The organism is Candidatus Binatota bacterium (assembly GCA_012960245.1).
Classification (GTDB): domain Bacteria; phylum Desulfobacterota; class Binatia; order UBA1149; family UBA1149; genus UBA1149.
This window is the reverse complement of sequence record DUBO01000044.1, coordinates 1-57,020: the sequence shown is the minus strand read 5'-3', so window position 1 is coordinate 57,020 and position 57,020 is coordinate 1. Positions and strand designations below refer to the sequence as shown.

The following is a 57,020-nucleotide window of genomic DNA, read 5'->3' as shown; positions in this document are numbered from 1 at the left end:
GGGCACTGGAGTCGCGCAGGGTACTTCTCGCCGAGAAACTCGGCGGCTACGGAGTACGCATTGCCACGATGCACGAGCAGCACTACGAAGTGATGAGAATGCGCCGTAACAGGCAGGAGAAGAAGGACGCTTACCGCGGTCTTCTGCAGAAGTTTGACCAACTGCGCGTTTCGAGCGCGATGGACCAGGCGGGTATTTCGGGCGTGAGCATCATCGAGGCAGCGGGTCTTCCCCTGCAGAAGGTGCCCGACTTCAAGGTCGTTACCTTGGTGCTGTCGTTGTTTGCCGCCCTGCTGATAAGCGTTGGTTCGGCGGTGGCGATGGAGCTGTTGACCCCGGTGATGAATAGCGCCGCCGATGTGCGCTACAACCTCGGGGTTCCCGTTATAGCGGAGCTGGCGGAAGACGAGTACGGTGAAAGCGGTGCGAGTGGAACGGGAGCGAGAAAATCATGAGCAGAACTTACGAAGCACTGAAGAGAGCCGAGAACCTCAGGTCGGGAGCTGCCGGGACCGGGCGGCGGGACGTCGCTGCACCCGGGATCGCCACGGCCACGGCCGATGAGGATTTCGAACTGCGGCAGGCCATGGCCAGTGTCAACATCGGCGGCGAAGTAAAAACCGTCGTGGTTTCGAGTTCGCTGCACGGCGAGGGTGCCTCGTCGGTTGCGTGGTTGCTGGCCCGGGCGGCAGCCGCCAAGGGGAAAAACAAGGTTCTCCTTGTCGACATGAACTTCCGTACCCCTTCCTTGTGGCGCATGGCCCAGGCCGGTTCGCCCGAAGGTGTCATGAATGTTATCTCCGGCGAGAAGACCCTGGACCAGGTGATACAGGACACCGCGGAGAGCGGCGTTCGCCTGGTCACCGCCGGGACCGGCGGCGACGACGCAATTGTGCTGCTCGAGAAAGCCGACATGCCTGCCCTTGTAAAAGAGCTCGCGTCGCAGGCCGACCAGGTGTTCATCGATGTACCGCCGTTTGCGCTGTACCCGGACGCCGCCACGGTTGCCGGTGCGGTCGACGGAGTGGTCCTGGTCGTGGAGGCCGATTCGACACCCGTCGTAGTAGCTTCGAGGACTATAGAAGCCGTGCGAAAGGCCGGTGGCGAAGTCCTGGGATCGGTTCTCAACAAGCGGCGCGAGTACATACCCGTGTCTATATCCGAGCTCGTAGCCTGACCGGTAGGGCACTCGCCCGATGGCGATGATAACCCAGCAAACAATGCCCGCGGCACGCGGGGGGCAGCTCGCTGCCTACGTGGCAGCCGTCGTGGTGGCCACGGTGGCCGCTTTGGCTTTGAGAACGGGCGGCGGAATGGTCGTGCTTGGTGCCGGCTCTGCGTTGCTCGCCGGTTCTCTGGTGCTGCGCCGCCCGGTGGTGGGCATCTGCATCTACGTGGTTACTTTCCTTTTTACCTACCCCAACTTCCTGATTGCCGGAGGTAACATAACCATCAACAACGTGCTGGGGGTGGTGTTCCTTGGTATGCTGGCTATCGGTTTTATCAGGGAGCGTCCCGGTTGGCTTTTCACTGATCCGGTCATGATCGCTCTTGCTATTGCCGCGCTGATTTTTATCGTATCGGCGTTTGCCTACATGCCTCCGATTGAGGGCGCGTCGGGGGTGGTGGTCGAGAAAACGTTGCGCGTAAGGGCCGCCGACTACTCGGTGCTCATCGACATGCGTGATCCGCGCTTGAAGCTGATCACTCGCTACTTGTTTCTGGTTTTTCTTTTCTTTTTCGTGCGTACTCCCCGGGAGATCACCGCGGTAATGGCGACCGTGGTCGCGTGTCTCGTGATGACCTACTTCAGCATCAGTGCGGAGGCAGGCCCCTTCGGTTGGGGTACGGGTAGGGTCCGGGTGCTCGGTGACATCGGCACGGCGCTTTACACCGGACGCAACCCAAACAAGCTCGCCTATTTTGCACTTTTCTGCCTGTCGCTGACCTGGTACTACCGTGGCCAGGTACGGCACTGGTTTGGGCGCATCGCCTGGGTCGTGGCCGTCGTTATTCCGATCATAATTATTCCCCTTACCGCTTCGCGCAGCGGAGTGCTCAATCTCCTGCTTTTCCTGACGATTGTATCGATGGAAGGACGTTTCGGCCTCAGGCGCGTGGTGGGCATGACAGTGGCCTCGCTGGCCCTGCTGCTGCAATTTGGTTTCCAGGTGAATATGGTCGGCGCGATATTGCCCGAAGAGGTCGCGATAAGGCTGACCCAGTTTCGAGCTAGGCCCGAGGCTCTTGCCGAGGGTCAGATCGCGCGTGGATCGTTCGAAAAACGCGGTCAGAACCTCGTATCGAGCCTGGTCATGATTCCCCGGCACCCAGTTTTCGGCGTGGGCCTGGGCAATTTCTCAACCGAGCGTGCTGCCGTAGACCCCTACGGAGAGGCCGCGCCTCCTCACAATTCTTATCTCTGGGCGACGGTAGAGGGGGGGCTGGTAGTCCTTATCCTGTACCTCTACATTTTCATAAACCTTTTCAGGAGGTTACGGGTGCTGCGGCGCGAGTACGCCGAGGGCGCCTATGCTCCAGTGGGTATGAAGTGGGCTGTCGATGCCATGCACACCTCGCTTATCGGTTTCGTGGTATTCTGCCTGTTCGCGGACATGTGGGTGAATATCGTTTTCTACATCATCGTTGGCTTGTGCCTGAGTCTTATCAGGCTGCACGAGCACTACCGTGAAACGGGAACGGTCCTCGGTGGCCAGCCAACGGTTGCCTTGGCTACCTGATCAAAGTTATGCGCCGCCTGGCCTACCTCTTTCCGGCGTTTCCGGTCCTACACCAGACCTTTACCGTGGGTGAGGTGCTCGGGCTGAAGCGACGTGGCTATGATCTGCGCCTGGTTTCCCTGAAGCCAAGAAGCAAGGGCCAGCAACAGCCCGAAGCTCTTCCGCTGATTGAAGAGACTGCTTACTGCCCGCGAATCCTTGCGCCGGCTATGCTCGCAGCAACCCTGCGGGCATTAACTTCCCGCCCCTTCAAGGCGCTGGGCCTGGTCGGCTATGTGTTCACGGCCTGGAGAGATGTGCCAGAGCGCGTCGCGGGCGACCGCGGGGGTGTAAGCACTATGGGGCTTCAAGAACGCGCAGACGCGTTCTTGAAGAGCAACGACCTGCTCTACCTGCTGCGTTCTTTTGCCATGTTGCCCTACGCTTTCTACCTCGCCGAGCTTTTCGAGAGAGAGGGCATAGAACACGTACACGCGCACTGGGCCACCTATCCCACCACGGTGGCCATGCTCGTACGCAGGTGGAGCGGGATTCCTTACAGCTTCACGGCCCACGCCTACGACATCCACGTGGTGGCCAGGCTGCTACCGGAAAAGATCAGGTCGGCTGAGTTCGTGGTTACCTGCGCGAGGGTGAACGCAAACTACCTCGCGTCGACGGTAGACCGGGATGAGTCCGACAAGATCCACGTGAACTACCACGGCGCGGACCTCGAACGTTTCAGCCTGGCCAGGAAGGAAGAGCACGAGGTCTTCAGGGTGATGACCTGCGGCAGCCTCGAAGAATACAAGGGAATCCACTACCTGTTCGACGCCATCGCCGTTCTGGCGCAGCGCGGCATAAGCGTGAGTTGCGACGTGGCCGGCGACGGCCCACAGCGGGCTTTTCTTGAAAAAAAAGCCACAGAACTTGGAATTTCAGCGCGTGTGACATTCCATGGCTATATTGATCACAACCGATTATCAGGGCTCTACAGGGCTGCTGATATTTTTGCCCTTCCCAGTATCGTGCTCGGGCGCTACGGTAAGCAGGACGTAATTCCCAATGTACTGGCAGAGGCGATGGCCACGGGCCTTCCGGTTATCGGATCCAATATATCGGGTGTGCCCGAGCTCATCGATGACGGTGTAGACGGGATCCTCGTTGAGCAACGAGACAGCGAGGGGTTGGCTGATGCCATAGCCCGCCTGCACGGGGACGCAGACCTGGCCCTGCGCATTGGTTCGGCGGCGCGAATGAAAGTGGAAGATATCTGGGACAGGGAGAAAAACCTCGTTGAACTGGGGGCTATTATCAACAGCTATCTGCGGTCCGGCGAGGCGGGCGGATTGTGAGCGACAGCAGGCTGAAAGAATTTCTTCCTTTCCATCGCCCGTACCTCGGGGACGAGGAGATCGCCGAGGTGGTGGATACCCTGAAGTCCGGGTGGCTTACCATGGGGCCGAAGACCGTGCGTTTCGAAGAGAAATTTGCACAGGCGGTCGGGGTTCGCCACGCCGTCGCGGTCTCTTCGTGTACGGCAGCGCTTCATATAGCCATGGTGGCCGGTGAGGTCGGAGAGGGCGACGAAGTCATAACCAGCCCCTATACCTTTCCCTCGACCATCTCGACTATTCTCCAGGCTGGCGCCAGGCCGGTTCTCGTGGACACTTTGGAGGATTCTCCCAACATAAATCCAGCGCTCGTGGCTCGGAGCTGCAATGATGCCACGCGGGTCATCCTGCCCATACACATCGCCGGTGTGCCCTGCGACATGGCCGCGATCAGCGAGCTTGCCGAGAACTGCGGTGCCTGGGTGCTGCAAGATGCGGCTCACGCCCTGGGCACCGAGTACCGGGGTGTCCCGGTTGGTGGCCTAGGCCGGGTATCGGCGTACAGTCTCTACGCTGGCAAGAACATTACCACCGGGGAGGGAGGCGTGCTGGCTACCGACGATGAGGAGCTGGCCGACGCGGCGCGCATGATCCGGCTTCACGGTATCTCGCGGGACGCGTGGAAACGCTATTCGGCCGAGGGGAGCTGGTACTACGAAGTTTCGCGGCAGGGCTTCAAGTACAACATGACCGACATCAACGCGGCCATAGGCATTCACCAGCTCGACCGACTGCAGGGGTTCCAGGAAAGGCGTGTTGAATTGGCGAGGCTCTACACCGAGCTGCTCGAAGGTCTACCGGGCATCAAGACGCCGGCGCCCTGTACCGATGGCGTGTCGGCGTGGCACCTGTATATTATGAGGCTCAAGCCCGCAGAACTGCGCTGTTCGCGGAACGATTTCATCGACATGCTCAAGGCCGACAACATAGGTACCAGTGTCCATTTCATTCCTGCCCACTACCACCCGTGGTTCCAGGAACGGCTCGGTCTCGGCCGCGACAGTTTCAAGAATGCCTCGAATCTGTTCGAGACCTCTATCTCGTTGCCGTTCTTCCCGACGATGACTGACGATGACGTGGCCGCGGTGGCCAATAGTGTCAGGAGAATAGCAGGGGAGCAGCGGGCATGAAGAACGCCGCGTCCATAGGAAAACGGGCAGTGGACCTTCTCTTCTGTCTGCCTGGACTGCTGATGGTGTCGCCGCTGTTGCTGCTGATCGCCTTGTTCATAAAACTCGATACCCGTGGCCCCGTTTTTTTTCGCCAGGAGCGTAGTGGCAGGAACGGCCAGCCCTTCAGGATTTTTAAGTTCAGGACGATGGTCCTGGGAGCGTATCGCAGTGGCGCAAGGCTGACCGTTAAGCGAGATCCCCGCGTTACCCGGGTGGGGCATGTTCTGCGCTGGACGAAGTTGGACGAGCTGCCGCAACTAATCAATGTCTTCGTGGGGAACATGTCGCTCGTCGGCCCGCGCCCTGAAGACCCCTACTTCGTAAACTTCTACTCGAGCGAACAACGCGGCGTACTCGAGGTGAAGCCGGGCATGATAGGGCCCAGCCAGATGGACGGGCGTGACGAGACCGACGAATACCCCGAGGGTACCGTCGATACCGAGTCCTACTACATCGAACATCTGCTGCCGGGCAAACTGCAGCGCGACCTTGAGTATGTGCGCAATTTTTCGGTTGCTGGTGATATCGGTTTTCTCCTAATCGGGGTATTCAAGCTCGCGTTGAACCAGTTTAAGGCGGGGTTTTTCGCTCGTAACCGCGGACGTATTTACATGGCGTTGGGCGACCTGCTGCTGGTGATCCTGGCATATGTCTTCGCCAACCTGTTGAAGATGGACTGGCAGCTCGAAGGTCGGTCGGTGCCTATCATGTCGATTACCCTGCTGTGGATCACGCTGTTGCGGCCACCGGTCTTTGTCTATTTCGGCCTCTACCAGCGGGCGGTGAAGAGGTTTTCCCGTCGTGACTTCGCGGCCATCATAAAGGCGGTCAGCGTGGGCTCAGCGCTCATCGTGGCTGCCGATTATTTTTCGGGTTTTCGCGCGCATTCGCGGGCCATTTTTCTGATAGACTGGATGCTGGTCGTTTTTATGTTGACGATCAGTCGTTATCTCATGCAGGCCTTTCGGGCCGGCGGTGCTGCTGACGGCTGGACCGGGCCGATGGCCAACGTTCTCGTTGCTGGATCGGGGCACGGCGCGGACAACATACTGCGGGCGTTGCTTGAAGATCCGGAGTCACGTTATATCCCCATGGGAATAATAGACCACGAGCCCGATAGCTGGGGCGGTCTCATACATGGGGTCAGGGTCATTGGCGGCGCGTCCGACATGGCCATGGCCGCGAGCACTCACCAGATTAAGCTGGTACTGGTTTCGTTGGCCGACCTCAGTCCGACCGAGGTACGCGATGTTACAGAGGCCTGCAAGGCGATAGGAATTCCTTACCGGTTGTTGCCGGCGCTTTCTGGGCTGCTCGAACAGATGGATACTGGCATCCTTGATGCTATTACTGCGGTACGGGAGAGAGAAGCGTGACCGAAAGCAATGCTGGTGGGGGGGGAGTTTTGAGCCCCGGGGATATGGTCCTGGTAACCGGTGGAGCCGGTTACGTGGGGAGTCACCTGGTAAGGATGCTGCTAGCCAAGGGCTACAGGGTTCGCGTGCTTGACTGTTTTCTTTACGGTGACGCGGGGCTCAAGGAGTGCTACTCGAACCCGCGCCTGGAAGTTCTTCGCGGTGATATATGCAATATCCGCGACCTGATTCGGTGTATGAACGGCGTGCGCGCGGTCATTGCCCTGGCTGCCCTGGTCGGTGACGGTGCCTGCGATCTGGATCACGAAGAGACCTTGGCAATCAACGTGGAGTCGACCAAGCTTCTGAGCCAGGTGGTTCGCCTGGCCCCCGAGGTCAAGCGGGTCGTGTTTGCTTCGTCGTGCAGCGTGTACGGGGCCAACGAGGGATTGGTTCTCAACGAGGGGTCGGTTTTGAACCCGGTTTCGTTCTACGCCCGTAGCCGAATCGTTTCGGAAGGAATACTCAACGCCGAACTCGAAGATTGCTCAGTGGTGACGCTGAGGCTTGGTACCGTCTTTGGTACCTCGCCGAGGATGAGGCTGGACCTGATGGTCAACACCATGACAGCGCGGGCGCTTTCGGGTGGCAAGGTAACCGTGATGGGCGGCGAAGCGTGGCGGCCCCACGTGCACGTGCAGGATGTGGCAAGAGCTTTTCTTACGGCTGCAGAAGCCCCGCCCGAAGAAGTGTCGGGAGAGATCTTCAACGTTGGAGGTAACTCCCAGAATCACACCGTCGGCGAGACCGCCGACATCGTAGCCGCGTCACTCCCTGACCTGGGCATCGTGGTGGAGCACGTAGCCGCGGTCGATGACCTGCGGAGTTACCAGGTCAGTTTTGACAAGATCGAGTACGTCTTGAAATTCAAACCCAAGTTCTCGGTGCAACAGGGCGTTGAACAGCTGCGGGGCTTGCTCTCGGGAGGGGCTCTTCAAGTCGACGACCCGGTTTACTCCAATCTCGTTTATCTCAGGCAGTACGGTTTCGGCGGTAAACGTGTAGACCTCGAAGGCGAGGACGAAGGTAGCAAGGAGATCGCCGAGTCGGGATAGCAGGTTTCTACCGTTGGCCACCTCGGCAACGGTGAACGGTCCGCTGAGCGGGCTGAAATACCCTCGAAAAATTCAATGGAGAGATCGCCCAGCACCAGGGTCGGCTTGGTAGGAGCCGGCATCATCTCGGGTGTGCACGTACCCTACATTCGCAAAGCCGGTGCCGACGTTGTCGCGATCGCCGATGCCAATCTTGGTGCCGCCAATGATCTAGCCGATCGTTTTGACGTGCAGAGAACATACGCCGATGCGGGTTCGATGCTCGCGGCGGAAGAACTTGATGTAGTGCACGTCTTGACGCCGCCGCACACCCACGCCGATGTCGCGGTAATCGCGCTGGAGGCCGGTGTACACGTGGTCGTGGAAAAGCCAGCCGCTGTATCGGTAGAAGAAGTTGACCGCATGGTCGCCGCCGCCGACAAGGCTGGTCGAATGCTTTGCGTTGATCACAATCGGCTGTTCGACCCCGTTATGCTCGAAGCCCGACGGCTCGTTGCAGACGGTGTGCTCGGTGATCTCGTGGGCGTGGAGAGCTACCAGGCTGGTCACGCGAGCGAACGAGCCTGGTTATCTCAGCTCACGGGTGGGGGCCTGGGCGACCTGCTTCCACACCCGCTGTACCTTCAACTGGCTTTCCTCGGGCCGGTCGATGAACTCCAGGCCTGGGCCTTTGATCGCAGGGATGAAAAAGGACCGCGCGAGCTCCGGGTGCTGATGAAATCAGGAGACGTGAGTGGGGCGTTGACCATTTCGATGAATGCCCACCCGCAGAGCAACACGCTCAGGCTTTACGGAACGCGCATGACCGTGGACGTGAACCTGAACAACATGACGATTATCAGGCGTGTCGTTCGCAATGTACCAAAGCTGATTGGTAAGTCTCTACCCAATCTCGAAGAGGCTTGGCAGCTGTTTTCACAGACGGGGCGCAGCACGGTCGAATTTCTGACTGGAAAAACCAGGTTCTATCCCGGTATGGGAAATCTCCTGGCTCGTTTTTATTTCGCCGTGAACGAGGGTGGTGAGTCGCCGGTGAGCGTGGATGAAGCCCGCGCGGTGGTCGATGTCACGCAGCAGATCTGGGCGGCGATAGCCAAAGACGGCGACGGGGCTGGCCGGTGAAAGTCTTCGTTACCGGTGCGACGGGTTTTCTCGGGGGCCGCGTTGTCAGCCGACTCTGTGAAGCCGGCCACGAAGTAGCTGCGCTGGTGCGCGTCGGTTCTGACGGTACGGAACTCGAACGGCTGGGCGCGACCGTTGTTGTTGGTGAACTCGAGGACGTTGACGGGTTCGCCGCTTCATTGCAGGGATGTGGAGCTGTGATTCACGCTGGCGCATACGTGCAGACCAGCGGCGACTGGAGCGTTTTTCACAACAGCAATGTGCTGGGCACTCACCGGCTGATAGAAGCCTCGCTGGCCGCAGGTGCCCGGCGTTTCGTGCACGTGAGTTCGCTCGGAATATTTGACCTTGGCCGGGGACGCTCTGAAATCGAGGTCGACGAAGATCAAGCCTACGATCACAAGCCACTGTTGAGGGGACACTACACCCGCTCAAAAATCCATGCCGATCGCGCAGCGATGGCCGCGCTCAAGTCCGGTGCTCCTGTTGTAGTTGTCAGGCCCGGGGTGCTCTACGGACCCGGGCGCCCGCTGTTCAGGGGCCGTGTAAACAAGCGCCTGGGGCCCCTGCTGGTGGTTGTCAGTCGCTCATCTTACCCGGTACCTATCTGTTACGTAGAAAACGCCGCTGACGCACTGGTCCTCGCGGCCACGACCCCCGGGGTGGACGGACAGGTGTTTAATCTCGTCGACGATAGCTCGCTCCGGCAGCGAGAGTACTTCAGCCTGCTGGCAGCGGCCGAGTCGTCCGGGGCGAAGGTGGTGTACCTGCCGCCGGCATTGCTGCTACCAGCGATAAGAGCCGTGGCCTTTCTGTTCAAGCTGCTCAAGCGTCGGCAATGGACACCCGCCTACCAGTTTGAGAGATCCGCCCGGAACGTGCGTTACTCGAGCACGCGGGCTTGCGAGATCCTCGGCTGGTCACCCGCTGTTGCCGCCGACGAGGCACTGCGTCGATCGGTGGACGCGGAAAAATGAAAGTCCTTTTTCTCGAGGCTTCATCCGGGCACGTGGTCGGTGGGTCTCTGACCGGGATGGTCCATCTCATCAGGGGACTGGACCGTTCCCGCTACGAACCGGTAGTTGTCCTTTACGAGGACAAGGAAGTAGTCGAGGAACTCCAACAGCTGGGAGTACGCGTCATCGTTTTCAACAAGCGACGCTTGCCCCGGGACCACGGCTTGCACACAAACCCCAGCTACCGCCGGGTCAAGTCTGTTTCGGCGGTCGCTTCGGCCATGCAGGTCGTGCGCCGAGCCGGCGACTTCGCCTTGGAAACCTTGCCCACAGCCTTGAGGTTGTCACGGGTGCTTTTGGCCGAAAAACCGGACCTCGTTCACGTCTGCAATGGCTACAGGGCCAACCTTGATGCTATCGTGGCCGCGCGGCTGTGTCGTATCCCCTGCGTGGTGCACAGCAAGGGCTTTGACAAGCACTCGTTCGTAGAGCGCGGCCTGGCTGGCGGTGTCGCAGCGTCGATCTGCATGACCGAGGCCATTAAGAGTCACTGCGTGTCGCAGGGAATACGCCCCCCGTCCTATCACGTGATTTACGACGGCCTTGATCTTGAACGCTTCAAGCCGGAGAAACCTGTCGGCGAAATAAGGCGCGAACTCGGTATAGGAGAGGGCGGCAGGCTGGTCGTGGTGGTAGGCAACCTCCAGGAGTGGAAGGGGCAGGTAGTGGTGCTCGAGGCGCTGCTTCTTCTCAAAGACAGGATTCCGGCTTTGACCATTGCCTTGGTCGGGGGAGTGCACAGGAGTGGGCACGACTACGCGGAGCGCTGTCGGCGTTTCGTGGAAGAGCACGAGCTATCCTCGAGGGTTATTTTTACCGGTGCGCGTGGCGATGTACCCGACGTGATGGCTTCGGCCGACGTGGTCGTTCATAGCTCGGTGCGCGGCGAGCCTTTTGGTCGCGTGATAATCGAAGCCATGGCCGTCGGAACGCCGGTGGTCGCCACGAGGGCAGGGGGGGTACCCGAGTTCGTGCACCATGAAAAGGATGGGCTCCTGGTCGAGCCTGGCGACCCCGCGGCACTGGCCGACGCCCTTTTGTCAATACTCGAGAACGGCGAACTCGCGCAAACACTGGCCCTCGGCGGACGGGCTAACGCGGAGCTTTTTTCGCTGCAACGGCACGTAGATAGCATTTGCGCTATTTATGACGGCGTGATCGACCGCTATCATGGTAGCCCGGGGCGCGGCGTCCGGGCCTGAATCGGGCCTGTTAAATGTTGAATCAGCAAGGTGAAGCACTGCGCTTGGCGCTGCACGGGGTGCGGCTGGACCTCTACAGCGACTCGGTACTTTTCCGTGACTACGCCTCCTCCGTTTTTAAAAGCCTACTGGTAGAAGACTCCAGCCCACCCGACCTGCTGTCGCGCCTGACCTGGTGTGAGGGAAAACCGCCGCGTTCTCCGCGCGAGGTCTTCGGCCTTGGAGACTGGGAACGGCAGCCCGACCGGGATTTATACCTGAAGGGTGGCCAGGCTTGGTGGATGCGCATCGACGACTTTGCCAACCTCAAGCTGCATGTCGACGCGGCGGATACACCGACCTCGCTGGAAGGTAAATATTATTTTCGCCTGGGTGACCGGAAGGGGGTGGAGTGGCTGCGTCGGCTTCGCTACCGGCGACGTCTTGATGCCCTGATGTCGCATCGCTTCAGCACCTTGGCCTACTATCTATTTTACCACCCTGTGCTTTGGCAGTTGAGTCGCCAGGAAGGCTGGCATGTTCTACACGGGGGAGCGGTGCGCACCCCGGCGGGCACGGCCTTGCTCACGGGTATGCCCGGCTGCGGCAAGTCTACCCTGGCGGTGTCCATGCTTGGTGTGGACGGGTCGGCGATGCTTTCGGACAACCTGCTGCTCTACAATGCTTCGCAGGTGCTCGCCTGCCCCGAGAGGGTATTACTCGATTCGCACAGCCTGGCCCTGGCCGGGGCCGGGGCTGAAAAGTTGGTAGCAACTGGAGAGGGGCGTGTTTTTGCACGGGAGGGCTACGTGCCCGCAGAGATCGAAATGAACCCCTGCGATCCGGCTGCTGTTTTTTCCGTAGAAAGGGGCAGTCGCACTTTGCTCGAAAGAATTGACGCGTCGGCCTGCGTAGAACGTATGTTCTCCGGCAATACCATGGCCCAGGAAGTGCGCCGCATCGGTATTATGGGCGAGGTGCTCGATCTCGCGGCCGAAACATCGGCGCCCGACGCCCGCGCCGATGCTGAACAGCTGGCATCACGGGTGCCGTGTTTCAGGTTGCAGATCGGGCCGGAGGAGAAGCTGGAGGAGCTCGTAACGGAGCTTGTGGTTCCCGCTATGGAGCAGCGGGGTGGCTGACACCCCGCCGACCAACAAAGAACCGGCCTGGACGGGGGGAAGCCTGACCCGCGACGTCACGGGTACCTTCGGCACACGAATACTGACCATGGCCGTGGGCATGTTCACCGGCATGGTGACTGCCCGTATGCTCGGGCCCGAGCATCGAGGGATATTCGCGCTCGTCGCGCTGTTTCCCGCCAGCGTGGTAACCCTGGCCAAGTTCGGGCAGGCCCAGGCGACCGTGTATTTTATCCGTCGCGAGAAGGAAGACGTTGGCCAGGTGGTAGCCAACGTTCTTTATCTGGCGCTTAGTAGTTCCGTGGTGCTGGTGGCCGCGATCATAATTTTCAGGGAGCAGTTGCTGGGCACCATACTCAGGGGTGCCTCGAGTTGGAGTCTTGCCGTTGTCCTGCCGCTGGTGCCCGTGCTGCTCATGGAGAGCTACCTGTACTCGGCCTTGCAGGCCACCGACCGGTTCAAGGTGTATAACACAAGGCTATTGGCCGAATCGTTGATCACGCTGGTGGCCATGACCGTGGTGCTGGTGGGCTTCGAGGCAGGCTTGCCTGGAGCACTGGCTGTCGTCATCACGGTGAGAATGTTCATGGGAGCCTGGGTGTTATGGTCCGTCAACAAGGAGACACCTATCGCGCGCGGATTCGACCCCGGTCTTTTTCGCCGGATGTTTCGTTACGGCATTAAGTCCCACGTGCAGATCATCGCTTCCCATTTTCACTTCAAGGCCGACATCTACATGGTCGCGTATTTTTTGAACCCGGCGCAAGTGGCTTTCTACTCAATAGCTGCTCGTCTTGCCGAGCACTTGATGTACATTCCGCAGTCGTTGGGCATGGCAATGTTTCCGCGCCTCGCGGGGAGCAGTGAAGAGGAAGCCCACCGGATGACAGCCATGGCTTGCCGGCAGATCCTGGTTATATCGGGCCTGGCGGCCGCTGTGCTCGCCCTGAGCGGCCGGTGGTTTATAACATTGTGGTACGGCAGTGATTTCGCACCCGCGGCGATCCCACTTCCGTGGATCTGCTCTGGGATAGTCATGATGTCTCTGTACGTGTTGCTGTCGCGAAATTTCACGAGTCGCAACCGGCAGCAGGTCAATATCGTGGCGGCGTACATAGCCCTGGCCGGGAACCTGGGGCTGAACCTGTTGCTCATTCCGTCGCGCGGCATCGCTGGTGCCGCCATGGCCACCACGTTGTCGTATACCGTGGCCGCCGTACTGTTGCTGGTATTCTTTCTTCGGGAATCGGGATTGGGTTTGTCAGAAGTCCTGGTTTTACGTCGGAGCGACATCGCATCGTGGCGTCGGGCCCTGGTTGAGCTCCGAGGGCGAAGCCACGGTTAGCGCGGCCCGCGTCTGGTAGAATAAGACCGTCCGGGCGAGAGCCTGACCCCATGAGTAGCAGCCGTCCAGTTCCAATCGCCTACGTTGTCGCTTCGATGCATACAGGTGGCACGCAAACCCACCTGCTACAGGTTCTTAGGTTGCTCGACCGCGGTCGCTTTGCGCCTCACGTGTTTGCGCTCAGGGACGAGGGGGATCTCCTGTCCCGGGTCGCTGCTCTGGATGTTCCGGTGACTACACTGGGAATGAGCGGTGGGCTTGGTCGCCTTGTCGACTGGCAGGGCGCGCGTCGGCTGGTGGGGGAGCTGAAGGCACTCGGGCCCAGCCTCGTGCACGGCTACTTGCTGAGGGGCAATTTTTTTGCAGCGGTTTGTGGTCGCTTGGCTGGTGTCAAGTGGGTGGTTACCAGTCGCCGAGGTTTGCACGAGCCGTCGGGTCTGTCTGAGTGGGCCGCGGTCAGTGTGTCCAACTCACTCGCCAACCTGGTCACGGGCAATTCACCGGCAGTGCTCGAGTTCACCGAGAGGGTGGAGGGCGTGAAGCGGGATAAAATGGTAATGATTCCCAGCGGGATAGACCTGCGTCGATTTCAGGTGGCGGCGGAGTCCACAGACCGGCAGGCTGACGGCCCGGTGCTGGCCGTGGTGATGCAGTTCAAGCCACGCAAGGGATACCCGGTTCTGCTCGACGTGATCTCGGTATTGGCAACGGAGTTTCCCGGCCTGCGCGTCAGGGTGGCGGGAGAACGTGAGCTCGCCGGCGAGGCCGCCGAACTGGCCCATGCGCGTGGCGTGGCTGACAGGATCGAGCCCTGCGGCGTCGTGGATGATATGCCCGCTTTTTTTGCGGAGGCGGACGTGTTCCTGCTTCCCTCGGAAACAGAGGGAATGTCCAACGCATTGCTCGAAGCAATGGCGATGCAGATGCCCGTAGTATCGACCGCAGTCGGTGGAGCGCCTATAATGATCGACCATGGTATATCGGGTTACCTCGTGGAGTATGGCGACGTGCAGGGTACTGCTAGCCTTTTGAGGGCGATTTTTAACGATCGGTCGCTGGGCGCCGAGATGGGGCGCAAAGCTCGTGAAAGGGTCGAGCAGCGCTTTTCTGCCGAATCGATGGTGCGGCAGATGGAAGGCATGTACGAAGCCCTGATCGCGAAAGGCGCGTAGACAGCTGAGGCCTCAAGGGGCCAATGGAAAAGAGCGGACGGGACAAAAGGAGAACGTGGGTTTGAACAGCTTGCTGGGAAGAATATTTGCGGGAGCTGCCGGTGGTTTTGCCGGTGGGGCCCTTGTCGGGGTGGTCGAGGGTGGGGTCATCGCATCCGGTGGTGGTGCCGCCGAGTACTGGGTGTTTTTCTTTGCTGCCTGTAGCTACGGCCTGCTGGGTGCAGTCATGGGTGGCGGCTGGGGGCTGCTCTGCGCGGTGTTGCCGCTACCGGCGCTCAAACAATCTACCCAGGCTGTTGCCGCCGGACTGGTGACCGCTTCACTGGGGTTGGTCGTTTCGAAATTTCGTATCACCAGGGATCTCTTCGCCGAGAACCTGCCGCTTGCCAGTCCCAGCGGCATAGCAGTGCACCTGGGGCTCCTGGTCGGCGCACTGCTGTTGTTCCTGCTGCTGCGCGCGGTCGTCCAGCGTCGGGTTCAGGATAAGGGCGACGCGTTGACGGCAGCGCGAACCTGCGGCGGCCTTGTTGCAGCGGCCTTGTTGCTGGGAGTCGTTGTGACGTTTTATGCTGGTGGCGAGGGCGGTGACGACGTGGTTGATGTTGGCTCCGCCACGGGCCCAAATGTTTTACTGATAATCGCCGACACGCTGAGAGCGGATCACGTTGGAGCTTACGGCGCCGGGTTGGCCACGACCCCTTCGCTGGACGCGCTGGCTGCTGACGGGGTAGTTTTTAAGAACGCCACGGCGCAGTCGTCATGGACGCGTCCCTCGATAGCGACCATCCTGACCTCCATGTACCCCGCGTCTCACCAGGTCATGCACAAGACCGACTTGTTGCCGTCCGAGGTGACCACGCTGGCCGAACACCTGGGGGACAACGGTTACGCGACCGGTGGTTTTGTAACTAACATCAACGTGGCCCCTTCGTTCAGTTTCGAGCAGGGCTTTGATGTCTATCGCTACCTCGCACCGAACTTTTTCTTCGGCGCCACCGACTCCGGTTCCAAGCTGGCTCTCTACGGCGGCATGCGCCTGGTCCGCGAGCGGTTCTTGTCTGGCAGCAAGCAGGTTGACCACTACTACCAGGACGGCACCACCGTGAACGGGGCGTCGCTGCCCTGGCTGGACCAGGCTGACGAGGGGGCGTTTTTTGCGCTTGTGCACTACATGGATCCGCACGACCCTTATTTTGAGCTTCCATACAACGGCCGGGCGGTTGCGCGGGTTGAAACGCCGCACCCCGACCCATCAAGGGCCGGCGAGTTGCGAGATCTATACCGTTCAAACGTCGAGTATCTCGATGTTTTCGTGGGCCAGTTGATCGGCGCCCTGAAGACAGCCGGCGCTTACGATGACACACTGATCGTGTTTACGGCGGACCACGGAGAGGAGTTCTACGAGCACGGTGGCTGGTGGCATGGTACCACCTTGTACGAGGAGCAGCTGCGAGTGCCGCTGATAATTAAACTGCCAGGGGCAGCGCGGGCCGGTAGCAGCGACGATGGACTGGCAAGATTACTCGACGTTGCACCTACAGTGGCGGCGGCCGCAGGCCTGTCGGCTGCCGGGGGTTGGCAGGGTCGTGATCTTTTTGGTCATACCAAGGCGCCAACCGGCGTGTACGCCGAAGAAGACCACGAGGGAAACGTCCTCGAATCGATACGTGGCGAGCGATGGAAGCTCGTCTTGGCAAACGAGGGTAACCCCCGGGGCCTCGAACCGGTGGAGTTGTACGACCTGCTCGCCGATCCGCGGGAGATCGCCAACCTGGCCGGGAAGCAGCCGGCGATTGTCGCCGAGATGCTGGGGGACCTCGAAGCCCTGCGGGTCGTGGCTGCAGCGTCAGCGGTACAGGGCAGTGAAGGAGAGCTGGACGATGCGTCTCGCGAGAGATTGCGGGCGCTGGGCTACATGGAGTAGCGATGCTTCTCGTAGTCGGTTGGGATGGAGCAAGCTTCGAACTTGCCCGGCCGTGGATCGCAGACGGTAGCATGCCGGTGCTGGCCGATGTCCTCGCCCGCGGTGCGAGCAGGCCGCTGCGCTCTACGGTGCCGGCGGTAACGTTTCCGGCCTGGACGTCTTTTATGACCGCCGCTTCTCCGTCGCGGCACGGTATACTCGATTTCACCCTGAGAAAGCAGGGATACGGAGTCCGATTTGCGAGTTCGGCAGACCGTTGTCTGCCATCGGCCTGGGCGGCCATGTCGGCGGCCGGCTTGCAGGTGGGCGTCTACGGTTTCCCGGCGACCTGGCCACCCGAAGAGCTATCGGCGTTCCAGCTTTGCGGCTTTGACACCCCTATGGGCGCCGGCGACAAGGCACGCAGGTCATCGCCGCCCGGCCTGGCCGGTGAGTTGGAACGCCTTTTTGGTGACCTGGCCGTCAGTGGTCCGCAGCAGTCCCGTATTGATGCCGGCTGGCACGAGCGCGCACTCGAACAGATGCTTCGCGACATCGAACTCCGTACCGAGATCTCACTGCACCTCCTTGCCGCCAATGATCTCGATTGTTTTGCGGTGCACTACGGCGAAACCGATACGGTGGGCCATCACTTCTGGCAGTTCCACGATAGTGAGTCCCCGCGCTACAGCGAAGCAGGACCCGGCGACGCTATCGCTCAGGTTTACCGCGCCGTGGACCGCGCTCTCGGCCGCCTGCTGGAAGCAACGGGGAAGGACAGCGACCTGCTTCTCCTGTCTGACCACGGCAGCGGTGGTAGCTCGAACAGGACCTTGTTCTTCAATCGCTTCCTGGCCGACAACGGCTGGCTCGGGTTCAAGAAAACAGGTGGGCTCGGGGCCTTGGCTTCGGTCGCCAAGCGAACAGCTATGGCAGTGGCTCCGCCCTCTTTGCAGGCGAGCTTGTTTTCGCGCTTGCGGCCCCTGGTCAACAGGATGGAAAGCGCGTCGCGCTTCGGCGGTATCGATTGGAGCGGGACCAGGGTCTACAGCGAGGAACTCAACTACTACCCGTCGTTATGGTTCAACCTCAAGGGAAGAGAGCCGGGCGGGATCGTTGACCCCGCCGACCTGCCGGCGATGACCGGGGAGCTTGTTGCCGAGTTGCTCGAGTGGCGGGATCCCGAAGACGGACTCCCCGTGGTCGAACGGGTGCGAAGCAGGGCTGAATTATTTGACGGCCCCCACGCGGAGTTAGCGCCCGACCTTGTCTTGGAGCTTCGCGAACCTGGAGGTTACAGTTACGCGGGAGGCAACAGCCGGGCCGGGGCAGAGCGGCAGTCGATTCGTCGGATGACCTCGCGCGAGATGAGTGGCGAACGTGGCAGCAGCATGCCGGGCTGTCACCGCGATCTCGGGATGTTTGCCATGGTCGGCCCAGGCGTTTTGCCGGGGCGGGGCGAAGAGGGCCGTCTTGCCGACGCTGGCGCGACCATGCTCGCGCTGCTTGGCCTCGGTGTACCATCTGCTCCGGCGGGCATATCCCGTTTAGACGGCGCCGACGGAAAACCGTGGCAGGAGCAGCTCAGGGTCCCGGATCGCGCTCTTCGCGAGGTCGAGGTGGCGCCTGCTACCGTCGATGGGCAGCGCTCACCGGCAGCAGAGAACGAGCTGGCCGATCGTTTACGCGACCTGGGTTATCTCCCGTGAGTGACAGGATGCGTATTGCCCTGGTCGCGGCTTGCCCGTTTCCGGCCCCCCAGGGTTCGCAGGTTTTTGTGGGTCAGATGGCGGAGAGTCTCGCGGCGCGTGGCCATTGCGTGAGCCTGCTCACTTACGGCAGCGGCGAAGGTAAATCACCCGCGGGTTGTGAGCATCTGCGCCTGCCACGTTTGCCTGGAGATTCTCGTGTCCGCTCGGGTCCGACCCTCGCCAAGCCCTTTCTTGATCTCGCCATGGTCGTGGCCCTGCTCAAGCTGGTAAAGAATCGGCATGTAGAAATAGTTCACGCGCACAATTACGAAGCACTGGCCGTTGCACTGGTCGCGAGGAAATTCTCGCGCTTCAAGTTGCTTTACCACAGTCACAACCTCATGGGCGACGAACTCCCGACATACTTTCGACGTTCCGCTGCGCGCCGCCTTGCGACCCGGGCGGGACAGTTGGTCGACCGCCAGTTGCCTCGGCGCGCCGACCACGTGGTTGCGCTCTGTGATTATTCGGCGGGGATTCTCGAACAAGCCGGGGTAAGTAGCGAGAGAATGACGGTGCTCGCCCCGTCTGTCGAGGCCCAGGAGCCGGCTGCCGACCGCGAGGCGGCACGGCGCGAACTCGGACTGGCCGACGGTCGCCTGGTCATAGCTTATTGCGGTAACCTTGACGCCTACCAGGATATTGAAACGGCGATCGGGGGTATTCTGGCGTACAAGCGGTCGAGGCCCGCGAGAGAGGCAGTGCTGCTGCTTGCAACTCACCAACAGGGACGGCGCGTGGAGAGCCTGCGCGAGCGGTGTTCGGAATCGGAGCGCAGTTTGTTCGAAGTCCACCATTGCCGCACTTACGCCGACACCCGATTGGTGGTTGCCGCGGCCGACCTGCTGGTGTTACCGAGGCCGGTGGGTTCGGGTTACCCGGTTAAGCTGCTCAACTACCTTGCTAGTGGTCGGCCGGTGGTGAGCGCGGGTTGTGGGGGCAAAGTTCTGGTTCACGACAAGGACGGGCTGCTGTTTGCTGACGGTGATGCGCTCGCGATGGCTTTTTGTATAGAGCGGTTGGAAAAGGAGAGTGGCCTCGCCGAGCGACTCGCTGCGGCGGCTCGCGACCGTTTCGAGCGTGAAATGACGTGGAAAAACGGTACACCGGCGCTGGAAACTGTGTACCGCCGCATGAAAAACGTTCATACTGAAAGGGGTTCGCTTTGGCCGGGGGAAAAGACCGGTCGGACCGAAAAGTCACGCCTGAAGGGACGGGACAGCCCGAGTTGAGAGCAGTGAGTACATTTTCAGAAAACAAGGAAGAGGGTGTCGTTCGCCCACCAGAGCTTTCGGTCGTAATACCGGTCTTCAACGAAGAAGAAACCCTTGAGCTGTTGGTCGAGCGCCTGCACCAGGCTTTGACAGTGGTAGCTGGCGGCTACGAGCTGATTTTCGTTGATGACGGTAGCAACGATCGCTCTGTCGAAATCATTCGGCGGCTGCACGGCGAAAACCCCAGCGTCAAGCTGCTGTGTCTCTCTCGCAATTTTGGTCACCAGTTGGCGATCTCCTGCGGCCTGGACTTCGCGATCGGGCGTGCCGTGGTCTGCATGGACGCTGACCTGCAGGATCCGCCCGAGGTTCTGCCGTTGATGCTTGAGCGTTGGCGCGAGGGCTACGAGGTCGTCTACGCGGTGAGGCGCAAGCGCAAGGAAAATCTTTTGAAGCGTGCTGGCTACAAGGGCTTCTACTGGCTGCTTAACAAGGTTTCTTACCTCGACATACCGTTGGATTCCGGCGACTTCTCGTTGATCGATGCGCGCGTGGTCGCGCTGCTCAAGCGTATGCCGGAACGTAATCGTTTCGTGCGCGGCTTGCGTACCTGGCTGGGCTTTCGTCAGACCGGCATCGAGTACGAGCGGGCGGAACGCTACGCTGGAGAGAGTAAGTACGGCGTGGCCAAGTTGATCAGGCTCGCCTTCGACGGCCTGGTGTCCTATTCCTTTCTTCCGCTGCGATTGGTCAGCAACATGGGCTTGCTGGTTTCGGTGTCCGCGCTGTCTTACATGGCTTACCTGCTCGTGGGGCGCTTGTTCCTGGGCCAGACCTCGCCTGTTTCGGGTTGGGTTTCGACGGTCGTCATCGTTCTTTTCATAGGTGGCGTGCAACTGCTCTCCCTGGGCATTATCGGTGAGTACGTTGGCCGTATTTTTGACGAGGTAAAGATGCGACCGCGCTACGTCGTCAAGGACCTCCTCGGGCTGGAAGGCGACACCTCCAGCGCGGAGGCCTGGCCCCAAGCGCGATGAATCGTGCTGGTTTTATAGGTCTGTTGCTCCTTGGTATCGGTCTACGCCTGTGGATGGTCGTCCAGCCCGAATTGATCGCAGCCGGCGACGTTGACGTCTACCTTTCCGACGAGGGCATTGTCGGCCTGATGGCAACACACATAAGCGAGGGCCGCGCGGCCCCGGTGTTCTTCTATGGGCAGGCTTACCTCGGGGCGCTGGAAGCCTGGTGCGTTGCACTGTTCTTTCTGCTTTTCGGGGTGGGTGCCGGTGCCATGCACATGGCGACCCTGGTCTTTTCGCTGGCGCTGCTGGCCCTGGTCTACAAGTACACGGCCACGGCTTACTCGTTGCCTGCTGCCCGTTGGGCGGCTGTCCTCGTAGCACTTGGGCCGATGTACTTCCTCGAGTGGAATCTCAAGGCGAGGGGGGGCTTCGTGGAACACCTGGTGTTGTTGTTCCTGCTGCTGCTGCTCTTCTGGCGTTTTTACATGGCCTACGATCGTCGTAACGGCATTGGCCTCGCACTGGGACTGACGGCCGGTATTGCCCTGTGGGTCAACCAGCTGGTCGGTGGTTACCTCGTGCTAATGGGCGTGCTGATCTTACTACGTCACGAGGATCGTCGAGCCTGGGACCGGCTACTTGTTGGTTTCGCCCTCGGGTGCTCGTTACTGGTCGCCTACAACGTGGTTTACCCGGCAGCAACCCTGAGGGCCCTGGGGCGAAAAGCAGTGGTGCTCAATCGAGTCCCGGTCGAAGAGCGCGACGATTCCTGGGTTGCGCGAGGGGTCGCAAAGAGGATCGAAGCGCTGGGGCAGGGGACAGGCAAACTGGGCCTGGTCTTCGGCGTACCTCCCGGTTCGGGACTGGAGCGACTCGGTGAAATCAAGGGCTACACCGAGGCTGGGCCACTTGTCACGCTGCGCAGGGTGGTTTCGTTTCTGCCGCTGTTGGTGTTCGGAGTGAGTGCCTGGGCGTGCAGGCCCAGGCGAAGCTCGCGGGGCTGGGAACTGATGGGGGCCGACCAATTACTCGGCGCGATGTTGTTGATAACTGTCGTAATCGGCTACGTGAGTCCGCGTTACATGCTCCCGGCTTATCCCCTGGCGTCGGTAGCCGCGGGTATACTGGTGAGCAGGCTGGTCGGTACGCGTCGGACCTGGATGGTAGTTGGGCTTGTTAGTGTACTTGCGTTCAACGCGGCGAGCTGGGCTGACGCTGCTTTTCGCAAGCCTAGTGAGCAAGCGGCCGAGAGGGTAGAGCTGCTGGCGTTTCTGCAGGACCAGGGCCTTGAACACTGCTTTTCGGCTGGACCCTTGTACCATGTTGTTTTTGCTGCGGGCGAGACCGTGACCCTGGCGCCACTGCAGAAGGAGCGCTACCCGCCCTACACCAGCATGGCACTGCAGGCGGAGAGATTCTGCTACGTGTTCAGGGATGACCAGCAAATGAAGCGCCAGCACCTGGCGCTGGGCAAGTGGCTTTCGGCTGGAGAGAGCAGTTGGAACCGTGCTGGTGTGGGCAGGTATAATATCTGGTTCGACAGGCAGGGAGGGCAGCCCCTTACGGCGCCGCTGCTGGAGAGCATCATGAAACAGGAAAAAGTATTTCTCGGAGACAACACGTTAATGAAGAAGGAGGAGTCGTCCAATGGATCTCATTGAACGCATTCGCAGCGGTCAGGCTTGCGCCGGTGTAGTTGGATTGGGCTATGTCGGTTTACCACTTGCTGTTGAAATGGCGGCCGGGGGTCTGAAGGTGATCGGCTTTGATGTCCAGGCGGACAAGGTTGACGCCATCAACGCCGGTCATTCGTACATAATGGACGTGCCCGACGAGACCATCGCACCGTTGGTGTCATCGGGGCGCTTGCAGGCCACGACTGATTTTTCGATGGTGGCTGAGCTCGACACCGTGAATATCTGTGTGCCGACTCCCTTGCGCAAAACCAAGGAACCTAACCTGTCGTTCGTGGTCGATGCTGTCAAAAGTATCGCGGCTCACATGAAACCTGGGCAATTGATGATACTAGAGAGTACCACCTACCCGGGAACAACCGAGGAACTGGTGCTGCCCATGCTGAGGGACGCTGGTTTCGACCCCGGCCAGGACGTGTTCGTCGCATTTTCGCCGGAGAGGACCGACCCCGGCAACAAGGACTACACCACTCGCAATATTCCCAAGGTCGTGGGCGGACACGGGCCTATCGCCACCGAGGCGGCTGCCGCCTTGTACGGTCGTTGCATAGACGAGGTTGTCCTGGTTAGCACGACCCGCGTGGCCGAGATGGTAAAGTTGCTGGAGAACACTTTTCGTAGTGTGAACATTGCGCTCGTCAACGAGATGAGCCAGATGTGCGATCGATTCGGCATAGATGTCTGGGAGGTTATCGATGCTGCGGCTACCAAGCCTTTCGGCTTCATGCCGTTTTACCCCGGGCCGGGGCTGGGCGGGCACTGCATACCGGTGGATCCCCATTACCTCACCTGGAAGGCCCGTGCCGAGGGTTTCTCAGCGCGTTTTATCGAACTCGCGGCCGAGATCAACGCGGAGAAGCCGGCCTTCGTTGTTTCGCGGACCGTTGACCTTCTAAACGAGCAGGAGAAAGCGGTGCGAGGGGCCAGCATCCTCTGTCTCGGTGTCGCTTACAAAGCTAATACCAACGACGTGCGCGAATCTCCGGCCCTCGACGTGATGACCTTGTTGCTGCGCAAGGGTGCCAATATCTCGTTCTGTGATCCCTACGTGGACAAGGTTGTCCTCGAAGGTGAGCCGATGTCTTCGGTTCCCCTGGAAGATAGCGTGCTTCGAGCCGCTGACCTGGTGATATTGCTCACCAACCACCGTGTCTTTGACCTCGGCCTGGTGTCGGACAGTGGCTGTGTTGTGCTCGATACCCGCAACGGAATGAAAGAATTCCCAACCTCGACCGTGTTCAAAATATAAGACCTAGATGCCGTGCGAGTCGGACTGGTAATAGGCGGGCTGGGCTACGGAGGTGCCGAGAGGCAACTCTACAATCTCGCAGTCGGCCTGGCCGCTACTGATCATGTTGTAGTGTACTGCCTGTCAGATGTCGTTGAGCCCTGGGGCAAAAGACTGAGTGACGCTGGAGTAGAGCTACGAATAATCGCTAGCCGGGGAGGCCTGAGCTTGCGCCGGGTGGTCTCGCTCGCCAGTAGCTTGAGGCAGGACCGTATCGAGCTCGTGCATGCGTTTCTTTTTATTGCGAGTTCTTACGCCTGGCTGGCCACACGGCTGTTGCCGGGAGTTCTTCTGGTGGGCTCAGCCAGGAACTGCAAGCCCGAGCCTTCACTCCTGAGACGGTGGGTAATCCGCCGCGCGTTTCAGGGTTCGGCCGCGGTCATCTGTAATTCTCAGGCCATGGCCGATTACGCAGTCGAGCATTATGGCCTCCAGCGCAAGCGGTCCAGCATTGTATACAATGGCGTGGGCGAAGAATTTTTTGTAGATAACCCGGCCCCGTCCGAGGGCCTCGTCATCGGCACTGTGGGGCGGCTGCAGCCACAGAAAAACTTGGGTATGTTTCTCGAAGCTGCGCGATTGGTACTGGAAGGTGACCCCGAGGCTCGTTTCGTTATTGCTGGTGGCGGGTCGCTCAGGGGAGAGCTTGAAAACAGGTCCAGCGAACTGGGCCTCGCCCATGCCATCAGTTTTCGTGGCAATGTAGACGATATTGCGTCCATGCTTGCTTCGTTGGGGCAGTTCTGGCTCTGCTCGGACTGGGAAGGCGCGCCCAACGTGGTACTCGAGGCCATGGCAGCCGGCCTGCCGGTTGTCGCGACGCCGGCCGGCGGTACACCCGAACTCCTCGATGAGGGTCGAACCGGCTGGCTGGTGGATTTCGGTGACGCGTCGGCACTCGCTGGTCGGGCGCTGCAGCTGGCCGCGGACACTGAACTCGCAGCATCGGTAGGTGCCGCGGCTCGGGAGGAAGCGAGGCACAGGTTTTCGATTCCGGTGATGGTGAGTGAAACCAGGAAAGTCTACGAGCTGGCGGTGTCAGGGGGCGCGGGATGAACAGGCCCTTTGTAAGTGTAGTCGTACCGGCCCGTAACGAGTCCCTTTGGATCGAGGGCTGTGTGAGGGGAGTACTCAAGCAGGACTACCCGGCCGACAGGATGGAGATCATCGTTGTGGACGGCTGCTCTACTGACAACACGCGGGGCCTGCTCGAAGTAATCGCGAGTCAGGACTCCCGCCTTCGGATTCTGGACAACCCGGCCGGCATCGTGCCCAGCAGTCTCAACCTGGCCATTCGCGAGTCGCGGGGCGACATCATTGTTCGCGTGGATGTTCATACCCAGTTGGCGGCTGATTATCTGGATAGAGTGGTTGACGTACTCGAACGCACGGCTGCTGACAACGCGGGTGGGCCCATGGTTTCGCTCGGGGGAGGGGTGTTCGGCGACGCGGTTGCGCGGGCGATGGCGTCCCGCTTCGGCGTAGGCGCCTCGTTTCATTTTGCGAGCGAAGAGATGGAAACCGACACCGTCTACATGGGGGCCTGGCCGCGTCGGGTGTTCGAAGAGCAGGGCCTTTTTGACGAAGAGCTGGTGAGGAACCAGGACGACGAGTTCAACTATCGCTTGCGCGGGCAGGGGGGCAGGATCGTCCTGTCTCCAGACATCAAGTCGTGGTACCAGAACAGGCAGACCTGGCGATCGTTGGCCATCCAGTTCTTCCAGTACGGGACCTGGAAGGTGAGGGTACTCCAGAAGCACAGGGCTCAGATGAGCCTGCGCCATTTTGTTCCCCCCCTGTTCGATGCTGCGTTGTTGCTCGGCCTGCTCGTCTCTCCATTTGTTTCGTTGGCGGGCCCGTTGGTCGCTACCGCGGTGCTGGCTTACCTGCTGTTTGCGGCCGCGGTTGCCTGCAAAGACGGAAAAACACCGTCTGCGAGCGCTGCCGGTGTGCTAGCGCTGGCAACGATTCATCATGCCTGGGGGGTCGGCTTTCTGTGGGGCTTGCTGAGATTTGCCAACAGGTGGTTTCTGCCGGCCGCTAAAACCACTAAACTGGAGCCTCGGTACGCTGATTCGGATATTTTGAACGCAGTGTCCGGGGATTCCTTGTCGCAGGAGGCGACGAAAAACTAAGAGTATGAGCGAGCTTCCCAGTCTTTCGGTACTCGTGCCGGTTTTTAACGAAGTCGCCACGATCCGCTCCCTGGTCGAAAAGGTGCGCGCGGTAGAGGTCGAGACGCAGATAATCCTGGTCGACGACTGTTCCACCGATGGAACCCGTGAACTGCTTGAGATTATTGCTCTCGAGCAGCCTGACCTGGAGGTGCTTTTTCATCCCGTCAACCGGGGCAAGGGTGCCGCCATACGTACGGCGCTGGCTGTGGCTTCCAATGACGTGGTAATAGTCCAGGACGCTGACCTGGAGTACGACCCGGTCGAGTACCCTCGCTTGCTCGAGCCGATCGCGCAGGGCGTGGCCGACGTCGTTTACGGTTCCCGCTTTCTCGGCGGTCCCCACAGGGTCCTGTTTTTCTGGCACCAGCTGGGTAACCAGTTCCTTACCTTGATGTCTAACGTTTTTACCAACCTGAACCTCACTGACATGGAGACAGGCTACAAGGCATTTCGTAGGGAAGTGATCCAGGCGATGAGGCTCACCAGTAATCGCTTTGGTTTTGAGCCCGAGGTCACCGCGCGGGTCGCTCAGATGCACTGCCGTATTTACGAACTTCCCATATCTTACTGGGGGCGTGATTACGGGGACGGAAAGAAAATCACATGGAAGGATGGTGTGGCTGCGTTCTGGCACATCTTCAAGTTCAACGTCTTCGACCGCATGAGACGGCCTCTCGCCCGCGAGGTGCTGGCGGCCGCCAAACCGCCCGACAAGGCGGCAGGTTGAAACCCGAGCAGTCATGATCCTGGTAACGGGCGGAGCCGGCTTCATCGGTTCGAATATTGTAGAGGCGTTGCTCGCGCGCGGGGACGAAGTGCGGGTGGTCGACGATTTTTCTAATGGTTTGCGATCCAACATCGAAGATCTCGGCGGCGAGGTAGACCTGAGGGAGTGTGACATACGCGACAGCGATGCCGTAGCGCGGGCCATGGTCGGAGTTGACAGCGTCTTGCACCTTGCTGCTCTTGGTTCGGTTCCGCGTTCGATAGATGACCCCGCGACTAGTCATGCCGTGAACGTCAACGGGACACTTAACGTGTTGATCGCCGCTCGAGATGCCGGCGTTCGGCGCCTTGTATATTCGTCTTCATCGTCCGTCTACGGAGCCAACCCTGCTTTGCCCAAGGTTGAAACCTTGCCTACGGCGCCGGTTTCGCCCTACGCGGCAAGTAAACTGGCCGCCGAAAACTATACACGGGTTTTTGCAGGTATCTACGGGCTCGAAACGGTCTCGCTTCGCTATTTTAACGTTTTTGGTCCTCGCCAGCGGCCGGACTCAGCATACGCGGCCGTGATACCGGCTTTCATGCATTGCGCCCTGGCCGCTACCAGTGCATCCATTGATGGCGACGGTGAACAGACACGGGATTTCACCTACGTCGCCAACGTCGTCCGCGCCAACCTGCTCGCTCTGGAAGCCGGGGCCGACGCCGTGGGTGACGTGTTCAATGTCGCTTGTGGCGAACGTTATTCGTTGCTCAATATACTGGCCGCCATCGAAGACGCTTCCGGTAAACGGGTAGAGCGGGTTCATGGCCCCCCCCGACAGGGGGACGTGCGCGACTCGCTGGCGGACATAAGCAAGGCTGAAAAATCACTGGACTACTCACCTGTCGTCAGTTTCGGCGAAGGTATGGGCCTTACCTGGCAAGCATTTGCTTTGCGCCACGAAGGCTCTTCAGCGTGAGAATCTACTTTATTGACAACCCTTGGCGGGCTGCGTAGGCTGCTTTTCTGGTTCCCTTTATAGAGGGGCTGTCCACGGAGGTTTCGTTTTGTTTTTATTGTCTGCAGCAGCTTCGCCGCACCAGATGACCGCTTGGGGTCAGTTCGTCGAGATCATTTCCAAGCCCGACAATATGCCGGTAGCGGGAGCGCTGCTGCTGGTCGGGTTTTTTACCTGGGTGGGGATGCGGCAGGCGCTGCACAACGACAAGCTGATCCGCGAAGGCCGTGAAGAAGAAATACTGGTGGATATGCAGAGATAATTCTGCCGTCGAGCTCGAGACATGCCGTACCGAATAATCGCAGAGAACTGCACGGGTTGTACCGCCTGTGAGCAGCGTTGCCCTACACAGGCCATAAGTGGCCGGAAGGGCGAAGCTTTTATCATCGAAGCCGCCAGCTGCATTGACTGCGGTGCCTGCGGCGTTATCTGCCCCGACGACTCGATTCTCGACACCTTCGGCCAGATGACCTCGGTGCTCAAGAAGGTCGAACGTCCTATCGCCGTGATCAACCCCGACAGCTGCAATGGCTGCGGAGTCTGTATCGATGTCTGCCCGTTCGACGCGTTGTACCCGGCCCCGGGGAACACCGGTCCCATCTACCTGGGGCTGGTCGAGGTTGACGAAAAAAAATGCGTTGGTTGCAAACTCTGCGAAGAAGTCTGCGGCTGGCAAGGCGTTTACATCATGACCGGCGCTGAGAAGGTCGACTATCTCGAAGACCTCGGCTTCGGCGAAAGCGAAGCCGGCGATTCGGAAAAGGCTGCCTGATTACAGGCCCGCCGCCTGCGACAGCGCTCGCTTGATGAGTGCGGGGTGGTGAGCGCAGGCTCCAGTAGTTCAGGATCCAGTAGTTCAGGATCCAGTAGTTCAGAGCCCTGTAGCTCAGATGAGCTTGTTCAACGGGTACTCAACTATGCCCACGGCCCCCGCCTTGAGCAGCAGCGGTACGAGGTCGCGCACGGCTTTCTCAGAGATTATCGTCTCGACTGATACCCAATCGCCTTCCAGCAGATCGGCAACTGTCGGCGCGGTTACACTGGGAAGCGCGCTGGTGACCGCTTCGAGCTGGGCCCGTGGGACGTTCATCTTGAGGCCGACCACTCCCTCGGCGGCCAGGGCGGCCTTGAGCAGAGTTGAGATCTGTTCGATCTTGGCGCTGCGGACCGGATCCGCCATGGCTTCGCGGTTGGCTATCAGCTGGGGGTTGGATTCCATCAGGTCGGCTATGATTTCCAAGCCGTTTGCCCGCAGGGTGCTCCCCGTTTCGGTGACCTCGACTATGGCGTCGCACAAGCCCTGGCTGATCTTGGCCTCGGTGGCTCCCCAGGAAAACTCCACGTCTACCTTGATGCCTTTGTCGGCAAAGTACCGGGCCGTAAACCCGGTCAGTTCGGTCGCGATGCGTTTTCCTTCGAGGTCTTCGGGCGACTTTATCTCAGACCCCGCCGGTACCGCCAGCACCCAGCGGGTGGGACGGAAAGAGGCCTTGGAGTACACAAGATCGCAAACCGCCTCGACGTCGGAGTGGTTTTCTTCGGTCCAGTCTTTGCCGGTAATACCGCAGTCGAGAGCTCCCAGTTCAACGTAACGTGACATCTCCTGGGCTCGCACAAGCGAACAGGTGATGTCGGGGTCGTCGATGTAGGGGAAATAACTGCGCGAGGATTTTGTGATTCTCCAGCCGGACTTGCGCAGTAGCTCTATAGTTGAATCTTCGAGGCTGCCCTTGGGCACACCAAATTTGAGAACGCTCACTTGCTGTACACCTCGGCCGGGTCAAATATCCTTTTGCCCTGTACCTGCAGCTCGTCGTCTACCACCCGCCTGAAGAAACAGGAGCGGTAACCTTCGTGGCACGCGGCTCCACCCACTTGCTCAACCTGCAGCAATATCGTGTCGGAGTCACAGTCGACGAAAACGTCTTTTACCAGCTGGGTATTGCCGCTTGATTGACCCTTGATCCACAACTCGCCGCGTGAACGGCTCCAGAAGGTGGCGGTGCCGGTCTCAAGGGTGTGTTTCCACGATTGCTCGTTCATGTAGGCAACCATAAGGACGGTACCGTCCTCGTGGTCCTGGACTATGACGGGAACGAGCCCGTCCCCCTTGGCGAAATCGACGTCTATCATGACTTGTTAGCGAAGTGGCGTGTTGCCGTTCGCGCGTCGGGGATGTTTGCAGGGGGTATCGAGAAACGCAATCCCTTGTTCTGCTGTCGCGACAGGGGTAAACGACCAATATGCGGCTTGATGAACTTGCAGAAAAGCTCGGCGCTGAGCTCGATGGAGATCCGGCGATAGAAATAACGGGTGTAGCCCCGATAGAGACTGCCGGCCCCGCGGATCTAGCTTTCGTCTCCAGTCTCAAATACCGGCGGTTGCTTCGGTCGTCTTCGGCCGGCGCTGTGCTCGTAGACCGCTCGGTTGAATCGGAGGGGCTGCAGTTACTCAGGTGCGACAATCCCCAGTTTGTATTCGCGACAGCAATTGCCCTGTTTGACGATCGGCCACAGCCGGTTGAGGGCATACATGCCTCAGCCGTCGTTGCCGATACCGCCCGCCTTGGAGAAGGCGCCTACGTAGGCCCGTTTGCTGTGTTGGGCGAAAATGTAGTGCTCGGTCCGGGGGCGCGGATACATCCGCACGTCGTTATCTATCCCGAGGTCAAGGCCGGGCATAATTTTACGGCCCACGCGGGAGTAGTCGTCCGCGAGCGGGTCGTGCTGGGTGACGATGTCACTCTTCAGCCTGGAGTGGTGCTTGGCGGCGACGGCTTCGGCTTTCTGCCCACCGGGCAGGGCGTGGCGCTCAGCGTTCCCCAGGCCGGCACGGTAGAGATCGGCGACAGCGTTGATCTGGGAGCCAACACCACGGTAGACAGGGCCGCGGTGGGAGTTACCACACTTGGAGACGGCGTCAAGCTGGACAATCTCGTCATGATTGCGCACGGCTGCGAACTGGGCGATCACACCATACTGGCGGCACAGACCGGTGTGGCCGGGAGCACCAGGCTGGGGGCCGGGGTAATGACCGGTGGGCAGTGCGGATTCGGTGGACACCTCGAAATCGGCGCCGGCGTGCAGTGCGCAGGGCAGACCGGCGTGCTGGGCGATGTCGAAAGTGGCGAGATAGTTGCCGGAACGCCCGCGGTAAACATTGGCCTGTGGCGGCGCTGTTCGGTGCTGCTCAAACGCTTACCCGAGCTGTTTAAACGGGTAGCCCGGCTCGAAAAAGCGCTGGAAACGGGGTCCGACGGGATGAATTGATTCGTTGCCTTCCTCGGCAGCTCGGTGTAGAGTTCGCGGCTGTCGAGGCGTTCCGGTGCGGTAAGCACATGGTTTTGTAGGCGAGAATGGAAGTCCGCATAGCAGACCTTGGGTCGGTTCCCAGGCGGGTAGAGTTTTTTGAACCCGTTGAAGGCATGAACCGGCAGCTCGCGCTGAGTCCCGGGTGTACGGGCCAGCATTTTGACGAAGAGCTCAAGGTAGCTGCGGAGGTGCAGCTTTGTGGCGACGACGTGGTCGTCACAGGGCGATTGGAGGGCGGCGTGATGGGTGATTGCCCGCGTTGTCTCGACGAGTTTTTCAGGGGTATCAAGCGGGATTTTCGCCTTGTCGTTGAACGGTTTGACCGTGGAGCCGGTGCTGAAAGCAGCGCGGTCGCGAGTCACGACGGCGACAGGCTCGACTTGTCACCACTGGTAGTTGAAGAGCTGTTGCTGGGAGTTGATGATACTACGCCCTGCAACGAAGATTGCAGGGGCCTGTGTTTCGGCTGTGGGTCCAACCTCAACCGGGCACCGTGCACTTGTGATTGATTGTCGGTAGAGCAAGGGTTGCCGAGTTTAGAAGAGAGGAAGATACCGAGATGGCTGTACCAAAGAGAAGAACTTCGAAGTCAAAGAGAGATTCGCGTCGCTCCCACGACTCCCTTTCAACTCCGCCCATGGCGGATTGCCCGAATTGCGGTGAAAAAAGAGCTCCGCACCGTGCCTGCGCCGCATGTGGCCACTATAAGGGCCGCGCTGTAGCCGGCACCCAGGAGTAGTCTGCTGGATCCGACTGCTCGTTTTGCGGGGCGGTTGGCGTTGGTCACCGGCGGTACCCGGGGCATAGGAGCAGCCGTTACTCGGTCGCTGCTCGAGGGAGGCGCCCGCGTAGTCGGGGTCTACAGGACAGACCTGGACGCCGCCGAGGAGTTTGCATCTTCACTCGGCGATCTGGCAAAGGCTTTTGAATCCCGGAAGCTTGACCTCTCAGAAACCGGGGCGGTTGCAGAATTGAGCGGCATCGGCGCCGAACTGGTCGTGAATTGTGCCGGCCGTTCGCGCGATGGCTTACTCTTGAGGTCGAAGGGCGATTTCGTATCCGGTGTCCTTGCCGACAACCTGGAGTCTTCCATTTCGGTATGTCGTGTACTGTTGCCGGCCATGCTCAAGGCTCGTTTTGGCAGGATCGTCAACGTGAGTTCGGTGGTGGCTTCGACCGGCAACGCGGGCCAGACCGCTTATGCTGCCGCGAAGGCCGGAATTGAGGGTTTCACGAGGGCGCTCGCTCGCGAAGTGGGTGGTAAGGGCATCACCGTAAACTGTGTGGCCCCGGGTTTCATCGAGACCGATATGACCTCGGCAATCGATGAACAACGGCTGCAGTCAGTGCTCGATTCCACCGCGGTAGGTCGGGCCGGCACGCCCGCCGAAATAGCCCATGCGATAAGCTTTTTGTGCGAAACAGGGGCCTCTTATGTCACCGGTGCCGTGTTGCATGTCAACGGTGGCTTGTATATGTAACCGGCGTTCCCGCGACGCTGTCGCGAGGCGGCGACCGCAGGGTTGCCGTTCGACCGGAGGGAGATAGAAGTATGGGTTCTGTAAACGAAAAGGTGCTCAAAATTATCTGCGAACACCTGACGGTTGACCCGTCGCAGGTATCCCTCGATTCCTCTTTCCTTGATGACTTGGGCGCCGATTCACTTGATATCGTTCAGCTGATCATGGGCCTGGAAGAAGAGTACGAGGTTGAAATCTCTGACGAAGACGCTGAAAAAATCCGCACGGTCCAGGACGTCATCGACTATGTCCAGGCCGACCAGAAGTAAGGGGTAATCAGCGATAGCGTCAGCGACCAAAGTTATCGTGGCCTCGGATCACGCCGCGGTTGCCGCGCGAGCGCTGGTTGTCAAAACGCTCGCTTCGCTGGGATAGGTCGTCGCCGATGCCGGTCCCACGGGAGAGGACTCGGTGGACTACCCCGACTATGCCCAGGTCGTAGGCGAGGCCGTGGGTAGCGGAAAATCGGAACTGGGTGTGTTGCTTTGTGGCAGCGGCATCGGGATGTCGATTGCCGCCAACAAGATCCCGGGTGTCCGGGCTGCCCTTGTGCATGATGTAACCGGGGCACGACTTTCTCGGCAACACAACGACGCGAATGTCTTGGTGTTGGCCGGTGGAATGATGGGCGATCGATTGATCAAGGACGTAGTAGAAGCCTGGGCGAGCGCCTCTTTTGAGGGAGGCCGACACCAGGGACGGGTTAACAAGATAACCGCGCTTGAAAGTGCGGGGCGAGGTAGCAGCCGATGAGCCTGCTTGCACAACAGGATCCTGAAATCAGCAAAGCCGTGGGCGACGAACTTGCTCGGCAGGAGCGCAATCTCGAACTCATCGCTTCTGAGAACGTGGTCAGCGAGGCGGTGCTCGAAGCGATGTCGTCTGTGCTCACCAACAAGTATGCCGAGGGTTACCCAGGACGTCGCTATTACGGTGGCTGCGAGCACGTTGACGTTGTCGAGCAGCTGGCCATAGACCGGGTGCTCGAATTGTTCGGCGCTGACCACGCCAACGTGCAACCCCACTCCGGTTCGCAGGCCAACATGGCGGTTTATTTTTCGCAGCTTCAGCCGGGAGACACGATACTGGCCATGAACCTCGCCCACGGCGGGCACCTCACCCACGGCAGCCCGGTTAATTTTTCGGGGCGGTTCTTCAACGTTATCCCCTACGGGGTCAAGGAGCCGGATGGACTGATCGACTTCGACGAGGTGGCCGAGCTCGCGAGAGAGCACAAGCCTAAAATGATAGTTGCCGGTCACAGCGCTTATCCCCGGCAGCTTGAATTCAAGCGCTTCAGAGAAATCGCCGACGAGGTATCGGCGCTGTTGATGGCTGACATTGCCCACGTTGCGGGGCTGGTGGCTACCGGTCTGCATCCGTCTCCCGTGCCCTACTGCGATTTCGTGACCACCACCACGCATAAGACCCTGCGCGGTCCACGTGGTGGCGTTATCTTGTGTCGGGAAGAATTTGCCAAGGCCATAGACTCGTCCATTTTTCCGGGGAATCAGGGCGGTCCCCTTATGCACGTCATCGCCGCCAAGGCGGTCGCGTTTTCAGAAGCTCTCGAGCCCAGCTTCAAGGTTTACCAGCAGGCGGTGCTCGATAACGCGCGCGCTCTCGCTGACGGCTTGCTTGGCCGCGGTTTCAGCCTGGTGTCGGGCGGTACCGACAACCACCTGCTGTTGATCGATTTTCGAAAGAGCGAGATTACCGGCAAGGTTGCGCAGCATGCTCTCGACCGTGCGAACATTACTACCAACAGGAACTCGGTTCCCGATGATCCACGCTCGCCTTTTGTCACCTCCGGGTTGAGGCTGGGTACACCCGCCGTCACCACGCGGGGCATGGGGACCGGCGAGATGGCAGCGGTGGCCGCTTTCATCGAACGGGTACTGGCAGCGATAGACGATGCCTCGGTCGCAGTCGCGGTGGGAACCGAAGTGGCGAGTCTTTGCGCCTCTTTTCCCCTCTATCCCTCATCGGCACCGGCCCGACAAGCCCGCGCCTGAAGCGCGTGGCCCGGTGAGGCTGACGTGAAGTGTCCGTTCTGCAGCGTCGACGGTAACCGGGTCGTTGATTCCCGCGACAGCGGTGATGACACCGTCCGGCGGCGCAGGGAATGCGAAGGCTGCGGACGCCGTTTTACCACCTACGAGCGCATCGACGCGATCATGCCCCACGTTGTGAAGAAGGGGGGGCGCCGCGTAAGCTGGGACCGTGAAAAAATCGTTCGGGGGCTTTTCAAGGCTTGCGAGAAACGCCCGGTTTCGGTTGAAGCGGTCGAATCCACCGCCGATGCGATAGAACGAGAAGTGCAGGAACTTGGCCTGGCCGAACTCGACAGTTCGGTAGTTGGTGAAGCGGTAATGCGCTCCCTCAAGGGGCTCGACGAAGTAGCCTATGTGCGTTTTGCATCGGTTTACCGTTCTTTTCGCGACATAGACGAGTTCATGTCAGCACTGGAAAGCCTGGTGCGCGAAAAGGGTCAGGGAGATAAGCAATAATGAGCACGGTAGCGGCCGCTGATAGCAGGCGCATGCTTCAGGCCTGCGAAGAGGCCGAACTTGGTCTTGGCCAGACCTCGCCGAACCCGGCGGTCGGCTGCGTGGTGGTCAAAAACGGCAGGTTGGTGGGCCGGGGCTTTCATGCCGTCGCCGGGCAGGCGCACGCCGAGGTCGCGGCTCTCGCCGATGCGGGTGCTGCGGCGCGAGGGGCTACGGTTTACGTGACGCTCGAACCCTGCTGTGAGCAGGGACGCACGCCGGCCTGCACCGAGGCCTTGATCACAGCCGGCGTCAAGATGGTGGTCTACGGAAGCCGCGATCCCAACCCGCGGGTCAACGGTCGTGGTGGCCGCAAACTCAGGGCAGCCGGGATCAAAGTTGTCGCGGGTGTCGAACAGCCCGCGTGCGACCAACTTGTGAAGGGGTACCGAGAGTGGGTCCAGACTGGCTCCCCGCTGGTGGGCATGAAACTCGCCGTCAGTCTCGATGGGCGTATAGCCGCCAGGGGCGGAGCTTCCAAGTGGATTTCGGGGCCGGCCTCCCGTGCCCTGGTACAGCAGATGCGGCGACAAGCGGACGCCGTGCTCGTCGGCGCGGGCACAGTAGCTGCTGATGACCCTCGGCTCAGCTGCAGGCTTCGCGGTGCGAGACAACCGTTGCGCGTGGTTCTCGACGAACGCCTCGCGGTGTCACCCCTGTCACGGGTAGTTGCGGGGCGGGGAGATTGCCTCCTGGTTTGTGCCCCCGGCGAAGTCAGTAGCGGCAAGGCCGATGCCCTGCGAACTGCCGGTGCGGAGATCTACGGCATACGCGGGCGCGGGCGGGGTGCGTGGCACCGGTTGCTGGCCGAACTGGGCAGGCGCGATGTGCACGAATTGCTGATAGAGGGCGGAGCCGGGGTCGCCGCGAGCGCCGTTAAAGCCCGCGTGGTTTCTGAACTGACCCTGTTCTATAGTACACGGCTGCTCGGCGGCGATGGGGTGCCAATGCTTGATTCCCTTGGGGTCAGCTCTCCGGCGGGAGCACCCATGCTGAGTGATGGCACGATAGACAGGGTCGGCCATGACTTCGTGTGGCGCGGTCGCTTTGAAAAGAATGGTTGAGGTCAAAAAAGAAAAACCGGTAGAGCTTGCCGTGAGCGCTCTGGCCGCTGGCCGGGTCGTGCTCTTGACTGACCGTGAGCACCCGGAGCGGGGGGCCAGCGTCTGCGTAAATCCGGGCCTGCTTGATGCCGATACGATCAATTTTTTCGTGAGCCACGCCCGCGGTCTGGTATGCCTGGCGATGACTGAGCAGCGCATGCAACAGCTGGGCATTCCGCTGCTGGCCGACGATTCGGCGGCGGAAGGTAGGCCGGTCTTCGGCGCGTCCATTGAAGCGGCGGAAGGAGTGAGCACCGGAATTTCCGCGGCCGACCGGGCGCGGACGATACTGGTGGCTTCGCATCCAGATTCTGACGTGGCCTCCCTGGTCATGCCCGGCCACGTGCACTCGGTTCGTGTTTCGGACAGGGGGTCTCTGGTTACGGCGGCCCCCGCTGAAGCTGCTGCTGACCTTGTTGCCATGACCGGCTCGCCGCGCTCTGCCGCCTTTTGTTGCGTGCTGGGTAACGATGGCGAAGTGGCTGATGAAGCAGAGTTACGATCCTTGGCCGAACGCTTTTCGCTTCCCATGGTCGACGTCTCGGAAGTGGTGGATATGCGACTCAAAACCGAGCTGGTGGTTGAGCGGGTTGCCGAAAGGGAAATCGACAGCGCCTACGGTGGCCGCTATCGCGCCGTTGTCTATCGTAACGAGATGGACGAACACGAACACGTGGCCCTGGTAGCGGGAGTCCTTGACGGCCCGGAACCGATCTGGGTGAGAGTTCATTCACAGTGTCTTACCGGTGACGTGCTCGGCTCGGCGCGTTGCGACTGTGGAGAACAGCTCGCCATGTCGCTCGAGATGATTGCGCGCAGTGGTCGCGGCGTCGTCGTCTACATGCACCAGGAGGGGCGTGGCATAGGCCTTGCGAACAAGATCAAGGCCTATCACCTGCAGGACCAAGGCAGGGATACGGTTGAGGCCAATCTCGACCTCGGCTTTGGCGAGGACCTCAGGGATTACGGAATGGCGGCACAGATACTCAAGGACCTTGGCGTTGCCAGGGTCTGCCTGCTTACGAATAACCCAGCGAAGGTAAGCGGGCTCAAGAAGCACGGTATTAATGTGATCGAACGGCGCCCGCTCCAGCCACCGGCTCGTTCTCACAACGTGGACTACCTCAAGACCAAGAAGCAGAAACTCGGCCACCTTCTCGACAGCGGGGCGCTGGAGATCGTTTCCAGGGAGAACAGCGGTGGCGAATAACAAGACTCGAATCGCGGTGGTCGTCGCCAGTTTTAATTCGGCTGTGACCGATAGTCTGCTCGAAGGGGCGCTTTTGGCGGCCGACAAGCACGAAGCAGATACCGAGGTCTATCGCGTGCCGGGGGCGTTCGAACTGCCTTTGTTGGCCGCGAGTGCTGCCCGGAGTGGGCGTTATGACGCCGTTGTCTGCCTGGGGGCTGTCATCAGGGGAGAGACCCCGCACTTTGACTACGTGTGTGCCCAGGCTGCTGCTGGTGTTCAGCAGGTCGCACTGGAGGAAAACATGCCCGTGTCTTTTGGGGTACTCACGACCGACAACATAGAGCAGGCATTGGCCCGAGCAGGCGGAGAGTTTGGTAACAAGGGGTACGATGCGGTGGTCAGCGCGGTCGACACATTACTGGAGATGCGCCGGTTGGCCGCAGGCTGAAGGTCGCATGGGGGCACGAACCAAAGCGCGCGAAGCGGCCTTGCAGCTTGTCTACCAGGTGGAGCTTGGCGGTGAGCGCTCGCCCGAGGCCATAGAGCTGTTCTGGGCTGAACTTCCAACCGTCGGTGAGACCGTTCGCCGTTTCGGTTCGCAATTGGCGACGGCGGCGCTCGAGCACCAGGAAGAACTCGACGCTTTGATTTCAGGCGCGGCAGAAAATTGGGACATCCAACGCATAGCGCGTGTGGATCTGTGCCTGCTCAGGGTCGCTCTTGGCGAAATGATATACGTGGGCGACACGCCTGCGGCGGTGGTGATAAACGAAGCTGTCGAGGTTGCCAAGAAATTTTGTGACACCACCAGCCCAGCTTTTGTTAACGGGGTTCTCGACTCGGTTGCGATGGAGCGCAAGCTGCTGGAGAAACAGGACGGCAAGTCGGGGTGAAGTTTTACGACCCCTCGGTCATCGAGAATAAGTGGCAGCGCCACTGGCAGGATAACGACAGTTTCAAGCCTGCTGGTGATGGCACGCCATACTACCAGCTCGAGATGTTTCCGTACCCCTCGGGGCGCATCCACATGGGGCACGTCCGGAATTACACCATCGGCGACGTGCTCGCGCGCTTTCACGCGGCCCGGGGGCACAAGGTTTTTCATCCCATGGGCTGGGATGCCTTCGGACTTCCAGCCGAGGCTGCTGCCATCGAGAGGGGCGTAGCGCCGGCTTCGTGGACGCGGGCCAATATCGAGGAAATGAAGAAACAACTGGGGCGCCTGGGCTTCAGTTATGACCCCGGCACTGAACTGGCGACCTGCGATGTTGACTACTATCGATGGGAGCAACTGTTTTTTGTGCAGATGCTTGAGCGTGGCATAGCCTACCGAAAGAGCGCTGTCGTCAACTGGTGCGAAGGCTGTGGTACGGTACTCGCCAACGAGCAGGTCGACGGGGATAGTTGTTGGAGAGGGCACAGCCCGGTAACCAACCGCGAGCTTGACCAGTGGTTCTTGAAGATTACCGATTACGCCGACGAGCTGCTCGACGGCCTGGACCAGCTCAAGGGCAAGTGGCCCGACAAGGTCCTCACCATGCAGCGCAACTGGATCGGCCGCAGCGAGGGCGTAGAAGTTTTTTTCGAACTGCCTGCCCTTGGTGAAACCCTGCAAGTGTTCACTACCAGGGTTGATACTCTTTTTGGAGCCACCTTTGTGTGTATTGCTCCCGAGCATCCGGCGGCAATGAAGCTGGCCGAAGCCGGGGGGCGCGAGAAGGAAGCCCGGGAGTTCGTGGATGCCGTGGCCTCGCGAAGCAACGTAGAGCGCGCGCAGGGCAAACAGGGTTTCGACACCGGCAGCCGGGCGGTCAATCCGGTCAACGGTGAAGAAGTTCCGGTTTTCCTGGGGGACTTTGTTCTCATGGGCTACGGGACCGGGGCAGTGATGTCGGTGCCGGCCCACGACCAACGAGATTTTGTGTTCGCCCGCGGCAATGGTGTCGCAATCAGGCCGGTGATCGCTCCCCCCGACGGTGCCCTCGTAGCCGCCGATATGACCGAGGCCATGGTGGAGGACGGAGTACTCTTTGACAGCGGTGATTTTGACGGGTTGGCGAGCCGCGACGCCCGGGAAGGAATCTGCAAGCAGCTCGTCGAGACTCAGCGTGGCAGGGCGGTCGTCAACTACAGGTTGAGGGACTGGGGTATTTCGCGGCAACGGTACTGGGGTTGTCCGATTCCGGTTATCTACTGCGACAGTTGCGGCACGGTAGCGGTGCCCGAAAAGGACCTCCCGGTCGTCCTGCCGGAGGACGTGACCATGGCAGCAAGCGGGGCATCGCCGCTCGCGTCGTTGGCCGAGTTCGCTCAGGTTTCATGTCCCAGTTGTGGTGGAGAAGCCCGCCGGGAAACTGACACGATGGACACCTTCATGGAGTCGTCCTGGTACTTTCTTCGCTACACCAGCACAGGGGACGACCAGCGCCCCTTCGACCCGGTGGCGGTGGCCGAGTGGCTACCCGTTTCCCAATACGTCGGTGGGGTCGAGCACGCGGTTCTGCATCTTCTCTACTCCCGGTTTTTCACTCGTGTTCTCAGGGACCTTGGTTGGCTGGACCTGTCTGAACCTTTCGGTGATCTGTTGACCCAGGGCATGGTGATCAAGGACGGTGCCAAGATGAGTAAATCGAAGGGGAACGTTGTTGACCCGGATGAACTTATCGGGCGTTACGGCGCCGACACTGCGCGCCTGTTCTCGGTGTTTGCTGCTCCCCCCGAGAAAGATCTCGAGTGGAGCGAGAAGGGCGTGGAAGGGGCGAGCCGCTTCATATCAAGGGTCTGGCGGCAGGTAATCGCCGCTGCCGAAGAAACTAGCGGTGACTGTTCTGACCCGGGGCCCGAAAGCCTGGACGAAGAGGGACGGCGTCTCCGCGGGGTCGTGCACGAAACGATTCAACGAGTTAGTCGCGACGTGGGGACACGCCTGCGCTTCAACACCGCTATCGCGGCTATAATGGAGCTGGTCAATGAATACCAGTCGGTTGATTTTGCTGCGCTCGCGGATGGCGAACGACTTCATCGCTTCGGGCTTGCCACGGTGCTCTTGCTGCTCGGGCCTTTCGTGCCGCACGTCGCCAACGAGCTATGGGGTGAGCTGACGGGTAAAGAAGATATGGACCAACAGGGTTGGCCCGTCTACGACGAGGCAGCGATGCTGCGGGACAGCGTTGAAATAGTGTTGCAGGTTAACGGTAAAATACGGTCCAGAATACAAGTATCCCCCGATACCGACCGGGATGAGCTGGGCCGCCTGGCGCTGGCCGACTCGAAGGTCGTTGCTTACCTCGACGGCGCTGACCCTCGCAAAGTGGTCGTTGTGCCGGGCCGGCTGGTAAACGTGGTGATATGATCAACAGGGGTGGTGGTCTTCTCTTATTCGTATCGGCTTGCGCGTCGGCAATCCTGCTGTCGGCTTGTGGTTATACGGTGCTGCGGCCGGGTGCTGCGCTGCCAGATTCCGTGCGGAGTGTCTACGTGGCCCAGGTTGTCGGCGACGAGGGTGATCCGGTCCTCGCGGACAAGCTACGCCGGGAATTGCGGGTTCGCTTTCGTAGGCAGGGACGTCTCGGTGTTGTCGACTCGCCGCTTCGCGCTGACTCAATTCTTGAACTCACTGTATCGGGATACCTTACCCAGCCGGTGGCGTTCAACCAGTTCGACGAAGTGCTGGACTACGACACCACGCTCCGGGTTCGGGTGCTGATGAAGAACCGGGCCGGGGACACCCTGATGGAAAGGGACTTGTCGGTCTCGCGAGGCCACCCGGCCGTGCGAGATGCCATCGTCGCCAGCAGTGCGGCTTTTGTCGCTGACCGCAAGGTTGCTGCCGGGGACCTGACCGAGTTCGATGGCGTGCAGTTGGGTGTTTACACCCGTGCCGCTGCTGTCGATGGCCTCGTGGAGGACCTGGTCGACGCAGTAATGTCATCGCTATCGATCGTGTATCCGTTGGATGCTGTCGGAACGGTACGGGCGAAAGTCTCGCGGGGAGAAACACAGCCCTGAGAGTAACGGGGGAAAATGAGCGCTGGTAGGCTGCTGCGCACGGCCAAGGGGGGGGCACACCCGGACGGATACCGCTGGGCTGTCTCAGCGCGGCCTGTGCAAAAGGGGACTAGTTGCTTGAGAGCTCGGCGACCTGTCGAGCGAGACGCGACGTCTGCCGCGAGGCGGTCGAGCGGTGGAGCACCCCTTTGCCGGCTGCTTTACCGAGCATACTTTCTGCTGCCAGCAGCTCTTGCTTGGCAGTATCCGAGTCGCCGGCGGCGATGGCGGCGCGCAGGCGGCGCACAACCGTGCCAACACGGCTACGAACCACACGATTGGCCGTGCGGCGGCGTAAAGACTGCCGGTGACGCTTCAGTGCTGATTTATGGTTTGCCACTATGACTCCTCTAGCGAAATGGGCTCCCTCGGAGAAAACGGCTTCTGCCGCAAACTCGAGCGGCCCTCTAAACAGGCCCCGAGGTGACCGGAATCGCAGACATTAACAAGCGCGGCGGGTCCGGTCAAGCCAGCCACGAGGCGGACAGTGACGCTGCGGGCGGAATAGCAGGCGGCGCTGTCAGGGTGGGGGCGTTGACCGCGGTGAGCCGGGTATCCGGTCTCGCGCGGGATATCGTTCTTGGCGGCCTTTTTGGCGCTTCGGGTGGCATGGACGCGTTTTTTGTTGCCTTTCGTATCCCCAATCTGTTTCGCCGTGTAGCGGCCGAAGGGGCGGCAAGCATCGCTTTTGTTCCTGTCTTCAGTGGGATTATCGGAAGGCAGGGGAGACTTGAGGGCAATCGCGCCATCGCTGCTGTGGGCGGCGCCGCGTTGCTTGGCCTGCTTCTCCTGACGCTGACTGGGGTCTTATTTGCTGATGAAGTGGTCTCGGTTTTTGCCCCGGGTTTTTCGGCTGATGCGGGCCAGTTTGAACTGGCGGTAATGCTTACCAGGGCGCTGTTTCCGTACTTGTTACTGGTGGGGATGGCAGCCTGGGCCATGGGGGCATTGCATTCTTATCGGCGCTTCACAGCGCCCGCCACCGGCCCCGTGCTATTGAATATCAGCATTATTATCGCGGCGGTCGCCTTGGCCGAGAGGCTTGTACCCGCCGTGATGGCTCTGGTCGTGGGGGTCCTCGTGGGCGGGGTTTTCCAGTTTGCTGTACAGATCAAGTCGCTGCTGAAGGAGGGGATAAACCCAGTGCCTTCGTGGCGGCCGACCCATCCGGCTGTCAGGCAGGTGGGTGTGCTCCTGGGCCCCGCAGTTTTTGGAGCAGCGGTCTACCAGATCAACGTGCTGGTATCGACCATCCTGGCTTCTGTGCTCCAGGAGGGCAGCGTATCCTGGCTCTGGTACGCTGATCGAATATTTGAGTTTCCGCTGGGCATAATCGCCGTTGCCATAGGAACGGCAGCGCTGCCCCGTTTGAGTGAGCAGGCTGCAGCCGGCGATACCCGGGGCATGGCAGCCAGCCTCGCCTGGTCGCTGCAGATGGCGTGGTCGCTGTGTATTCCCGCGGCCCTGGCTATGTGGTTGCTGGCGCCGGAGATAGTGTCTGCTCTTTTTGAGCGCGGGCAGTTTTCTGCCGCTGACACCGCTGCCACGGCGCTCGCGCTGCGCGCGAGCAGCCTGGGCCTACTTGGCGTGGCTTCAGTCCGGGTGCTTGTTAACGTGTTCTACGCCATGAAAAAGCCATCGCTGCCGGTAATGGCGGCTGTTGTCGCACTGGTAGCGAATGTAGTTTTTGACGTTGCTTTCATGGGGCCTGCTGTCAGGCCCGTGGACTGGTGGGCGGGCCAGGCTCTGGCCGGCGCGGTTGAGTTTATGGGAGTGGCCGACTTCGACCACGCAGGGCTCGCCCTGGGGGCCGCACTGGCTTCAATATGCAACGCTGCGGTCCTGTTCTTTTTCGTGGCCCGGCAGTTTCCGGATTTCGGCCGAAGGATTATTAACCGCGAGCTGATGGTTCAACTCGTGGCCACTGCGGTCATGGGCGCCGTGCTCTTTGTCGCTAAGCCCCTGGTCGCCCAGCTGCCGGGTGGAGCTTTAACGGCGTTGCCGTTGTTGGTGGGAGCCGGGGGCGCTTGCTACATGGTGGTGTCGTTCGTGCTGGGAAGCGAGATAACGCGCTCCATGATAGATCGCGCCCGGTCAGGGCCTCGTCAACCCTGATCGTCGGTTTTTTTCCAGGCGTGTTCCAGTTCGCCCGCGCCGATATCGCTGGCTTCGCGGCCGGCAAAGCTGGTCTCCAAGAGTCGGAAGCGGTTTTCAAATCGACGCAGCCGCCCGGCTAGTGCCGTGTCTGCGTTTACCCCGATTTTGCGCGCCAGGTCGACGAGCGATAACAGTACCTCGCCTATGACAAGTTCGCTTTGCTGGTCGTCGTCGGCTGCGAGGGCGGCATCGAGGCGTGTGAGGCCCGTGTCGAGCTGTGAGCGCATATCGTCGGCGCTGGCGCGGTCAAAACCACCGCCCGCTGCCTTTTCTCCCAGGCGATGAGCTTTGAGCAGGGTGGGAAGGGCGGCTGGTACCCCGTCTATAACCGAAGGCTGCTGACCCGGGGTTGCTGTGGCTTTTCGTTCTTCGAGTTTGAGGCGGGTCCAGTTGCGGGCGACTTCTTCAGGGGTTTCAGCGTCGCCGTCAGCAAAGACGTGTGGATGTCGGCGAATGAGCTTGGAGCTCAAACCTTCCACCACGTCATCGATCGTGAAGGCCAGTCTCTCTCCAGCGATTTCAGAATGGAAAAGAACCTGCAGCAGGACGTCGCCTAGTTCTTCCTGCAGTTCGCGGTCGGAGCCCGAATCAATGGCCTCCAGAGCTTCGTAAGTTTCCTCGACGAAGTAGGGCTTCAGTGATTGGTGGGTCTGCGCCGCGTCCCAGGAACAACCGCCTGGCGCGCGCAGGCGGTGCATGAGGCGGACGAGCTGAGCGAAAGTGTCGCCGGTGTCCATGGCGGGTCGTTGTCCGCTGCCTGGGCCTTCAGGTTGAGCTGCCGTCCAGCGAATTCAAGAGCTTGTCGGCAGCAACCAGTACCGGGGTTCGCTTGGTCAGGCTCGCGTAGTGGCCGGCAAGCTGGGCGTTTAGCTTGGCCCCGTTGCGGTCGCCTTTTTTCAGTAGAGCCCTGGCGAGTGACAGCCTTGTATTGGCGCCGGTGGGGTTGAGTTCAACCGCGCGCTTCAGGTAGGAGAGCGCTTTGTCGAGATTGCCGCCGAGTAGTCGGGGCAGTCCCAGTAGGATGCCACCTTTCACGCCCAGGGCGTGCGCGTGCTGGGGGTCTATTTCCAGCGCGGTGTCGAGGTGTCGTCTCAGGGGCGACATCTGGACAATGGCCGAAAGCCCCGGGCCCTTAGCCATGGCCCTGCCGCCAGCCGAGGCAAACAGTAGGAAGTGGGCATCGGCTTCCCTTGGGTTTTCGAGCAGGACTTCTCTCGCCAGTTCTTCCGCTTCGCGGTAGAGGCGGTCTTTCAATTGCACCGAATCGCAGAGCTCGGCCGCTCGTATGTAGCGGCGGGCGCGGTAAAGGGTATCCTCGCCGCTCGAGGCCAGGGCTGGCAGGGGCCCTAGTAACAGGGAGGCACAAATCATCGCCGTCAAGGCTGAAAATACTACGCCTCGTGCGTGAGCGAGCTGTTGGTGGTCTTTCAAGGCTGGTCTCTTTTGGCCGGGTAGGGGTCCGAGGGGTTATGGCAGGCCGACTAGACAGTCTAGCAGCCGAGCCGGGAGGGGGGCAAGCCACTGGCCAGAAAAGCCCGAGTCCAAGGGATTTAAGCCAGGTTCCGCTCGCTCCGAATCAGGTTCATAAAGGGCGGGGCCAATTCGGTTTTTGCATTGAGGCAAGCGCAACGAGGGATGGAGTTCGCTCCCAAGTGTATCGGTCAGGCAACAGGGCAGTTGCTCTGCGCCATCGCAAAGCATTCCAGTTTGTTTCCATACGATACACGCAATCTTATGCTCTTGGAGCCTCCGGGCAAAAAATCTGTTCCGAGCTCTCTATTTCGTTGACCGAGGGTGGCGCTCAGCAGTAGGCTGCAAGCAGAGAGGAAGGAAACACCGCGAGGGGAGCGTGGGGTTTTAAACAAGGAGGAACGTCGCCATGAATGGAAGCCAGACATTACAACTCGTATCGGTAGGGTCGGATACTCCCGAAATCTCTTCAGAGCCGGCCAATCGTCTCATGCTCGCAGTACTGGAAGAGGCCCTTGTGACTTTCCAGGCGGGTCTGGATTCGCCACGGCCAGAAGCGAGGCATCGCTTCTTTGAGGTCGATAGCTGGATAGCTAGTCAGGACACGGACTCGGCTTTCGCTTTTGAAAACATATGCACGTCGCTGAGAATTGATCCTGAGTACATACGCAAGGGATTGCGGCGAATAAAGAAACTTGCCCTCGGTGGCGCTCCGGGTGAAGTCGTGGGGCCTGGCCTGAGGCGAGAAAGGATCTACTCGCGCCGAGGCTGGAAAGGACAGATCGGCTGAAGTCTCCCCTGGCTGTCGCGCCCCGGGCGTCCGAGCGAACTTTGCTGGACGACTCAACCCGGGGTGCGGCAGCCCCTTTTTCCCCCGCGAGCAGCCCACTCCGGCTGCCAGACTCGATCGACAGGCACAGTAGAACTTGCGAGCCAGGCATTGTCTGGTTAAGCTCGTTAAATGGCTGTCAATCCAGCGGTAATTTCTGTACTTGGTCGTGACCAGAAAGGGGTGGTGGCCCGGGTGTCAGCCTACCTGGCCGAGCGGCAGGTCAACATAGAGAACATCGAGCAGACCGTGATGGAGGGTATGTTCATCATGACCATGCTCGTGGATCTCGCCGATCTCTCAGGAAGCCTCGACTCCTTGGTTCTCGACCTCAAGCGGGTCGGCGAAGAGCTCGACATGGAAGTCAGCGTAAGGCTGCACGGCGAACGGTCTCGGAAGAAGATCGCCATCCTGGTTTCGCGCGAGCCCCACTGCCTGCAGGCCATCGCGGCCGCCCACCGCTCGGGAGACCTGGACGCTGATATTTCGTTGGTGTTGTCCAACCACCAGGACCTTGAGCCGCTCGCTCAGCAATACCAGCTGCCTTTCAGGTATTTTCCCTCAACCGACAAGGAAGCCCACATGAAGTTTCTCGGCGACCAGCTCGGCGCCGTCGATCCGGACCTCGTCGTGCTTGCGCGCTACATGCAGGTAGTACCTCCGGATCTCGTTGGCAGGTATCGCAACAAGATGGTTAACATCCACCCTTCACTGCTGCCTTATTACCCGGGGGCCAAGGCGTACCGCCAGGCTTGGGAGGCCGGCGTCAGGGTGTGTGGTTGTACCGCCCACTTTGTAACCGAAGATCTCGACCAGGGACCGATCATTCTGCAGGACGTGTTTCACATCAACGTGGGACAGGATGGACTGGAGGACGTGAGGCGACGTGGGCAGGAGCTCGAGGCTCGCACCCTGACCAGGGCGGTCAGCCTGTTTGTAAACGACGAACTCGTGGCGTCGGAGAGCAAGGTGCTGTTCAGGCCCGGCAGGGTCGACTGAAAACTTCAGTTCGCGCCAGGCGAGGGTTCCGCCCTTGCGGTGATCTCGACTTCGAGGCGCGCCGATACCGGCGCAAAGGATTGCTCCAACTCTGCGGCGGTGGTGCCCCGGGCATCGACCAGTACCGAGAGCGTGTAGATAGGAGTGCCGCTTTGCGGAGCAGGTGATATATGACCGCGCAGATCTCGAATACTCATTTCGCGTTCGGCGAGCACCCGCGCAACGCCGGCAACGATGCCCGCCTTGTCTACGCCCACGGCCCGAATGCGCAGTTGGGGTTCGTCGCTGGGGGTCGCATGGCTGGGGGCCTCGTCCAGCGGTCGCAGGTAGACGGTCAAGTGGCGTTCCCATTCGAGGCGTCGGACCGCGGTCGCGAGGGTTTCCCCAGTCGAATCAGATGTGCCGCTGACGAGCACCAACGTGGCGAATTCCTGACCGAGGGCTGTCATGGCAGTGTCCTCGAGGTTGCAGTCGCAATCGTAAACGCACTGCGCGAGGTCGGCTACGATCCCGGGACGATCTCTTCCGATCGCGACTATAGTGAACCATTGTTTTTCTGCCACGTGCGGATGTTAGCAGTCCCGCTACAGCCGTCAAAGCACCCGGGGGCGACAACCCAGTGACGAAGACCCGCATTGTAGGTGCTTCCCCCGGTGGAGGCAGCTCGGCGTGCCTGCCGATCAGCGTTATTATCCCGGCCTTGAACGAAGAAGGGTCAATCGGGGCTGTCGTGCGCTGCGCTTCGGCAGCGGCCGAGGTAATAGTTGTGGATGGAGGCAGCGAGGACAGGACCTGCCTGCGGGCCGAGAGCGCGGGTGCGCTCGTGGTGACAGCGTCCAGGGGCCGGGGCCTGCAGATGAATTCGGGGGCCGCCGCCGCGACGAGCCCGGTCCTGCTCTTCCTGCACGCCGATACCATGCTCCCCCCGGGTTTCGAGAACGAAGTTGGTCGACTCTTGGCCAGTGAGAGTTCAAGCGGGGCAGGGGCTGGCTGGGGACGCTTTGACATTGATTTCGATCAAGCGGGAGCCCTTTTGAAGCTGATAGCGTTCCTTATCAATCATCGCTCCAGGTTGACGAGGAGCGCGTCGGGGGACCAGGCGATCTTTGCGAGGAAAGACTTGTTTTACGAGGCCGGTGGTTACCAGGAAAGCTACCTCTTTGAAGACATCGGCTTGTCGCGACGTTTAAGGGGCATGGCCGCGATGGCTGTTCCCCTGTCTCGGGTTGTTACTTCGTCGCGGAGATGGACTCAGCGGGGTCTGCTACGGACCACACTGCTCATGTGGTCCCTCAAGTTGCTCTACCTTGCCGGGGTGTCAGGCGACCGCCTGGAAAGGTTCTACTATCCTGCCGACAGCCGGCGGTGATCAAGCGTCCACGTCGGGGCTGGTCAGGGCGCTTGATGGAAGGCTCGCCCCGCTTATCTTTACCACCCGGCCATCTACACTGACCCTGCCCTCCGCCAGTACTTTTACCGCCCAGGGCAGGATGCGGTGTTCTTCGGTGAGCACGAGCTTTCTCAGTGTGGCGGCGTCGGTGCCGGCCAATACGGGGACGGCTGCCTGTACGATGATAGGGCCGTGGTCTACGTCCCGGTCTACGAAGTGCACGGTGGCACCAGTCAGGGTGACCCCGTACTCGGCGGCTTGCGTCTGGGCCTCGGCTCCACGAAACGCCGGAAGGATTGCCGGGTGTATATTAATTATCCCGCCGGGGAATTCGTCGAGCAGGGCAGGCGTGACCAGCCGGTCGAAGCCGGCCATGACTACGAGGTTCACTTTCGCCGATTTTAATTCTCCGGCCGCCGCCGCGTCAAAGGATTCCCGGTCGTCGTAATCGGCTTGTTGAAGCACAGCGGTGGGGACGTTGAACTCCTCGGCGATGGTAAGGGCTCCCGCCCCAGGCCTGTTGCACAGCAGCAGGCCTATGGTCGCTGGAAAATCAGCATCGGCGCAAGCCTTGGCGAGGGCGCCAAAATTGGTGCCGCTGCCCGAGGCCATTACTCCTATGCGGAAGGCTTTCTTCATCGTTTGCCGCGATAGCGGACGCTTCGGTTGCCCGGAATGATTTCTCCCATGATCGACGCCCCGCAGCGGGCCCTTCGGAGGTAGGTAACGACGCGCTTCGCCTGGCTGGCTGCAACGACCATCACGTAACCAATGCCGCAGTTGAAGGTACGATCCATCTCTGCACGCGATATGCCTCCCTTGCTGGCGAGTAATTCGAATATCGGGAGGGACGGGAAGGAGTCGCGATCGACCACTGCCGAGACTCCCTCGGGCAGAACCCGCGGCAGGTTGCCGGGCAGTCCTCCGCCGGTGATGTGCGCCATCGCATGGATACGAAATCTCGACAGGGCGCCCAGCACCGGTCGAACATAAACCAGGGTTGGCTCGAGTAACTCGTCTTCCAGGCTGCGCCCCAGCTCGCGGCGAAAGCGTCCGAGCGAGCGTCGGTTGGTGACACCCAGCGCCTTGCGCGCCAGGCTGTAGCCGTTGCTGTGCAGGCCCGATGAGTGCAAGCCCACGAGCAAGTCGCCCGCGCGCACAGCGCTCCCGTCGATAAGGTCTTTCTCTTCGGCAACGCCTACGCAGAAACCCGCGAGGTCGTAGTGCCCGTCGGGATAGAAGCCGGGCATTTCTGCCGTCTCGCCGCCGACCAGGCTGGCCTTCGACTGCCGGCAGCCTTCGGCGATGCCGGCGATGATCGATTCCGCGTCGATAGACGCGAGCTTGCCCGCAGCGAGGTAGTCAAGGAAGAACAGCGGGCTCGCCCCGGCCGTGATCAAGTCGTTCACGTTCATCGCCACGAGGTCGATGCCGATGCTGTTGTGGCGGCCGGACAGTATTGCTACTTCGAGCTTGGTCCCCACGCCGTCGGACGAGGACAGCAGCACCGGCTTGCGGTAGCGGGAGGGAACACGGACAGCGGCGGCAAAGGGTCCAACGCCCGATAGAACGTCTGCCGTGCGGGTGGACCCCGCGAGCGCGGCGATTCGTTTTACCAGCCTGTCAGCCGCTGCGACGTCAACGCCTGCGCTTCGGTAAGTGTGCGAGCCTGCGGAAGCCACGTGCCGCGATTATCGGAGCGGGCGCGAGTAGTCAAAGACACGTTGGTTCAATTCTCCTGGCGGATCGCGTCTCGGGCGTGGCCAGCAGGCAGGCAAAGTGAACGCTTCCAGCTCCGGCCCGGGCCAGTGCCTGGGCACTGTCGCCGGCGGTTGCACCCGTTGTGTAGACATCGTCGACCAGCAGTACCCGGGCCCCGGTGGGCATTTGCCGCGTACAGTAGAACTGGCCGCGTAAGCTACGCCGCTGGGCACCGCTGCTGCGAGCCTGGGCCTGTCCGGGCCTGCGTCTGAGCAGGGTGGTATGGCAGGGGATGGCTAGTGCTCGTGCGGCAGAGCAGGCAAGCCAGCCGGCCTGGTTGAAGCCCCTTGTTTTCTGGCGCTCGGGTATCGAGGCTACCGGCACCACGAAGTCTATCGCGGGTGCCCAGTCGGCCACTGCGGCGGCAAACAGCAGGCACAAGGCCCGCCCCCTGCTGCGCAGGTCGCCGTATTTGAAAGCCCGCAGTGAGGCCGAAAGGCCAGGCATGGGTTCAGCTTCGTAAAAGTCTACGAAGCCCGCGCTTGCGATAGCAGGGTGGCTTGGGAGCAGCGGATCCATCCGCGCCCTGGTAGAGCAGGCACCGTAACACCGGGACTCTTTTGCGAAATCAGCGGGGGAGAAGCACGCGGGGCAGTAGTGGCTCCCAAGCGCTGCGAGCAGACGCAGGTAATACGAAGGCTCTGCCGCTGACATACTCAAGTTCTACCCCATGTATTAGCGTTCGCGCAATAACTTTTTAGACATATAAACGTTGGCTAATGCGTGGTTGACGAGGTCGATGGTTTGTAATAGCTCAGCGGAGGTAGCAGTCGGTAGCGACGCAGCTTTGAGCGGGGCGACCCGGATAGAACGTGGCTGGTGAAGAAACCGACAGGGGAGTCGGAGATAGCGGACAAGGCCTGTTGGCTGAGGACGCGGCTGAGGATAAGGCCGAGGAAACTGCCCCTGGTTCAACTTCCGGGGAAGCGTCGGTCGAGGTGCCCCGGGTAGCCGAGGTTGCCGAGGTCGAGACATGGCTCGAAGACATGGCCGATGAGTTGGCCGAAGTCATAGGCCGAGCGGAGGCCGCTGAGCAGGAAGGGCTTCACGATTATGCGGTCGCGCTGGTGCGAGACCGATTGCCGGTGGCCGAGCCATCGGCAGGGCGGGCGTCGAGTAATGAAGAGCGCGAGGATTCACTAAGAGGAAGAGGCACTGGTGTAAGCAGTTTTGGCCTGGGGGTGCTCTTGTGCATCGTGGGCCCGTTGTTGATACCGGTTTTCCCGCCGATTGGGATGCTCATCCTCGCCTTCGGGGGGGGGCTGCTTGCCTGGGGACTGCTGGTGATGTTGCTCCAGAAGTTCTGGAGCGGGATGACAGGAGCTTGGGCTGAGAGCGGAGACGACGGAAGTTCTGCAGCAGGATCGGACCGGGAATAAGAAATAGCGATGGCGAAAGATAAAGAGGAACTGAGCGCAGAAGAAATCGCCGGCATCCATGAGCAGCGACGCGTCGAGCAGCAACAGGAGGCTGACCGCCGCAAGCGTGGCAAAGAGCAGATGGCCAGCGTGTGGTCGAGGCGCGATTTTTTCGGACGGCTGGGCTGGTCGGGTTTCGGAATTGTGTCGCTGGCGACCCTGCTTGCGGGAATGCGTTCCAGCTTTCCGCGGGTGCTGTTCAAGCCCGACACGACCTTCAAGGCCGGCATACCCGATGATTTTGGCATTGGCGAGGTCAGTGAGAAATTCAAGAAGGACTTTCGAGTCTGGATCGTCAGGGACGAGAAAGGGTTTTACGCCCTTTACGCCAAGTGTACTCACCTTGGGTGCACGCCGCGCTGGCTGACGGCCGAGAACAAGTTCAAGTGTCCCTGCCACGGCAGCGGCTTCTACCGTAGCGGGGTTAATTTTGAAGGTCCGGCGCCGCGGCCGCTCGAGCGGGTGCGCATCACCTTGACCGAAGAAGGCGAGTTGCTGGTAGACGTGGGCGTGAAGTATCGGTCGGAAAGAGGCGACTGGGGCAAGCCCGGGTCGTACCTGACGGTCTGAATCTGCAGCGGCCTGACCGCAGACGGGGATAGAAACAATACTTATGAGCAAGTGGGAGGAAATCAAAAAGCAGATCGTCGAGAGCCCGGTGTGGCAGTCGATCTTCCGGCACGGCTACGACGACACTCCGCGCAACCGCGTGTTGATGGTCTCAGGTAATGTCTGGCTTCACCTTCATCCTTCGAAGGTGAGACGGCACGGGATTCGCTTGAAGTTCACCTGGTGCATGGGCGGTATAACCTTCCTGATGTTTCTTATTACCGTGGTGACCGGTGTCTATCTCATGTTCTACTACCGACCGGTTGCCGAGTACGCGTACGCCGACATGAAGTACCTCGAGTTCGACATGCCCTTCGGTATGCTCATGAGAAACATGCATCGCTGGGCCGCGCACGCAATGGTCATCGCGGTGTGGCTACACATGTTCCGGGTGTTCATGACCGGCTCGTACAAACCCCCGCGCGAGTTTAACTGGGTCGTGGGAGTGATCCTGCTCGTGCTTACCTTGCTGCTCAGTTTTACCGGTTACCTGCTGCCCTGGGATCAGCTTTCGATCTGGGCGGTGACCGTGGGGTCAAACATGGCCCGCGCTACACCGTTGCTGGGGCACGAAGGGCCCTTTGCTGAGTTTGCCGGGGTAAACGCGGTCTACGATGCGCGCGCGTTGATATTCGGCGGCGGCGAGATTGGCCCGCACACGCTCCTGCGGTTTTACATCCTGCACTGCATCTTCTTTCCCCTGGTGACAACGCTGCTGTTGATCGTTCACTTCTGGAGAATTAGGCGGGACGGCCTATCCGGCCCGGCACTGTGAGGCGACATGGCTGAATCTAAACAGATCAAGACCATGGCGGACGTTGGCAAAGCCGCGCCGCAGGTTTCCGACGGCGGGCGAGTGGAAAAGACCCTGCTGAGAGCCAAGGGGCCGGGTGACGACAAGATTCACACCTGGCCGCATCTCGTCAGGGCGGAGTTTATCTGTTTCCTGGCTGTACTGGCTTTCATGCTTGTGTGGTCATTGCTCGTGGATGCGCCGCTGGAACAGCCGGCGGCACCTACCAGGACTCCCAACCCTTCGAAGGCGCCCTGGTATTTCCTCGGACTGCAGGAAATCCTGGTTTTCTTTGACCCCTGGCACGCCGGCGTGGTGCTCCCGTCGTTTATAATCGTGGGCCTCATGGTGTTGCCCTACATAGACATCAATCCCAAGGGCAACGGCTATTTCTGTTACGCCGACCGTAAGTGGGAGATCCTTACGTTTTTTGGTGGCTTCCATGTTCTCTGGATCGTGTTGATCGTGGTGGGGACGTTTCTCCGCGGCCCGGGGTGGAACTGGTTCTGGCCGTGGGAAGTGTGGGACAGCCATAAGGTCGTCGCCATGAGCAACGTCGACTTGCCATACCTGTTCGGATTCAGGGATTACACCCTGTCTGCCCTGTTCGGCCTGGCGGTGGTGGGCGGCTATTTCGTCCTTGGTACCGGCTTGATGTACTGGCTGATCGTGCGGGCCAAGGGCCGCGAATTCATGGAACGTTGGGGGATGGCGAGGTTCGGCCTCGCGAGTTTTCTGTTCCTCAACATGATCGCGGTTGTTATCAAGCTCATCATGAGGATGGGCTTCAATATCAAGTACATCATGGTTACACCCTGGATTAATATCTGACGAAGTGGAGTTCTATTTCGCCAGGGGATTGCAGGTCGCCGGCCTCTGCGTGGTCGGCTTCGGGCTTGTGGCGGGGATAACCGGTGCCGTGACCTTGTTAAGGGAACTGGGATTGGCGGCTTCGGGTGCCGGGCTGTTTTATGTCGGCCGCTTGATAGAAGGACGTGGGAACTGAGCGCGGTTACGGCCGCTGCTCCTCTAATTGAAGTAGATCAGGACCAACCGGGAACACGAGATGGCCAAGGGCAAATTTACAAGCAACCGCGGCTTAGTCGAAGAAGAAGAAAAGCGTTCTTACGGCGCAGTTTTTCTTCTCGTCATAGGCGTACTGGTGGCCTGCACTGTGTGGGCCGTGTGGCAGGATACTTTCTCTCGGCACGAGTGGAAGAAGTACAAGGCTGATTTTTACAGGCTTGCGATAGATAAGTACGAGCTTCAGCGCGAAACTGAGCTGGTCCGTCTAGCCGAAGACCCAGCTTACGGTGAAGCACTTGCCGCCCTTGAACAGACGAGACTTGATCTCGCGTCGGGCGAGGCCGCCGAAGAACTCAGTCGGCTGGCCAGGGAAAAATCCCGCGCTGAAGTAACTGCCATGGAGACCGATCTCGACAACCGCGTGGTCAAGAGCGAGATTGAGGAAGCCTGGTACAGGGTCGAGTTTGCCAAGCTTCACGGCGAGAGCGGGGATTCTGAACTGGCCGCGGTTGCAGCCCTCGAGGACCGCCTGGAAGTCACCCTGGCTGCCTTCGAAGGGGCCGAGGTTGCCGTTGCCGCCTTGGAAGCTGCCGCGAGGGAGATTCGCGAGCGCGAAGAGCAGGCCGAATCCGACTTGCGGCCTTTCATGGCTGAACTGGGGAGCATCGGGCAGAAGCTCGATTCGGTTTCTTTTGAGATGTTAGGCATGAGGGTCCCCAATATACCGGTCGTTGAACAGGTGGTCCTTGCCGACTTCGAGCGCAACAACTTCGATCAACTGGTCAGTAAGGTAGAGCGTTGCCAGAACTGCCACGTGGCCATCGACAAGAGCGGTTTCGAAGAAGAAGAGAACCCTTTCCGCACCCATCCCGACCGCAAGTACTACCTGGGCAACCACGAAGTGCGCAAGTTTGGTTGCACTCCCTGCCACGGTGGAGAGGGGGCGGCGATGAACGAAGTAGAGCGGGCCCACGGTGGAGACCACTACTGGGAAGATCCTCTCGTTACTTTTGAAGGCGGACTGGAAGCACGCTGCCTGAGTTGTCACGTGTCGCTGCAGGGAATGGAGAAACAGGACGCGGGTGCTCGCGGTGAACGTCTGTTTCAGGAACTGGGTTGCCACGGTTGCCATCTGGCTTATGGCTACGACCACCTGGCGAAGGTGGCTCCTTCTCTCAAGCGAGTCGCGGCCAAGGACAACCCCGAATGGTTGGTCGACTGGGTAGCTGACCCGACCGCTTTCCGGCCGCGCACGCGCATGCCTGACTTTTTGCTGGAGAGGGACGAGGCTGAGGCTATAGTGGCCTACCTGTTGTCGGACTCCCTCGAAGAATCGGTGACCTGGTTGGACGCGGCTGACAGTCCCGTGGGTGTTGATCCAGGCAACGCCGGGCTGGTGGCGGAAGGCAAAGCTCTCACCCGTTCTCTGGGCTGTCTGGGCTGTCACGGCTTTGCGGCTGATGAGTTCGCGAGCCACGTGGCCGACGGCAAGGACGTTGCACCGAACCTGGCGCGTGTTGCAGAAAAGACCACGGGATTGTGGTTGTACAACTGGGTGCGTGACCCGAGAGGATTTTCTTCGCACACCAAGATGCCGAACCTGAGGCTCGCTGAAAAGGAAGCCGGAGCTATTACTTCTTACCTCCTTACACTGCGAGAGGGGGACCCGAGGGAAGCAGACGGCGCGTTGCGCGGTCGACTCGCCGAAGCGGCAACCGTGGAACAGGGCGAAGAGCTCATTCGCAAGTACGGTTGCTTTGGTTGTCATGAAATCGACGGCATGAAAGGGCAGGTTCGTATTGGGGCGGAGCTTTCGTTCTTTGGTTCGAAGTTTGACGAGGAGTTGTATTTCGGCAACCGCACCGACGTTGCCCATACCTGGTACGACTACACCTACCACAAGGTTCTTGAGCCGAGGGGCTACGCCACTGATCGAATCGGTGCAGTGATGCCTGACTTCAACCTGTCAGAAGAAGACGCACTGGCCTTGGTCGCGTTTCTTTCCAGTCGTACCGAGTCAAAAACCAACAGTCGTTTCATGGCCCACGGGGCCGGCGACATCGAGGTAGCCCGCGGTCGCGAGGTCGTCAACTACTACAACTGTAATGGTTGCCATACGCTCGAAGGCAGCGAGGGGAAGATTCGTAAGTACTACGAAAACCTCGAAAATGCTCCGCCGATACTCGAGGGCGAGGGTACCAAGCTGCAACAGGATTGGTTTTTTGATTTCCTTCTCAAGCCCGTACGCTTGCGCCCCTGGCTTGACGTGAGGATGCCTACCTTCGGCATGAGCTCGGAAGAAGCCGACTCCGTCGTCAAGTATTTTTCCGGTGTAGACGGCTACGAGCTGGGTGCCGTGATTACCGAGGGGGACGAGGAGGCTGGACCGGCCGGCGTACCGGCCGCTCACGCTAATCCGTCGGGCCTGGACTGTGCGGCTTGCCACGCAGAGGGCAAGGGTAAGTTGGCCTTGGAACACTTTGCGGTCAGTCGAAAGCCCTTGACCGAACCCCAGGCGAACCGCTGGATGGAAGAAAACCTGGGCGTAGAAAAAGCAGCTCCCCCGGCGGGGGCTGACTCGCTGGGCGCCTTCCTGGGCGTGTCGGCTCGGTAGCACGACGGGCCCTGCTATGGGCGTGGCGGACAACACGGTAGGCGGTCTCTTGACCGAATTCGAGGCGAAACGCCTGCTCGCGTGGGGATTCGCTAACTTTCGTTGGTATGAAGGACAAAAATCCGAGAATAAAACCGGCTATACGGTGAAAGTCAAACGCGGCCAGAAGGACATTATCCATCTGAAGTCTAAAAGCAGATTTCGCAAACTGGTCCGGCGGGGGCAAGAGAAAAATATTTCTGTCCGCAAAGAAATCCCCGCCTCGGTTTCCGCTCCCGTCCGGGCAGGACAGCAAGTGGGCCGTCTCGTGTACGAACTTCACGGGGAAAAAATGGGTGAGGTTTTACTCACCGCCGGCGAATCGGTTGATCGCCTCAGCTTCCTGCAAACGATCATCCGCCTCCGGTAGAACCCGTCTCTCGCGCTCCCATGAACGGAAGCGACATGGCGAAGTAGGCGAGCATGACCACTTCCGAATCGCCGTAGTTATATTCAAATAGTCCGGCGATGAAAAATCCAGTAATCGCCGAGAGCCCAGCGACGCTCAAATAACGCTTCTCGAACCCCGATTCGCCGTATCCTTTCAAGCGCCTTAACGCGGCGGCGAAAAACGCGCCCATGAACCACATCCAGGCCAAGAGTCCCGGAATCCCGCGTTCGGCCGCGATGTTCAGCAGGTTGTTGTGTAAATGGCTCGTGTGCTTTTTCATTGCCTCGGGATG

General features: G+C 60.2%; 58 protein-coding genes (1 of these 58 running past the window's edge). 48 read left to right on the top strand and 10 right to left on the bottom strand.

Translation table 11 applies throughout. The features are described 5' to 3' along the window. From EYQ35_07840 to EYQ35_07725, 24 genes are all read left to right on the top strand, one after another. On the top strand, positions 1-455 hold the 3' portion of the coding sequence (locus tag EYQ35_07840) for a hypothetical protein (GenBank protein HIF64047.1). It extends 1,015 nt beyond the left edge of the window; only the last 455 of its 1,470 coding nucleotides appear in the window; the start codon falls outside the window, past its left edge; the stop codon is at positions 453-455. Next, a complete protein-coding gene (locus EYQ35_07835) occupies positions 452-1,177 on the top strand; it encodes a tyrosine-protein kinase family protein (protein HIF64046.1) in 726 nt (241 codons plus the stop codon). The genes EYQ35_07840 and EYQ35_07835 overlap by 4 nt, the downstream gene beginning before the upstream one ends. A 19-nt stretch (positions 1,178-1,196) precedes the next feature. After that, positions 1,197-2,741 carry an O-antigen ligase family protein gene (locus EYQ35_07830; protein ID HIF64045.1) on the top strand — a complete coding sequence of 515 codons (1,545 nt, stop codon included), beginning with the start codon at positions 1,197-1,199 and terminating at the stop codon, positions 2,739-2,741. A gap of 8 nt (positions 2,742-2,749) precedes the next feature. Further along, a complete protein-coding gene (locus EYQ35_07825) occupies positions 2,750-4,075 on the top strand; it encodes a colanic acid biosynthesis glycosyltransferase WcaL (GenBank protein HIF64044.1) in 1,326 nt (441 codons plus the stop codon). 11 nt (positions 4,076-4,086) lie between these two features. After that, positions 4,087-5,244 carry a DegT/DnrJ/EryC1/StrS aminotransferase family protein gene (locus tag EYQ35_07820; GenBank protein HIF64043.1) on the top strand — a complete coding sequence of 386 codons (1,158 nt, stop codon included), beginning with the start codon at positions 4,087-4,089 and terminating at the stop codon, positions 5,242-5,244. Then, the gene (locus EYQ35_07815) at positions 5,241-6,662 is read left to right on the top strand and encodes a hypothetical protein (GenBank protein ID HIF64042.1); all 1,422 of its coding nucleotides are present in this window, start codon (positions 5,241-5,243) and stop codon (positions 6,660-6,662) included. The genes EYQ35_07820 and EYQ35_07815 overlap by 4 nt, the downstream gene beginning before the upstream one ends. Further along, complete coding sequence (locus EYQ35_07810) at positions 6,659-7,756, top strand: SDR family oxidoreductase (GenBank protein HIF64041.1); 1,098 nt, start codon at positions 6,659-6,661, stop codon at positions 7,754-7,756. Before EYQ35_07815 ends, EYQ35_07810 begins: the two co-directional genes overlap by 4 nt. Before the next feature lie 75 nt (positions 7,757-7,831). After that, positions 7,832-8,878: a Gfo/Idh/MocA family oxidoreductase gene (locus tag EYQ35_07805; protein HIF64040.1), complete on the top strand. Its 1,047-nt coding sequence runs from the start codon at positions 7,832-7,834 to the stop codon at positions 8,876-8,878. Beyond that, positions 8,836-9,855 carry an NAD-dependent epimerase/dehydratase family protein gene (locus tag EYQ35_07800; protein HIF64039.1) on the top strand — a complete coding sequence of 340 codons (1,020 nt, stop codon included), beginning with the start codon at positions 8,836-8,838 and terminating at the stop codon, positions 9,853-9,855. Before EYQ35_07805 ends, EYQ35_07800 begins: the two co-directional genes overlap by 43 nt. Further along, entirely contained in the window at positions 9,852-11,096 is a 1,245-nt protein-coding gene (locus EYQ35_07795; protein HIF64038.1) for a glycosyltransferase family 1 protein, read from the top strand. The genes EYQ35_07800 and EYQ35_07795 overlap by 4 nt, the downstream gene beginning before the upstream one ends. A gap of 14 nt (positions 11,097-11,110) precedes the next feature. Beyond that, on the top strand, positions 11,111-12,217 hold the full coding sequence (locus EYQ35_07790) for a hypothetical protein (protein HIF64037.1): 1,107 nt from the start codon (positions 11,111-11,113) through the stop codon (positions 12,215-12,217). Then, entirely contained in the window at positions 12,210-13,562 is a 1,353-nt protein-coding gene (locus tag EYQ35_07785; protein ID HIF64036.1) for a flippase, read from the top strand. The genes EYQ35_07790 and EYQ35_07785 overlap by 8 nt, the downstream gene beginning before the upstream one ends. A 50-nt stretch (positions 13,563-13,612) precedes the next feature. Continuing rightward, the gene (locus EYQ35_07780) at positions 13,613-14,734 is read left to right on the top strand and encodes a glycosyltransferase (protein HIF64035.1); all 1,122 of its coding nucleotides are present in this window, start codon (positions 13,613-13,615) and stop codon (positions 14,732-14,734) included. A 55-nt stretch (positions 14,735-14,789) separates the two neighbouring features. Next, entirely contained in the window at positions 14,790-16,658 is a 1,869-nt protein-coding gene (locus tag EYQ35_07775; protein HIF64034.1) for a hypothetical protein, read from the top strand. Between the two features lie 2 nt (positions 16,659-16,660). Continuing rightward, positions 16,661-18,346: a hypothetical protein gene (locus EYQ35_07770; GenBank protein HIF64033.1), complete on the top strand. Its 1,686-nt coding sequence runs from the start codon at positions 16,661-16,663 to the stop codon at positions 18,344-18,346. Then, the gene (locus EYQ35_07765) at positions 18,343-19,620 is read left to right on the top strand and encodes a glycosyltransferase (protein ID HIF64032.1); all 1,278 of its coding nucleotides are present in this window, start codon (positions 18,343-18,345) and stop codon (positions 19,618-19,620) included. Before EYQ35_07770 ends, EYQ35_07765 begins: the two co-directional genes overlap by 4 nt. Before the next feature lie 5 nt (positions 19,621-19,625). Then, a complete protein-coding gene (locus tag EYQ35_07760; GenBank protein ID HIF64031.1) occupies positions 19,626-20,639 on the top strand; it encodes a glycosyltransferase in 1,014 nt (337 codons plus the stop codon). A 23-nt stretch (positions 20,640-20,662) separates the two neighbouring features. Continuing rightward, entirely contained in the window at positions 20,663-22,285 is a 1,623-nt protein-coding gene (locus EYQ35_07755) for a hypothetical protein (GenBank protein HIF64030.1), read from the top strand. Next, complete coding sequence (locus EYQ35_07750; protein ID HIF64029.1) at positions 22,272-23,567, top strand: nucleotide sugar dehydrogenase; 1,296 nt, start codon at positions 22,272-22,274, stop codon at positions 23,565-23,567. The genes EYQ35_07755 and EYQ35_07750 overlap by 14 nt, the downstream gene beginning before the upstream one ends. 12 nt (positions 23,568-23,579) lie before the next feature. Continuing rightward, on the top strand, positions 23,580-24,662 hold the full coding sequence (locus EYQ35_07745; GenBank protein HIF64028.1) for a glycosyltransferase: 1,083 nt from the start codon (positions 23,580-23,582) through the stop codon (positions 24,660-24,662). Then, on the top strand, positions 24,659-25,741 hold the full coding sequence (locus EYQ35_07740; GenBank protein HIF64027.1) for a glycosyltransferase family 2 protein: 1,083 nt from the start codon (positions 24,659-24,661) through the stop codon (positions 25,739-25,741). The genes EYQ35_07745 and EYQ35_07740 overlap by 4 nt, the downstream gene beginning before the upstream one ends. A gap of 4 nt (positions 25,742-25,745) precedes the next feature. Further along, positions 25,746-26,510: a glycosyltransferase family 2 protein gene (locus tag EYQ35_07735; GenBank protein ID HIF64026.1), complete on the top strand. Its 765-nt coding sequence runs from the start codon at positions 25,746-25,748 to the stop codon at positions 26,508-26,510. 13 nt (positions 26,511-26,523) lie between these two features. After that, a complete protein-coding gene (locus EYQ35_07730) occupies positions 26,524-27,471 on the top strand; it encodes an SDR family oxidoreductase (protein ID HIF64025.1) in 948 nt (315 codons plus the stop codon). Positions 27,472-27,793: 322 nt separating this feature from the next. After that, complete coding sequence (locus EYQ35_07725; protein ID HIF64024.1) at positions 27,794-28,282, top strand: 4Fe-4S dicluster domain-containing protein; 489 nt, start codon at positions 27,794-27,796, stop codon at positions 28,280-28,282. Positions 28,283-28,396: 114 nt separating this feature from the next. Here the strand turns inward: EYQ35_07725 and EYQ35_07720 are convergent, their stop codons facing one another. After that, positions 28,397-29,269: an ATP phosphoribosyltransferase gene (locus EYQ35_07720; protein ID HIF64023.1), complete on the bottom strand. Its 873-nt coding sequence runs from the start codon at positions 29,267-29,269 to the stop codon at positions 28,397-28,399. Beyond that, positions 29,266-29,643 (bottom strand): phosphoribosyl-AMP cyclohydrolase, encoded by a 378-nt coding sequence (hisI, locus tag EYQ35_07715; protein HIF64022.1) that lies wholly within the window; start codon positions 29,641-29,643, stop codon positions 29,266-29,268. Before hisI ends, EYQ35_07720 begins: the two co-directional genes overlap by 4 nt. Positions 29,644-29,753: 110 nt before the next feature. On the opposite strand from hisI, the gene lpxD reads away from it, so the two are divergent. The 14 genes from lpxD (at position 29,754) to EYQ35_07645 (ending at position 41,193) form a co-directional block, all read left to right on the top strand. After that, positions 29,754-30,779: a UDP-3-O-(3-hydroxymyristoyl)glucosamine N-acyltransferase gene (lpxD, locus tag EYQ35_07710; protein ID HIF64021.1), complete on the top strand. Its 1,026-nt coding sequence runs from the start codon at positions 29,754-29,756 to the stop codon at positions 30,777-30,779. 86 nt (positions 30,780-30,865) lie between these two features. Continuing rightward, positions 30,866-31,330 (top strand): DUF177 domain-containing protein, encoded by a 465-nt coding sequence (locus EYQ35_07705; GenBank protein HIF64020.1) that lies wholly within the window; start codon positions 30,866-30,868, stop codon positions 31,328-31,330. Positions 31,331-31,380: 50 nt separating this feature from the next. Next, positions 31,381-31,560: a 50S ribosomal protein L32 gene (locus EYQ35_07700; protein ID HIF64019.1), complete on the top strand. Its 180-nt coding sequence runs from the start codon at positions 31,381-31,383 to the stop codon at positions 31,558-31,560. Positions 31,561-31,564: 4 nt separating this feature from the next. Next, complete coding sequence (locus EYQ35_07695; protein ID HIF64018.1) at positions 31,565-32,302, top strand: SDR family oxidoreductase; 738 nt, start codon at positions 31,565-31,567, stop codon at positions 32,300-32,302. A gap of 71 nt (positions 32,303-32,373) precedes the next feature. Next, positions 32,374-32,610: an acyl carrier protein gene (gene acpP, locus EYQ35_07690; protein HIF64017.1), complete on the top strand. Its 237-nt coding sequence runs from the start codon at positions 32,374-32,376 to the stop codon at positions 32,608-32,610. Between the two features lie 142 nt (positions 32,611-32,752). Then, positions 32,753-33,094 carry an RpiB/LacA/LacB family sugar-phosphate isomerase gene (locus EYQ35_07685; GenBank protein HIF64016.1) on the top strand — a complete coding sequence of 114 codons (342 nt, stop codon included), beginning with the start codon at positions 32,753-32,755 and terminating at the stop codon, positions 33,092-33,094. Beyond that, positions 33,091-34,356, top strand: a complete 1,266-nt coding sequence (locus EYQ35_07680; GenBank protein ID HIF64015.1) for a serine hydroxymethyltransferase — start codon at positions 33,091-33,093, stop codon at positions 34,354-34,356. Before EYQ35_07685 ends, EYQ35_07680 begins: the two co-directional genes overlap by 4 nt. Positions 34,357-34,380: 24 nt before the next feature. Further along, complete coding sequence (gene nrdR, locus EYQ35_07675) at positions 34,381-34,851, top strand: transcriptional repressor NrdR (protein ID HIF64014.1); 471 nt, start codon at positions 34,381-34,383, stop codon at positions 34,849-34,851. Further along, positions 34,851-35,954 (top strand): bifunctional diaminohydroxyphosphoribosylaminopyrimidine deaminase/5-amino-6-(5-phosphoribosylamino)uracil reductase RibD, encoded by a 1,104-nt coding sequence (gene ribD, locus EYQ35_07670; protein HIF64013.1) that lies wholly within the window; start codon positions 34,851-34,853, stop codon positions 35,952-35,954. Before nrdR ends, ribD begins: the two co-directional genes overlap by 1 nt. Continuing rightward, positions 35,914-37,203: a GTP cyclohydrolase II gene (gene ribA / locus EYQ35_07665; protein ID HIF64012.1), complete on the top strand. Its 1,290-nt coding sequence runs from the start codon at positions 35,914-35,916 to the stop codon at positions 37,201-37,203. The genes ribD and ribA overlap by 41 nt, the downstream gene beginning before the upstream one ends. Further along, positions 37,193-37,633 (top strand): 6,7-dimethyl-8-ribityllumazine synthase, encoded by a 441-nt coding sequence (locus EYQ35_07660; GenBank protein ID HIF64011.1) that lies wholly within the window; start codon positions 37,193-37,195, stop codon positions 37,631-37,633. Before ribA ends, EYQ35_07660 begins: the two co-directional genes overlap by 11 nt. After that, positions 37,575-38,078 carry a transcription antitermination factor NusB gene (nusB, locus tag EYQ35_07655; GenBank protein ID HIF64010.1) on the top strand — a complete coding sequence of 168 codons (504 nt, stop codon included), beginning with the start codon at positions 37,575-37,577 and terminating at the stop codon, positions 38,076-38,078. The genes EYQ35_07660 and nusB overlap by 59 nt, the downstream gene beginning before the upstream one ends. Beyond that, positions 38,075-40,537, top strand: coding sequence for a leucine--tRNA ligase (locus EYQ35_07650; protein ID HIF64009.1), 2,463 nt, complete (start codon positions 38,075-38,077; stop codon positions 40,535-40,537). The genes nusB and EYQ35_07650 overlap by 4 nt, the downstream gene beginning before the upstream one ends. Next, positions 40,534-41,193 carry a hypothetical protein gene (locus EYQ35_07645; GenBank protein HIF64008.1) on the top strand — a complete coding sequence of 220 codons (660 nt, stop codon included), beginning with the start codon at positions 40,534-40,536 and terminating at the stop codon, positions 41,191-41,193. The genes EYQ35_07650 and EYQ35_07645 overlap by 4 nt, the downstream gene beginning before the upstream one ends. A 109-nt stretch (positions 41,194-41,302) precedes the next feature. Here EYQ35_07645 and EYQ35_07640 read toward each other — a convergent pair whose 3' ends face one another. Continuing rightward, positions 41,303-41,572 (bottom strand): 30S ribosomal protein S20, encoded by a 270-nt coding sequence (locus tag EYQ35_07640; protein ID HIF64007.1) that lies wholly within the window; start codon positions 41,570-41,572, stop codon positions 41,303-41,305. 83 nt (positions 41,573-41,655) lie between these two features. On the opposite strand from EYQ35_07640, the gene murJ reads away from it, so the two are divergent. Beyond that, a complete protein-coding gene (gene murJ / locus EYQ35_07635) occupies positions 41,656-43,347 on the top strand; it encodes a murein biosynthesis integral membrane protein MurJ (GenBank protein ID HIF64006.1) in 1,692 nt (563 codons plus the stop codon). On the opposite strand, the gene mazG is transcribed toward murJ, so the two are convergent. Next, complete coding sequence (mazG, locus tag EYQ35_07630; GenBank protein HIF64005.1) at positions 43,338-44,126, bottom strand: nucleoside triphosphate pyrophosphohydrolase; 789 nt, start codon at positions 44,124-44,126, stop codon at positions 43,338-43,340. The two genes, murJ and mazG, sit on opposite strands and share 10 nt — an antisense overlap. Before the next feature lie 28 nt (positions 44,127-44,154). Next, positions 44,155-44,820 carry a tetratricopeptide repeat protein gene (locus EYQ35_07625; protein ID HIF64004.1) on the bottom strand — a complete coding sequence of 222 codons (666 nt, stop codon included), beginning with the start codon at positions 44,818-44,820 and terminating at the stop codon, positions 44,155-44,157. Positions 44,821-45,268: 448 nt separating this feature from the next. Between EYQ35_07625 and EYQ35_07620 the strand changes: the two genes are divergently transcribed. Beyond that, positions 45,269-45,649 (top strand): hypothetical protein, encoded by a 381-nt coding sequence (locus tag EYQ35_07620; protein ID HIF64003.1) that lies wholly within the window; start codon positions 45,269-45,271, stop codon positions 45,647-45,649. A 171-nt stretch (positions 45,650-45,820) separates the two neighbouring features. Beyond that, positions 45,821-46,687: an ACT domain-containing protein gene (locus tag EYQ35_07615; protein ID HIF64002.1), complete on the top strand. Its 867-nt coding sequence runs from the start codon at positions 45,821-45,823 to the stop codon at positions 46,685-46,687. Between the two features lie 5 nt (positions 46,688-46,692). Here EYQ35_07615 and EYQ35_07610 read toward each other — a convergent pair whose 3' ends face one another. Beyond that, complete coding sequence (locus EYQ35_07610) at positions 46,693-47,250, bottom strand: hypothetical protein (GenBank protein HIF64001.1); 558 nt, start codon at positions 47,248-47,250, stop codon at positions 46,693-46,695. On the opposite strand from EYQ35_07610, the gene EYQ35_07605 reads away from it, so the two are divergent. After that, the gene (locus tag EYQ35_07605; protein HIF64000.1) at positions 47,235-48,056 is read left to right on the top strand and encodes a glycosyltransferase; all 822 of its coding nucleotides are present in this window, start codon (positions 47,235-47,237) and stop codon (positions 48,054-48,056) included. The two genes, EYQ35_07610 and EYQ35_07605, sit on opposite strands and share 16 nt — an antisense overlap. Here the strand turns inward: EYQ35_07605 and EYQ35_07600 are convergent, their stop codons facing one another. From EYQ35_07600 to EYQ35_07590, 3 genes are read right to left on the bottom strand one after another with little or no spacing between them, the layout of a single operon-like run. Next, positions 48,057-48,716 carry a phosphoribosylglycinamide formyltransferase gene (locus tag EYQ35_07600; protein ID HIF63999.1) on the bottom strand — a complete coding sequence of 220 codons (660 nt, stop codon included), beginning with the start codon at positions 48,714-48,716 and terminating at the stop codon, positions 48,057-48,059. Then, entirely contained in the window at positions 48,713-49,759 is a 1,047-nt protein-coding gene (locus tag EYQ35_07595) for a phosphoribosylformylglycinamidine cyclo-ligase (protein ID HIF63998.1), read from the bottom strand. The genes EYQ35_07600 and EYQ35_07595 overlap by 4 nt, the downstream gene beginning before the upstream one ends. Before the next feature lie 31 nt (positions 49,760-49,790). Next, positions 49,791-50,498, bottom strand: coding sequence for a ComF family protein (locus EYQ35_07590; protein ID HIF63997.1), 708 nt, complete (start codon positions 50,496-50,498; stop codon positions 49,791-49,793). Positions 50,499-50,650: 152 nt separating this feature from the next. On the opposite strand from EYQ35_07590, the gene EYQ35_07585 reads away from it, so the two are divergent. The 6 genes from EYQ35_07585 to EYQ35_07560 all read left to right on the top strand — a co-directional run bounded on the left by EYQ35_07585 (position 50,651) and on the right by EYQ35_07560 (position 56,707). Then, on the top strand, positions 50,651-51,217 hold the full coding sequence (locus EYQ35_07585; protein ID HIF63996.1) for a hypothetical protein: 567 nt from the start codon (positions 50,651-50,653) through the stop codon (positions 51,215-51,217). Positions 51,218-51,337: 120 nt separating this feature from the next. Continuing rightward, positions 51,338-51,826: a Rieske (2Fe-2S) protein gene (locus tag EYQ35_07580; GenBank protein HIF63995.1), complete on the top strand. Its 489-nt coding sequence runs from the start codon at positions 51,338-51,340 to the stop codon at positions 51,824-51,826. 43 nt (positions 51,827-51,869) lie between these two features. After that, positions 51,870-52,640 (top strand): DUF4405 domain-containing protein, encoded by a 771-nt coding sequence (locus EYQ35_07575; GenBank protein ID HIF63994.1) that lies wholly within the window; start codon positions 51,870-51,872, stop codon positions 52,638-52,640. A 33-nt stretch (positions 52,641-52,673) separates the two neighbouring features. After that, complete coding sequence (locus EYQ35_07570) at positions 52,674-53,489, top strand: cytochrome C (protein HIF63993.1); 816 nt, start codon at positions 52,674-52,676, stop codon at positions 53,487-53,489. A gap of 235 nt (positions 53,490-53,724) precedes the next feature. After that, positions 53,725-56,298: a c-type cytochrome gene (locus EYQ35_07565; GenBank protein ID HIF63992.1), complete on the top strand. Its 2,574-nt coding sequence runs from the start codon at positions 53,725-53,727 to the stop codon at positions 56,296-56,298. A gap of 16 nt (positions 56,299-56,314) precedes the next feature. Further along, on the top strand, positions 56,315-56,707 hold the full coding sequence (locus tag EYQ35_07560; protein ID HIF63991.1) for a hypothetical protein: 393 nt from the start codon (positions 56,315-56,317) through the stop codon (positions 56,705-56,707). Here EYQ35_07560 and EYQ35_07555 read toward each other — a convergent pair. Next, the gene (locus EYQ35_07555) at positions 56,691-57,008 is read right to left on the bottom strand and encodes a hypothetical protein (protein HIF63990.1); all 318 of its coding nucleotides are present in this window, start codon (positions 57,006-57,008) and stop codon (positions 56,691-56,693) included. The genes EYQ35_07560 and EYQ35_07555 overlap by 17 nt on opposite strands. Positions 57,009-57,020 lie beyond the last annotated feature (12 nt).

What these genes read in the sequence shown, in the direction of transcription:
- EYQ35_07835 (HIF64046.1), top strand. Translation starts at nt 452, where the DNA reads ATGAGCAGAACTTACGAAGCACTGAAGAGAGCCGAGAACCTCAGGTCG.
- EYQ35_07830 (HIF64045.1), top strand. Translation starts at nt 1,197, where the DNA reads ATGGCGATGATAACCCAGCAAACAATGCCCGCGGCACGCGGGGGGCAG.
- EYQ35_07825 (HIF64044.1), top strand. Translation starts at nt 2,750, where the DNA reads ATGCGCCGCCTGGCCTACCTCTTTCCGGCGTTTCCGGTCCTACACCAG.
- EYQ35_07815 (HIF64042.1), top strand. Translation starts at nt 5,241, where the DNA reads ATGAAGAACGCCGCGTCCATAGGAAAACGGGCAGTGGACCTTCTCTTC.
- EYQ35_07805 (HIF64040.1), top strand. Translation starts at nt 7,832, where the DNA reads ATGGAGAGATCGCCCAGCACCAGGGTCGGCTTGGTAGGAGCCGGCATC.
- EYQ35_07795 (HIF64038.1), top strand. Translation starts at nt 9,852, where the DNA reads ATGAAAGTCCTTTTTCTCGAGGCTTCATCCGGGCACGTGGTCGGTGGG.
- EYQ35_07790 (HIF64037.1), top strand. Translation starts at nt 11,111, where the DNA reads ATGTTGAATCAGCAAGGTGAAGCACTGCGCTTGGCGCTGCACGGGGTG.
- EYQ35_07780 (HIF64035.1), top strand. Translation starts at nt 13,613, where the DNA reads ATGAGTAGCAGCCGTCCAGTTCCAATCGCCTACGTTGTCGCTTCGATG.
- EYQ35_07770 (HIF64033.1), top strand. Translation starts at nt 16,661, where the DNA reads ATGCTTCTCGTAGTCGGTTGGGATGGAGCAAGCTTCGAACTTGCCCGG.
- EYQ35_07750 (HIF64029.1), top strand. Translation starts at nt 22,272, where the DNA reads ATGGATCTCATTGAACGCATTCGCAGCGGTCAGGCTTGCGCCGGTGTA.
- EYQ35_07740 (HIF64027.1), top strand. Translation starts at nt 24,659, where the DNA reads ATGAACAGGCCCTTTGTAAGTGTAGTCGTACCGGCCCGTAACGAGTCC.
- EYQ35_07735 (HIF64026.1), top strand. Translation starts at nt 25,746, where the DNA reads ATGAGCGAGCTTCCCAGTCTTTCGGTACTCGTGCCGGTTTTTAACGAA.
- EYQ35_07730 (HIF64025.1), top strand. Translation starts at nt 26,524, where the DNA reads ATGATCCTGGTAACGGGCGGAGCCGGCTTCATCGGTTCGAATATTGTA.
- EYQ35_07725 (HIF64024.1), top strand. Translation starts at nt 27,794, where the DNA reads ATGCCGTACCGAATAATCGCAGAGAACTGCACGGGTTGTACCGCCTGT.
- hisI (HIF64022.1), bottom strand. Translation starts at nt 29,643, where the DNA reads ATGATAGACGTCGATTTCGCCAAGGGGGACGGGCTCGTTCCCGTCATA.
- lpxD (HIF64021.1), top strand. Translation starts at nt 29,754, where the DNA reads ATGCGGCTTGATGAACTTGCAGAAAAGCTCGGCGCTGAGCTCGATGGA.
- EYQ35_07705 (HIF64020.1), top strand. Translation starts at nt 30,866, where the DNA reads ATGGAAGTCCGCATAGCAGACCTTGGGTCGGTTCCCAGGCGGGTAGAG.
- EYQ35_07700 (HIF64019.1), top strand. Translation starts at nt 31,381, where the DNA reads ATGGCTGTACCAAAGAGAAGAACTTCGAAGTCAAAGAGAGATTCGCGT.
- acpP (HIF64017.1), top strand. Translation starts at nt 32,374, where the DNA reads ATGGGTTCTGTAAACGAAAAGGTGCTCAAAATTATCTGCGAACACCTG.
- EYQ35_07680 (HIF64015.1), top strand. Translation starts at nt 33,091, where the DNA reads ATGAGCCTGCTTGCACAACAGGATCCTGAAATCAGCAAAGCCGTGGGC.
- ribD (HIF64013.1), top strand. Translation starts at nt 34,851, where the DNA reads ATGAGCACGGTAGCGGCCGCTGATAGCAGGCGCATGCTTCAGGCCTGC.
- ribA (HIF64012.1), top strand. Translation starts at nt 35,914, where the DNA reads ATGACTTCGTGTGGCGCGGTCGCTTTGAAAAGAATGGTTGAGGTCAAA.
- nusB (HIF64010.1), top strand. Translation starts at nt 37,575, where the DNA reads ATGCGGTGGTCAGCGCGGTCGACACATTACTGGAGATGCGCCGGTTGG.
- EYQ35_07645 (HIF64008.1), top strand. Translation starts at nt 40,534, where the DNA reads ATGATCAACAGGGGTGGTGGTCTTCTCTTATTCGTATCGGCTTGCGCG.
- mazG (HIF64005.1), bottom strand. Translation starts at nt 44,126, where the DNA reads ATGGACACCGGCGACACTTTCGCTCAGCTCGTCCGCCTCATGCACCGC.
- EYQ35_07620 (HIF64003.1), top strand. Translation starts at nt 45,269, where the DNA reads ATGAATGGAAGCCAGACATTACAACTCGTATCGGTAGGGTCGGATACT.
- EYQ35_07615 (HIF64002.1), top strand. Translation starts at nt 45,821, where the DNA reads ATGGCTGTCAATCCAGCGGTAATTTCTGTACTTGGTCGTGACCAGAAA.
- EYQ35_07600 (HIF63999.1), bottom strand. Translation starts at nt 48,716, where the DNA reads ATGAAGAAAGCCTTCCGCATAGGAGTAATGGCCTCGGGCAGCGGCACC.
- EYQ35_07580 (HIF63995.1), top strand. Translation starts at nt 51,338, where the DNA reads ATGGCCAGCGTGTGGTCGAGGCGCGATTTTTTCGGACGGCTGGGCTGG.
- EYQ35_07575 (HIF63994.1), top strand. Translation starts at nt 51,870, where the DNA reads ATGAGCAAGTGGGAGGAAATCAAAAAGCAGATCGTCGAGAGCCCGGTG.
- EYQ35_07570 (HIF63993.1), top strand. Translation starts at nt 52,674, where the DNA reads ATGGCGGACGTTGGCAAAGCCGCGCCGCAGGTTTCCGACGGCGGGCGA.
- EYQ35_07565 (HIF63992.1), top strand. Translation starts at nt 53,725, where the DNA reads ATGGCCAAGGGCAAATTTACAAGCAACCGCGGCTTAGTCGAAGAAGAA.
- EYQ35_07560 (HIF63991.1), top strand. Translation starts at nt 56,315, where the DNA reads ATGGGCGTGGCGGACAACACGGTAGGCGGTCTCTTGACCGAATTCGAG.
- EYQ35_07555 (HIF63990.1), bottom strand. Translation starts at nt 57,008, where the DNA reads ATGAAAAAGCACACGAGCCATTTACACAACAACCTGCTGAACATCGCG.